This is a genomic window from Streptomyces barringtoniae (assembly GCF_020819595.1).
Taxonomy (GTDB): domain Bacteria; phylum Actinomycetota; class Actinomycetes; order Streptomycetales; family Streptomycetaceae; genus Streptomyces; species Streptomyces barringtoniae.
Genome location: NZ_JAJHNP010000036.1, coordinates 1 through 51,210, shown reverse-complemented (window position 1 = coordinate 51,210; position 51,210 = coordinate 1). Strand labels below are relative to the sequence as shown.

At 70.8% G+C, this 51,210-nt stretch carries 55 protein-coding genes and 1 pseudogene; 21 read left to right on the top strand and 35 right to left on the bottom strand.

The window, feature by feature from the left end; translation table 11 throughout:
- Positions 1–85: 85 nt before the first annotated feature.
- Entirely contained in the window at positions 86–652 is a 567-nt protein-coding gene (locus LMU33_RS39280; RefSeq protein ID WP_228626656.1) for a GNAT family N-acetyltransferase, read from the top strand.
- Here LMU33_RS39280 and LMU33_RS39275 read toward each other — a convergent pair.
- From LMU33_RS39275 to LMU33_RS39240, 8 genes are all read right to left on the bottom strand, one after another.
- Complete coding sequence (locus tag LMU33_RS39275; RefSeq protein ID WP_228626654.1) at positions 649–2,145, bottom strand: type IV secretory system conjugative DNA transfer family protein; 1,497 nt, start codon at positions 2,143–2,145, stop codon at positions 649–651. The two genes, LMU33_RS39280 and LMU33_RS39275, sit on opposite strands and share 4 nt — an antisense overlap.
- Before the next feature lie 41 nt (positions 2,146–2,186).
- Positions 2,187–3,599, bottom strand: a complete 1,413-nt coding sequence (locus tag LMU33_RS39270; protein ID WP_228626652.1) for an ATP-binding protein — start codon at positions 3,597–3,599, stop codon at positions 2,187–2,189.
- A gap of 14 nt (positions 3,600–3,613) precedes the next feature.
- Positions 3,614–5,173, bottom strand: coding sequence for an SCO6880 family protein (locus tag LMU33_RS39265; protein WP_228626650.1), 1,560 nt, complete (start codon positions 5,171–5,173; stop codon positions 3,614–3,616).
- Entirely contained in the window at positions 5,170–6,498 is a 1,329-nt protein-coding gene (locus LMU33_RS39260) for a hypothetical protein (protein ID WP_228626648.1), read from the bottom strand. The genes LMU33_RS39265 and LMU33_RS39260 overlap by 4 nt, the downstream gene beginning before the upstream one ends.
- Positions 6,488–7,315, bottom strand: a complete 828-nt coding sequence (locus LMU33_RS39255) for a DUF8175 domain-containg protein (protein ID WP_228626646.1) — start codon at positions 7,313–7,315, stop codon at positions 6,488–6,490. Before LMU33_RS39255 ends, LMU33_RS39260 begins: the two co-directional genes overlap by 11 nt.
- A gap of 108 nt (positions 7,316–7,423) precedes the next feature.
- Complete coding sequence (locus LMU33_RS39250) at positions 7,424–7,732, bottom strand: DUF8827 family protein (RefSeq protein ID WP_014673544.1); 309 nt, start codon at positions 7,730–7,732, stop codon at positions 7,424–7,426.
- Between the two features lie 485 nt (positions 7,733–8,217).
- Positions 8,218–9,579, bottom strand: coding sequence for a S53 family peptidase (locus tag LMU33_RS39245; protein ID WP_228626644.1), 1,362 nt, complete (start codon positions 9,577–9,579; stop codon positions 8,218–8,220).
- A gap of 261 nt (positions 9,580–9,840) precedes the next feature.
- Complete coding sequence (locus tag LMU33_RS39240) at positions 9,841–10,464, bottom strand: TetR/AcrR family transcriptional regulator (RefSeq protein WP_372478146.1); 624 nt, start codon at positions 10,462–10,464, stop codon at positions 9,841–9,843.
- A 53-nt stretch (positions 10,465–10,517) separates the two neighbouring features.
- Between LMU33_RS39240 and LMU33_RS39235 the strand changes: the two genes are divergently transcribed.
- From LMU33_RS39235 to LMU33_RS39210, 6 genes are all read left to right on the top strand, one after another.
- Positions 10,518–11,420 (top strand): oxidoreductase, encoded by a 903-nt coding sequence (locus tag LMU33_RS39235; protein WP_228626640.1) that lies wholly within the window; start codon positions 10,518–10,520, stop codon positions 11,418–11,420.
- A gap of 86 nt (positions 11,421–11,506) precedes the next feature.
- Positions 11,507–12,277: an SDR family oxidoreductase gene (locus LMU33_RS39230; protein ID WP_228626638.1), complete on the top strand. Its 771-nt coding sequence runs from the start codon at positions 11,507–11,509 to the stop codon at positions 12,275–12,277.
- Positions 12,278–12,474: 197 nt separating this feature from the next.
- On the top strand, positions 12,475–13,245 hold the full coding sequence (locus LMU33_RS39225; protein ID WP_228626636.1) for a trypsin-like serine peptidase: 771 nt from the start codon (positions 12,475–12,477) through the stop codon (positions 13,243–13,245).
- 27 nt (positions 13,246–13,272) lie between these two features.
- Positions 13,273–13,548 (top strand): hypothetical protein, encoded by a 276-nt coding sequence (locus LMU33_RS39220; RefSeq protein WP_228626634.1) that lies wholly within the window; start codon positions 13,273–13,275, stop codon positions 13,546–13,548.
- A gap of 249 nt (positions 13,549–13,797) precedes the next feature.
- The gene (locus LMU33_RS39215; RefSeq protein WP_228626660.1) at positions 13,798–14,754 is read left to right on the top strand and encodes a bifunctional lytic transglycosylase/C40 family peptidase; all 957 of its coding nucleotides are present in this window, start codon (positions 13,798–13,800) and stop codon (positions 14,752–14,754) included.
- Between the two features lie 239 nt (positions 14,755–14,993).
- Complete coding sequence (locus LMU33_RS39210; protein WP_228626632.1) at positions 14,994–15,698, top strand: phosphatase PAP2 family protein; 705 nt, start codon at positions 14,994–14,996, stop codon at positions 15,696–15,698.
- A 31-nt stretch (positions 15,699–15,729) separates the two neighbouring features.
- Here LMU33_RS39210 and LMU33_RS39205 read toward each other — a convergent pair whose 3' ends face one another.
- Entirely contained in the window at positions 15,730–17,286 is a 1,557-nt protein-coding gene (locus LMU33_RS39205) for an FAD-binding oxidoreductase (protein WP_228626630.1), read from the bottom strand.
- A gap of 352 nt (positions 17,287–17,638) precedes the next feature.
- Here LMU33_RS39205 and pstS point away from each other — a divergent pair, with 352 nt between their 5' ends.
- From pstS to pstB, 4 genes are all read left to right on the top strand, one after another.
- Entirely contained in the window at positions 17,639–18,769 is a 1,131-nt protein-coding gene (pstS, locus tag LMU33_RS39200; protein WP_228626658.1) for a phosphate ABC transporter substrate-binding protein PstS, read from the top strand.
- A gap of 115 nt (positions 18,770–18,884) precedes the next feature.
- Positions 18,885–19,892 (top strand): phosphate ABC transporter permease subunit PstC, encoded by a 1,008-nt coding sequence (pstC, locus tag LMU33_RS39195; RefSeq protein WP_228626628.1) that lies wholly within the window; start codon positions 18,885–18,887, stop codon positions 19,890–19,892.
- Positions 19,889–20,950 carry a phosphate ABC transporter permease PstA gene (gene pstA / locus LMU33_RS39190; RefSeq protein ID WP_228626627.1) on the top strand — a complete coding sequence of 354 codons (1,062 nt, stop codon included), beginning with the start codon at positions 19,889–19,891 and terminating at the stop codon, positions 20,948–20,950. The genes pstC and pstA overlap by 4 nt, the downstream gene beginning before the upstream one ends.
- A 51-nt stretch (positions 20,951–21,001) precedes the next feature.
- Complete coding sequence (gene pstB / locus LMU33_RS39185; RefSeq protein ID WP_228626625.1) at positions 21,002–21,778, top strand: phosphate ABC transporter ATP-binding protein PstB; 777 nt, start codon at positions 21,002–21,004, stop codon at positions 21,776–21,778.
- A gap of 560 nt (positions 21,779–22,338) precedes the next feature.
- On the opposite strand, the gene LMU33_RS39180 is transcribed toward pstB, so the two are convergent.
- Positions 22,339–23,337 carry an inorganic phosphate transporter gene (locus LMU33_RS39180; protein WP_228626623.1) on the bottom strand — a complete coding sequence of 333 codons (999 nt, stop codon included), beginning with the start codon at positions 23,335–23,337 and terminating at the stop codon, positions 22,339–22,341.
- A gap of 7 nt (positions 23,338–23,344) precedes the next feature.
- Positions 23,345–23,965: a DUF47 domain-containing protein gene (locus tag LMU33_RS39175; RefSeq protein ID WP_053658198.1), complete on the bottom strand. Its 621-nt coding sequence runs from the start codon at positions 23,963–23,965 to the stop codon at positions 23,345–23,347.
- Between the two features lie 230 nt (positions 23,966–24,195).
- Between LMU33_RS39175 and LMU33_RS39170 the strand changes: the two genes are divergently transcribed.
- Positions 24,196–24,561, top strand: coding sequence for a metal-sensitive transcriptional regulator (locus LMU33_RS39170; RefSeq protein ID WP_228626621.1), 366 nt, complete (start codon positions 24,196–24,198; stop codon positions 24,559–24,561).
- A 59-nt stretch (positions 24,562–24,620) separates the two neighbouring features.
- Here the strand turns inward: LMU33_RS39170 and LMU33_RS39165 are convergent, their stop codons facing one another.
- A complete protein-coding gene (locus LMU33_RS39165) occupies positions 24,621–24,782 on the bottom strand; it encodes a hypothetical protein (RefSeq protein WP_228626662.1) in 162 nt (53 codons plus the stop codon).
- A gap of 101 nt (positions 24,783–24,883) precedes the next feature.
- Positions 24,884–25,732, bottom strand: coding sequence for an SCO4651 family lipoprotein (locus tag LMU33_RS39160; RefSeq protein WP_228626619.1), 849 nt, complete (start codon positions 25,730–25,732; stop codon positions 24,884–24,886).
- Between the two features lie 142 nt (positions 25,733–25,874).
- Between LMU33_RS39160 and LMU33_RS39155 the strand changes: the two genes are divergently transcribed.
- On the top strand, positions 25,875–26,060 hold the full coding sequence (locus LMU33_RS39155) for a hypothetical protein (RefSeq protein WP_228626617.1): 186 nt from the start codon (positions 25,875–25,877) through the stop codon (positions 26,058–26,060).
- Here the strand turns inward: LMU33_RS39155 and LMU33_RS39150 are convergent.
- The 7 genes from LMU33_RS39150 to mshD form a co-directional block, all read right to left on the bottom strand.
- Entirely contained in the window at positions 26,042–26,449 is a 408-nt protein-coding gene (locus tag LMU33_RS39150) for an NUDIX hydrolase (protein WP_228626615.1), read from the bottom strand. The two genes, LMU33_RS39155 and LMU33_RS39150, sit on opposite strands and share 19 nt — an antisense overlap.
- Positions 26,450–26,468: 19 nt before the next feature.
- Positions 26,469–27,695: a CHAD domain-containing protein gene (locus LMU33_RS39145; RefSeq protein WP_228626613.1), complete on the bottom strand. Its 1,227-nt coding sequence runs from the start codon at positions 27,693–27,695 to the stop codon at positions 26,469–26,471.
- Positions 27,676–30,030 carry an RNA degradosome polyphosphate kinase gene (locus tag LMU33_RS39140; RefSeq protein WP_228626611.1) on the bottom strand — a complete coding sequence of 785 codons (2,355 nt, stop codon included), beginning with the start codon at positions 30,028–30,030 and terminating at the stop codon, positions 27,676–27,678. The genes LMU33_RS39145 and LMU33_RS39140 overlap by 20 nt, the downstream gene beginning before the upstream one ends.
- 128 nt (positions 30,031–30,158) lie before the next feature.
- Positions 30,159–31,166, bottom strand: coding sequence for an ABC-2 membrane transporter-related protein (locus tag LMU33_RS39135; RefSeq protein WP_228626609.1), 1,008 nt, complete (start codon positions 31,164–31,166; stop codon positions 30,159–30,161).
- The gene (locus LMU33_RS39130; RefSeq protein WP_228626607.1) at positions 31,163–32,059 is read right to left on the bottom strand and encodes an ABC transporter ATP-binding protein; all 897 of its coding nucleotides are present in this window, start codon (positions 32,057–32,059) and stop codon (positions 31,163–31,165) included. Before LMU33_RS39130 ends, LMU33_RS39135 begins: the two co-directional genes overlap by 4 nt.
- The gene (locus LMU33_RS39125) at positions 32,056–32,442 is read right to left on the bottom strand and encodes a GntR family transcriptional regulator (protein WP_228626605.1); all 387 of its coding nucleotides are present in this window, start codon (positions 32,440–32,442) and stop codon (positions 32,056–32,058) included. The genes LMU33_RS39130 and LMU33_RS39125 overlap by 4 nt, the downstream gene beginning before the upstream one ends.
- Before the next feature lie 92 nt (positions 32,443–32,534).
- On the bottom strand, positions 32,535–33,461 hold the full coding sequence (gene mshD, locus LMU33_RS39120; protein ID WP_228626603.1) for a mycothiol synthase: 927 nt from the start codon (positions 33,459–33,461) through the stop codon (positions 32,535–32,537).
- A 132-nt stretch (positions 33,462–33,593) separates the two neighbouring features.
- Between mshD and LMU33_RS39115 the strand changes: the two are divergent.
- Positions 33,594–34,185: pseudogene (locus tag LMU33_RS39115) on the top strand (6TM ABC transporter family protein); the annotation flags it as partial.
- A 35-nt stretch (positions 34,186–34,220) separates the two neighbouring features.
- On the opposite strand, the gene LMU33_RS39110 reads toward LMU33_RS39115, so the two are convergent.
- Both LMU33_RS39110 and LMU33_RS39105 read right to left on the bottom strand, forming a co-directional pair.
- Entirely contained in the window at positions 34,221–34,661 is a 441-nt protein-coding gene (locus LMU33_RS39110; RefSeq protein WP_228626601.1) for a MarR family winged helix-turn-helix transcriptional regulator, read from the bottom strand.
- Entirely contained in the window at positions 34,658–35,548 is an 891-nt protein-coding gene (locus LMU33_RS39105) for an NmrA/HSCARG family protein (RefSeq protein ID WP_228626599.1), read from the bottom strand. The genes LMU33_RS39110 and LMU33_RS39105 overlap by 4 nt, the downstream gene beginning before the upstream one ends.
- 137 nt (positions 35,549–35,685) lie before the next feature.
- Here LMU33_RS39105 and LMU33_RS39100 point away from each other — a divergent pair, with 137 nt between their 5' ends.
- On the top strand, positions 35,686–36,174 hold the full coding sequence (locus LMU33_RS39100; RefSeq protein ID WP_228626598.1) for a MarR family winged helix-turn-helix transcriptional regulator: 489 nt from the start codon (positions 35,686–35,688) through the stop codon (positions 36,172–36,174).
- Between the two features lie 436 nt (positions 36,175–36,610).
- On the opposite strand, the gene LMU33_RS39095 is transcribed toward LMU33_RS39100, so the two are convergent.
- From LMU33_RS39095 to LMU33_RS39070, 6 genes are all read right to left on the bottom strand, one after another.
- Positions 36,611–38,077 carry a HAMP domain-containing sensor histidine kinase gene (locus LMU33_RS39095; RefSeq protein ID WP_228626596.1) on the bottom strand — a complete coding sequence of 489 codons (1,467 nt, stop codon included), beginning with the start codon at positions 38,075–38,077 and terminating at the stop codon, positions 36,611–36,613.
- A complete protein-coding gene (locus tag LMU33_RS39090) occupies positions 38,074–38,808 on the bottom strand; it encodes a response regulator transcription factor (protein ID WP_228626594.1) in 735 nt (244 codons plus the stop codon). The genes LMU33_RS39095 and LMU33_RS39090 overlap by 4 nt, the downstream gene beginning before the upstream one ends.
- Before the next feature lie 270 nt (positions 38,809–39,078).
- The gene (locus LMU33_RS39085; protein WP_228626592.1) at positions 39,079–39,318 is read right to left on the bottom strand and encodes a hypothetical protein; all 240 of its coding nucleotides are present in this window, start codon (positions 39,316–39,318) and stop codon (positions 39,079–39,081) included.
- A gap of 35 nt (positions 39,319–39,353) precedes the next feature.
- Positions 39,354–40,373, bottom strand: coding sequence for a S1C family serine protease (locus tag LMU33_RS39080; protein ID WP_228626590.1), 1,020 nt, complete (start codon positions 40,371–40,373; stop codon positions 39,354–39,356).
- Between the two features lie 99 nt (positions 40,374–40,472).
- A complete protein-coding gene (locus tag LMU33_RS39075; RefSeq protein ID WP_228626588.1) occupies positions 40,473–41,504 on the bottom strand; it encodes a LacI family DNA-binding transcriptional regulator in 1,032 nt (343 codons plus the stop codon).
- Between the two features lie 127 nt (positions 41,505–41,631).
- The gene (locus LMU33_RS39070) at positions 41,632–42,420 is read right to left on the bottom strand and encodes a response regulator transcription factor (RefSeq protein ID WP_228626586.1); all 789 of its coding nucleotides are present in this window, start codon (positions 42,418–42,420) and stop codon (positions 41,632–41,634) included.
- 198 nt (positions 42,421–42,618) lie between these two features.
- Between LMU33_RS39070 and LMU33_RS39065 the strand changes: the two genes are divergently transcribed.
- From LMU33_RS39065 to LMU33_RS39055, 3 genes are read left to right on the top strand one after another with little or no spacing between them, the layout of a single operon-like run.
- Positions 42,619–43,479, top strand: coding sequence for an alpha/beta hydrolase family protein (locus LMU33_RS39065; RefSeq protein ID WP_308280848.1), 861 nt, complete (start codon positions 42,619–42,621; stop codon positions 43,477–43,479).
- Between the two features lie 46 nt (positions 43,480–43,525).
- Positions 43,526–43,780: a MoaD/ThiS family protein gene (locus tag LMU33_RS39060; protein WP_228626582.1), complete on the top strand. Its 255-nt coding sequence runs from the start codon at positions 43,526–43,528 to the stop codon at positions 43,778–43,780.
- A gap of 1 nt (position 43,781) precedes the next feature.
- Complete coding sequence (locus LMU33_RS39055) at positions 43,782–44,948, top strand: hypothetical protein (protein ID WP_228626580.1); 1,167 nt, start codon at positions 43,782–43,784, stop codon at positions 44,946–44,948.
- Between the two features lie 107 nt (positions 44,949–45,055).
- Here the strand turns inward: LMU33_RS39055 and LMU33_RS39050 are convergent, their stop codons facing one another.
- From LMU33_RS39050 to LMU33_RS39035, 5 genes are all read right to left on the bottom strand, one after another.
- The gene (locus tag LMU33_RS39050) at positions 45,056–45,724 is read right to left on the bottom strand and encodes a hypothetical protein (RefSeq protein WP_228626578.1); all 669 of its coding nucleotides are present in this window, start codon (positions 45,722–45,724) and stop codon (positions 45,056–45,058) included.
- 388 nt (positions 45,725–46,112) lie between these two features.
- Positions 46,113–46,403 (bottom strand): DUF1416 domain-containing protein, encoded by a 291-nt coding sequence (locus tag LMU33_RS39045; RefSeq protein WP_228626577.1) that lies wholly within the window; start codon positions 46,401–46,403, stop codon positions 46,113–46,115.
- 56 nt (positions 46,404–46,459) lie between these two features.
- Positions 46,460–47,305 (bottom strand): sulfurtransferase, encoded by an 846-nt coding sequence (locus LMU33_RS39040; protein ID WP_228626575.1) that lies wholly within the window; start codon positions 47,303–47,305, stop codon positions 46,460–46,462.
- A 129-nt stretch (positions 47,306–47,434) separates the two neighbouring features.
- Positions 47,435–47,515, bottom strand: a complete 81-nt coding sequence (locus LMU33_RS42150; RefSeq protein ID WP_350751515.1) for an Ms5788A family Cys-rich leader peptide — start codon at positions 47,513–47,515, stop codon at positions 47,435–47,437.
- A 198-nt stretch (positions 47,516–47,713) separates the two neighbouring features.
- Positions 47,714–48,457 (bottom strand): LmeA family phospholipid-binding protein, encoded by a 744-nt coding sequence (locus LMU33_RS39035; RefSeq protein WP_228626573.1) that lies wholly within the window; start codon positions 48,455–48,457, stop codon positions 47,714–47,716.
- A gap of 119 nt (positions 48,458–48,576) precedes the next feature.
- Between LMU33_RS39035 and LMU33_RS39030 the strand changes: the two genes are divergently transcribed.
- On the top strand, positions 48,577–48,840 hold the full coding sequence (locus LMU33_RS39030) for a DUF3099 domain-containing protein (RefSeq protein ID WP_228626572.1): 264 nt from the start codon (positions 48,577–48,579) through the stop codon (positions 48,838–48,840).
- 4 nt (positions 48,841–48,844) lie between these two features.
- Here the strand turns inward: LMU33_RS39030 and LMU33_RS39025 are convergent, their stop codons facing one another.
- Complete coding sequence (locus tag LMU33_RS39025; RefSeq protein WP_228626570.1) at positions 48,845–49,207, bottom strand: DsrE family protein; 363 nt, start codon at positions 49,205–49,207, stop codon at positions 48,845–48,847.
- A gap of 245 nt (positions 49,208–49,452) precedes the next feature.
- Here LMU33_RS39025 and LMU33_RS39020 point away from each other — a divergent pair, with 245 nt between their 5' ends.
- Positions 49,453–50,028, top strand: coding sequence for a heme-binding beta-barrel domain-containing protein (locus LMU33_RS39020; RefSeq protein ID WP_228626568.1), 576 nt, complete (start codon positions 49,453–49,455; stop codon positions 50,026–50,028).
- An 8-nt stretch (positions 50,029–50,036) separates the two neighbouring features.
- On the opposite strand, the gene LMU33_RS39015 is transcribed toward LMU33_RS39020, so the two are convergent.
- A complete protein-coding gene (locus LMU33_RS39015) occupies positions 50,037–50,477 on the bottom strand; it encodes a GNAT family N-acetyltransferase (RefSeq protein WP_228626566.1) in 441 nt (146 codons plus the stop codon).
- A gap of 89 nt (positions 50,478–50,566) precedes the next feature.
- On the opposite strand from LMU33_RS39015, the gene LMU33_RS39010 reads away from it, so the two are divergent.
- A partial coding sequence (locus LMU33_RS39010) for an HAD family hydrolase (protein ID WP_228626564.1) occupies positions 50,567–51,210 on the top strand: 644 nt, incomplete at its 3' end.

The window sequence follows — 51,210 nt, the reverse complement described above, 5'->3', positions numbered from 1 at the left end:
TGAATTGCGTGGGCCTTTCTGCATTTCAGGGGCGCTTGCACAATATGGGGTGCCGTCGGCAAGGTGCCGCACTACGGTGGCCCCCATGAGCACCTCGACCGGCGGTGACTACGTCATCCGTGCCATACGACCCGACGACTGGCCCCGAGTGAAGCAGCTGCGGCTGGAAGCCCTGCGGGACCCGGTCGCGCACCTCGCCTTCCTGGAGACGTACGAGGAGGGTGCGGCCAGGGCGGACGCCTTCTGGCAGGACCGGGCCGTCGGTTCCGGTGAGGGGTCCACGGCGGCGCGGCAGTTCATCGCCGAGGCGTCCGACGGGACCTGGGCCGGCTCGGTCACCGTGCTCATCGAGGAGGCCGGGACGAAGGACTGGGCGGGGCTCGCCGTCGAGTGCCGGCAGGGGCATGTGGTCGGGGTGTACGTCCGGCCCGAGCACCGGGGGAACGGGCTGATCGAAGCCCTGCTCGACGCCGGTGTGGAGTGGGCGCGGGAGCGGGGCGCGGAGCGCGTACGGCTGCTGGTGCACGAGGACAACGAACGTGCCCGGAGCGCCTACCGCAAGGCGGGGTTCGTGCCGAGCGGGGTGATCGTGCCGTTCGTGAGGGACACCACGCAGAAGGAGTGGGAGTTCGTGCTGGAGTGGCGGTCCTAGACCGGCAGTTCCCGGTGCGGCCAGCGGGAGCGGGCCTGTTCTCGGGAGCGGAGCAGGGCGAGGGCGGGCAGGCCCTGGTCGGTGCCTGTGGCGAGCAGGTCGGGGAGCTGGGGGATGGGGGCCACGGCCGCGATGTCGTCCAGGACGAGCGTGAGTGGTGGGTCGAGCCGACCGGAGGATGACCGTTCGGCCATGCGCCGGCCGCGCTCGACCACGCTGGAGACGAGGGCCGTCAGGAGCGGCATCGCGCCGGGGTTGCTCCGAGGGTCCTCGATGGATTCACCGACCACATAAAGCGTGCCCCCTTCGTGGACGAAGGAATCCAAGGCAAGCGCATCAGTTCGGTTTGGAGTGCAGGCCTCGCGGATGTTGACGGTGAACAGGGCCGAGAGGGCTCGGCTGGTCAGCTCCTGGGCGATGTCGCGGCGTTCGGGGTGTGCGGTGAGCGCGGCCTCGAGTTCGCCGGCGGCGCCGGGGGAGGCCTTGTGGTGGGTGCGGAGGGTCCGTACGGCGTCCTGGACCTGGTTTCCCTGGGACCAGCGGTGGACGTGGCGGATGGTGCGGTTCTCCAGGGCGGCGGCGTGGAGGTAGCTCCGCAGGAGCGTCAGCGCGGTGTCGGCCACGGCCTGGTCGATCCTGGCCGTGGGCTGTACGGGGCCGAGGAGGGCGGTGGCTCTGCTCAGCGCGGTCTGTTTGTCCTCGCAGCCGGTGGTGGGGGACCAGTGGAGGCGGGCCGGGGTGTCGCAGAGGTGGGCGGGGTCGTAGAGGAGGGTGGGGCCCAGCTTGGCTCTGGCGTCCTTCGTCTCGGACCAGAGGGTGGGGTCCGAGGTGACGACCAGGGCGGGACCCTCCGCGTCGCGTACGGCTTTGGCCGCGGCCGCCTGGCGGGCTTCGGGTGGGGCGTAGAGCACCGGGCCTTCGGCGCGGTTGGTCTCCCACCCGCCCGCCGTTTCATCGTCGGCCGAGAGGTGGGCCGGAGGCTTCTGCGGTGCCGGATCCGGTGCGGTCACCCTGGGCTGCGGGGCCGGGACGGCCTCCGTCGGCTCGGGCTCCGTACGCGGTACCGGCACCTCGTGCCTCTGGTGGGGCGGCGCCGGCATCGTCTTCCGGGCGCGCGCCCGCGCTCTGCCCGCCCGCCATCTCGCCATCGCTCCCATCACGAACACGGTGAGGACGAACAGGACCATCAGCTGGCCGATGAACAGGCCCCAGAACAGGCCCCAGCCGGAGAGCTGGGCGGCGGGGGTGTCGGGCCAGGCGCCGGTGATGTCGTGGGGTTCGCCGATGAGGTGGCGCATGGCGAGGGGGGTGCGGGTGAAGGTGACGCCGTGCGGCCAGGCGCCCTTGGCGAAGAGGGCGGCGAGGCCCGTGGCCGTCCACACCAGCACGGTCATGCCGAGGAGGAAGGCGAGCATGCCGACCAGCAGGCCGTCGGGGATGCCGCCCTCGCCCTCCCGGCGGTCCTCGCGGCGGTCGCGAGCGTCCGGTCTCACCCGTTCCTCCCCTGCCTCTGCCCCGACTCCTGCCGCTGCCTCTACGCCACCGTCGACTCGGAGTCGCCCAGGTGCTGTTCCACGAAGGCCGCGGCCCGCTGCTCGGCCTCCAGTTCGGCGGCGCGCAGCGCGTCGTCGGCCGTGAGGTCGCTGGAGGACTCGGTCATCGCGCGGTCGGTGAAGACCAGCGGGCGTTCCGTCTCCGTGACCAGGTGTTTGACCACCTGGACGTTGCCGTTGACGTCCCATACGGCGATGCCGGGCGTCAGTGTCGGGATGATTTCCACGGCCCACCTCGGCAAACCCAGCACCCGGCCGGTGGCCCGGGCCTCGTCGGCCTTCTGGGCGTAGATGGTCCTGGTGGAGGCCATCTTCAGGATCGCCGCCGCCTCCTTGGCCGCGGCGCCGTCCACGACGTCGGACAGGTGGTGCACCACCGCCACGAACGAAAGACCCAGCCGGCGGCCGAACTTCAGCAGGCGCTGGAACAGCTGGGCCACGAACGGGCTGTTGATGATGTGCCAGGCCTCCTCGACCAGGAAGATGCGCTTCTTGCGGTCGGGGCGGATCCAGGTGTGTTCCAGCCACACGCCGACGATCGCCATGAGGATGGGCATGGCGATGGAGTTGCGGTCGATGTGGGAGAGGTCGAAGACGATCAGCGGGGCGTCCAGATCGATGCCCACGGTCGTCGGGCCGTCGAACATGCCGCGCAGGTCACCGTCGACCAGGCGGTCCAGGACCAGGGCGACGTCCAGGCCCCAGGCCCGTACGTCGTCTATGGCGACGTTCATCGCCTCCGCCGACTCCGGCTCGGGGTGCCGTAGCTGCTCGACGATGTCGGAGAGGACCGGCTGGCGGTCGAGGATCGACTCGTTGACGTAGGAGTGGGCGACCTTGAGCGCGAAGCCGGCACGTTCGTCCAGGCCGTGGCCCATCGCGACCTCGATGATGGTCCGGAGCAGCGCGAGCTGCCCGGTGGTCGTGATCGCCGGGTCCAGGGGGTTGAGCCGGATCCCGTGGTTCAGGGCGGCCGTGGGGTCGAGCCGGATGGGAGTTATCCCCAGCTCCTCCGCGATCAGGTTCCATTCGCCGACCCCGTCCTCGCCCTGGGCGTCCAGGACGACGACCTGGCGGTCCCTGAAGCGCAGCTGGCGCAGGACGTAGGTCTTCTCCAGCGCGGACTTGCCGTTGCCGGACTCGCCGAGGACCAGCCAGTGCGGGGCGGGGAGCTGCTGGCCGTAGAGCTGGAAGGGGTCGTAGATGTAGCCCTTTCCGGAGTACACCTCGCGGCCGATGATGACGCCGGAGTCGCCGAGGCCGGGCGCGGCCGTGGGCAGATAGACCGCCTGGGCCTGGCCCGTGGAGGTGCGCACCGGCGGCCGGGTGGTCTCGACCTTCCCGAAGAGGAAGGAGGTGAAGGCGTCGGTGAGGACGGACAGCGGATCCCGCATCGGCGAATCAGCCCCTACCTTCGGATGCCGGTGGCGAAGGGAAGTGTGTTCACGAAGGCGCGGTGGTGCTCTCGGTCGCACCACTCCAGCTTGAGGTACGACTTGCCGGCGGAGGCTCTTATCGTGCGCTTGTCGCGGTTGAGGGCCTCCGGGGTGCGGGCGGAGACGGTGATGTAGCCGACGAGGTTGACGCCCGCCGCGCCGCTGGCGAGGTCCTCGCCGCGCTGGTCGATGCGGTTGTGCGCGGCGACGTCGCGCGGGTCGACGGTGCGGTTCATCTTGGCGGCGCGGGAGGCCTCGGCCTCGTCGTTGGTCTTCTCGGTCAGCATGCGTTCGATGGCTACCTCGGTGGGCTCGAGATCCATCGTGACCGCGACCGTTCGGATGACGTCCGGGGTGTGGACGAGGAGGGGCGCGAGGAAGTTGACGCCCACCGGGGTCATCGGCCACTCCTTCACCCAGGCGGTGGCGTGGCACCAGGGGGCGCGGGTGGCGGACTCCCTCGTCTTCGCCTGGAGGTAGGTGGGCTCCATGGCGTCGAGCTCGGCCGGCCAGGCGTTGCGCTTGGTCATCGCCTGGATGTGGTCGATGGGGTGGTCCGGGTCGTACATGGAGTGGATGAGGGAGGCGAGCCGGCCCTGGCCGAGCGGCTGGCGGACCCGGATGTCGGCCTCCTGGAGGCGGGAGCAGATGTCGGTCAGCTCACGTGCCATGACCACCGCCAGCCCCGCGTCGCGGTCGACCTTGCCGCCGCGGGCGCGGACGGCACGGGCCATGGCGTGCGCCTCGGCGGCCAGTTCGCGGTTGTAGGTCATGCAGGCGACGAGGTAGGCGCGGTGCTGCTCGCTGCTGGTGGACACCATGGACTGCAGCTGGTCGTACGACTGCTGGAGCCAGCCGGGGGAGCGGGTGTCACCTCGCTGGGCGACGTCCTTGGCGTGGGCGTCGGGGTCGGCGGGCAGGGTGCGGGCGAGCATCTGCAGCCGGGTCACGAACCCGTCGCCGTTGGCGACGTGCTTGAGCAGCGTGCCGAAGCGGTCGACCAGGGCCTCCTGGTCCTCGGAGTCGCGCAGGCCGACGCCGGGGCCCTCGATCTCGATGGCGGCGGTGACGGTCTTGCGGTCGGCGTGCAGCAGTACGGCGATCTCGTCGGGCCCGAAGGGGGCGGCGAGCCAGGTGATGCGGCCGATGCCCGGGGGCGGGCCGATCTCGACCTCCCGCCCGTCGAGCCGAGTGCCCGCCTCCATGACGCCGGACCGGTAGACCGCGTGGCCGCCCTTGACGGCGCGCTTGTAGCTGCGGTTGATCTCGAACCACTTGTAGAAGGTGCGGCGCTTGTACGGCACGTAGACCGCGGCGAGCGCGAGCAGCGGGAAGCCCATCAGCAGCACGATCCGCAGGGACAGGACCGGGACGAGCAGGCCGCACATCATGCCGAGGAACGCGCCCGCGATGATCAGCGCGATCTCGCCGGACTCGCGGTTCCGGCCGATGATCGCGTTCGGCCGGGCGCGGCCGATGAGATACGTACGGCGGGGCGTGACCGGATGGGACAGGTGGGACTCGGTCGTCAACGCCCTTCACCTCCCGTGCGGTTGATGTTGCGGGTGTTGCCGGCGTGCGGGGTGTTGGCGGGACTGGGCGCGCGGGGCGCGGGCGTGGCGGAGGGGACGGCTCCGCCGCCCCCCGTGGGGGTACGGCTGCTGTGGGCGGCGACGCCGCCGGTGGCGGGGTTGGCCGGGCGGGGTGCGCTGCTGCCCTGCCCTCCTGCTGCTCCGTTGTTGTCGGCGCGGGAGCTGTGGGTCTTGATGCCCTGGGCGACGAGGGTGGCGGGAGAGCTGATGACGGCGGCGGCCTTGGACTCGGCTCCCTGCATGATGCGGTTGTTGCGGCTGCCCGCGATCTCGTCGCCGAAGCCGGGGACGAAGCGGTAGATCATCGCGCTGGCGAAGATGGCGAGCAGGATGATGGCGAGGCCGGAGACGACGGCGGAGAAGGCGTCGGGGCCGTTGCCGCTGGACAGGGCCCCGGCGAGGCCGAGCACGATCACGATGACGGGCTTGACGAGGATCACGGCGATCATGATTCCGGCCCAGCGGCGGACGTGCCCCCACAGGTTCTTGTCGACGAGGCCCGCGTAGACGACGGTGCCGAGGAGGGCGCCGACGTAGAGGAGCGCGGCCCTGATGACGAGCTCCAGCCAGAGGACGCCGGCGGCGAGGATGCTGACCAGGGAGACCACGATCAGCATGATCGGGCCGCCGCCGATGTCGGTGCCCTTGCCGAGGGCGCCGGAGAAGGTGCCGAAGAACGTGTCGGCCTGGTCGCCGGTGGCCTTGGCGAGGACGTCCGTGACGCCGTCGGTGGCCGACACGACCGTGTAGAGGATCAGCGGGGTGAAGGCGGAGGCGAGCACCGTCAGCCACAGGAATCCGACGGCTTCCGAGATGGCGGTGGTCAGCGGCACGCCGCGCACGGCTCGCTTGGCCACGGCCAGGAGCCACAGCAGGAGCGTGAGGATCGTGGACGCGGCGAAGACGATCGCGTACTGCTGCAGGAACTTGGGGTTGGTGAAGTCGACGTTGGCGGTCTCCTTCACGGCCTTGCTGAGCTTGCCGATGGTCCAGGAGGCGGCGTCCGCGCAGCCCTTCGCCAGGGAGGAGAGGGGGTCGAGGGTGTCGGTGAGGGGGTTGTTGGCGGGCCCGGTCACGCCGCTCTTCGAGCCGCCGCTGTCTTTCTCGCAGAACTGTTTGGCAGGGCCGACGATGAGGTCGCACTTGTTGGAGGACGGGGACGGTGAGGGAGCGGCGACGGCACGTGCGGCCAGCAGGAAGAGGGCACCCTGGACGGCAGTGACGACGGTGGCGATCCTGAGTACGCGGGGCGCGCTACCGGGCATAAGTAAAGCCTCCGTACTCCTCGACGGCCTTGGCCATCTGGTCGGCGCTGGATGCCTTGTCGTCCCCGGGGACGGGAGCGGGCCCGTCCTTCTGGGAGAAGCTGTTGACCTTCCAGTCACCGTCCGACCATTGCAGTTGCAGCGTCAGGGTGAACCAGTCGCTGGTGACGGGGTTGGTCGAGTCGTTACCCGCCATACCGAAGACGCCGGTGCACCAGACCTCGACCGAGGCGGTGGAGTCCGAGTAGCTCGTTGTCTTGGTGCCGAGCGGCGCGGTGCGCGAGACGTAGGTGTGGCCGACGGGTGCATTGCCGTTTTCGTCGAGGCCGATGTTGCTCAGGAACTGCTTGCTGTACGCCTTGTTGAATTTGTCCGTCAAGGCGGCCTGCTGATCCGCTACGAACACCTGTCTGACGATCTCGCTTCGCATGCTGGGCTTGAGGATGTCGGCCGAGACCAGCACGACGGAGTAGTTCGCCGCCGCACTCTCCGCACCCTGCTCCGTGTGGGCGAACCCCGTCGGTACGCCGGCGGACTTGGTGTTCACGGGACGCGTGCCGCTGGGTGCCGTGGGAGCGGACGCCGGCTTGTCGGACTTCGTGGTCGACCCGCCCCCGGACGAACGGTCCCCCCGGTTGGCGAAAGCGATCGCTGCGATGAGGAGGACCACTACGCCGACGACCGTGATCAGGGAGCGGGAGGAGGAGCGGGTGGGGCGGCGGGGGGCGCCGCCGTAGGGGTCGGTTTCGGGGAGGCGGGTGCGGGTGTGGCCCGTGTCGCCGTAGTCGGTGTACGCCTGCTCGTCTCCGGAGGTCATGGCGTGCGCGCTCCCTCACCCTCGTAGGCGTACGACGGTAGCCGTGCTGGTTGCCGCGCGGGCGCGGTGTGGTGACTCGACATCAGGGAGACGCAACCTTCAGGGGATTCAGACCGCCATGCCGTACACGATCGTGAACAGGGTGCCGAGGGAGCCGATGATGAAGACCCCCGTCAGACCGGCGATGATGAGGCCCTTGCCCTGCTCGGCGCTGAAGGTGTCCCGGAGGGCCGTGGCGCCGATGCGCTGCTTGGCCGCGCCCCATACCGCGATGCCGAGGCAGAGGAGGATGGCGACCGCCATCACCACCTCGATCATGACCTTCGCCTCGTTGCCCAGGCTGCCGAAGGGGCCCCAGTCCGGAGCGATTCCGCCGATGATGGTGTTGATGTCTCCCTTGTCGGCCGCAAAGAGCATGTAAGTCACCGCCCCTGGTGGGTAGTTCCGTCGCCCCCTGCGGTGTGCAGAGGTCAGGCCTCATTGTCGCCGACAACGTCGCCAACGCATGTCGACTTGACGTCATTGACTGGCGGGTTTCGTACGAATGGCGCGTACGGTCACTCTGTGTATCACGGCAGGTCACGCCGGGCAACGAGGTCCGACCGGAACCTGTCGTGTGGTTCGGTCGTTGTCCCCCTTTACGACCTGGCACGATTCCTGACGGCTGGTCGGGTGAGGCGTCGAGATGATGTTCTCATGGCAGGGGGCGGGAAACCGGACATGGTCCCGGCGGCGGGTGCCGTCGTGCTTCCAACTCGCAGGTCGGTCATCGGAGGTGGACAGGGAAGACGGGCCGCGGCCGGCTGCCGTGGCCCGTCTTCCTTTCCGTGCCGCCGAGGGGACCCCACGTCCCCCTCATCCGGCGGCTCCCCGTGACCCGACGGGGCGGTCGTGCGGCTGGATCAGCTCGCGGAGAAGGCGCTCGTGCCCTCCGGGGTGCCCCAGCCGGTCGGGCCGTCGTAGCCGGCACCGGCGGTGCAGAAGTAGTCCGTGTCGCAGCTGCCGTTGCTGCCGCTGGTGACGTCGTTCAGGGCGGAGGTGCCGGCCGCGTCGTACGGGTACCGGGCCGGGTAGTCGCTGCTGCCCGGGGTGCCGGCGAGGGCGTAGACCGAGGCGATGACGGGCGAGCTGGCGCTGGTGCCGCCGTAGGTGTTCCAGCCGGTGCCGTCGGAGCCGTAGGTGTCGTAGACGGAGACGCCGGTGGCGGGGTCGGCGACGGCGGACACGTCGGCGATCATGCGCTTGGCGCAGCCGCTGTCGGTCTGCCAGCCGGGCTTGGCGTCGTAGGCGGAGCAGCCGGAGCCGGTGCCCTCGGTGCTGGAGGTGTTCCAGACGGACTCGGTCCAGCCGCGGCTGCCGGAGGAGGTGGACAGGCTGGTGCCGCCGACGGCGGTCACGTACCGGGAGGCGGCGGGGTACTCGGCGCCGTAGCCCTCGTCGCCCGCGCTGGCGGTGATGGCGACGCCCGGGTGCTTGTAGTACGAGGTGTCGTACGACGTGTCCGACGACGACTCCGGGCCGCCGTAGCTGTTGGAGACGAACTTGGCGCCCAGCTTGACGGCCTCGTTCACCGCGGTGCCCAGGTTGGCGTCGGACGCGGACTTCGCCTCGACCAGCAGGATGTTGCAGTTCGGGCAGGTGGCGCTGACCATGTCGAGGTCGAGGGAGATCTCACCGGCCCAGCCGCTGTCGGCGGAGGGGAGTGAGGTGGTCGAGCCGGTCTGGCCGACCTTGCTGAAGCAGCCGTTGTCGGTGGTGCAGCCGGGCAGGCCGTAGTACGAGCGGTAGGCCGCGAGGTCGGACTCGGCGTTCGGGTCGTCGTAGGCGTCGACGACGGCGACGGTCTCGCCCGAGCCGTTGGCGGAGGCGGCGTCGGTCAGGCCGTACGCCGACTGGATGTCGCTCGGGCCGTAGCCGGTGGGGGAGTCGGAGGCGGCCTTCGGGGAGACGGTCTTCGGCGTGGCGCCCTTCAGGGCCGCCTGCTTCTCCATGAAGGCGGTGGTGCCGCCGGTGACGCGCAGGGCGTCGCAGGCGGCGTAGCCCTTCTTCGGGGTGGCGCCGCAGGCCTTCTCGTAGCGCACATGGGCCTTGGCGACCTGGGCGGCGACGGCCTTGGCGCTCACCTTGTGGGGCGTGGTGGCGGCTTCGGCGTGGGCCGCGGTGGTCAGGCCGGTGGCGAGGAGCGCGGCGGTGGCCGCGGCGGCCGACCCGATCCGGCGCCGTCTGCCGCGTATGTGGGGGGAGTCGGGGGTGGTCGTACGCAAGGTACAGCCTCCTGGAAGTGGTGGGCAGGGGCCTGCGGGTGTGGGGGTCCACCGGTGGGTGACCGGTGGGGGCGGCGGCCCGCGACGACCATCGCGTTGTTGAGTACGCGACAACAAGAGGCTTTCGGAATTCTGACTTCCGCGTTACTCAAGGCGGTTGGGGGATTGCTGATCAATGGCTGTGTGCTGGCGCTGTGCTGGGTGCCGCTTGACCCGGGGCACAGGTCGCGCACAGAGGTGGATCGGCCGGCCTCGGCGGGTTCAGCGGGGCTTGAGGCCGTGGAGCAGCAGGTGGACGTGTTCGTCCAGGCCGTTCATGGCCTCCTCGGCGTCGAGCGCGCAGGCGGCGATGAGGGCGGCGAGGCCGTGCAGGCTCGCGGCGGCGATCATGGTGATCCGCTCGGGGTCGCCGGCGACGATCTCGCCCTGCTCCTGCGCCTCCGCGATCATCCGGGCGAAGGAGCCGAGGGACTCGTCGACGGCGGAGGCGAGCTGGGCGGAGCTGTCGGGCGCGTGCTTGCGCGCGAACATCAGCTCCAGCAGCTCCGGGTTCTCGACGGAGAAGCCGAGGTAGGCGCGGGCGAGCGCCGCCATGCGTCCCTCGAGGCCGAGACCGGGCTGTTGGGTGGCGGCGTCCAGGGCCTGGTTCAGGCGCTCGTACCCGTCCAGCGCGAGGGCGTCTATGAGCGCCTGCTTGTCCTTGAAGTGCCGGCCGGGGGCCGCGTGGCTCACCCCGACGTCGCGGGCCAGTTCGCGCAGCGAGAGCGCGCCGACGCCCTTCTCGCGCAGGGTGCGCTCGGCGCTCCTGAGCAGGGCGGCGCGCAGGTCTCCGTGGTGATAGGGGCGGTTCGTCGGTGACGGGGACATGCGCGGCATGCGGACCATCGTAACCTGATGTTGTCATTGACATCATTGTTGGCGATGCCTACTTTGGAGGCATGACCGATAAATGGAACGCGACCCACCTCCCCGATCTGACCGGCCGTGCGGCCATCGTCACCGGCGCCAACAGCGGCATCGGCTTCGTCACCGCCGAGGCGCTGGCCCGGGCCGGAGCGCATGTGGTGTTCGCCGTACGGGACCTCACGCGGGGCGGCGCCGCCGCGGCGAAGGTGAGCGGCAGCACCGAGGTACGCCGCCTGGACCTGGCCGATCTGGACTCGGTGCGGGAGTTCGCGGCCGGCTGGGACCGACCCCTGGACCTGCTGATCAACAACGCGGGCGTGATGATGCTGCCCGAGCAGCGCACCAAGCAGGGCTTCGAGATGCAGTTCGGCACGAACCACCTGGGCCACTTCGCGCTGACGAACCTGCTGCTGCCGTACGTCACCGACCGGGTGGTGACGGTCTCCTCCGGCGCCCACCGCTTCGGCGACAAGGCGATCCACTTCGAGGACGTGAACCTGCGCGGCCGCTACACCCCGACCCGCGCCTACGCCCAGTCCAAGCTGGCCAACCTCCTGTTCACCCTGGAACTCCAGCGCCGCCTCACCGAGAGCGCCTCCCCGGTCCGGGCCCTGGCCGCCCACCCCGGCTGGGCCGCCACGAACCTCCAGAGCCACCACGCGAATCCCCTGATGAGGGGTGTCATGGGGATCGGCAACAGGCTGTTCGCCCAGAGCGACAGGGCCGGCGCCCTGCCGACCCTGTACGCCGCGAGCCAGGACCTGCCCGGAGCGTCGTACGTCGGCCCCGACGGCCTCGGCGAGATGCGCGGCGCGCCCGCGCTCGTCGGTCGCAGCAGGGCGGCCGGCGACGCACAGGCGGCCCGGCGCCTGTGGACCCTGTCGGAGGAGCTGACCGGGGTGGAGTGGAGCCTGAAGCCGGTCGGCCGATCGTGATGTGCTTGCCCGGGCCGGGCTGCTCGTGACCGTCGACCGGGCAGTTCGGGAGGCATGAAGAGCGCCCGTGGGGAAGACGTCCGGGTATGCATGAGAGTTCATCGTTGAACTTCCGGCTCGACGGCCGTACCGCCCTGGTGACCGGGTCGGTGCGCGGGCTCGGGCTGGAGATGGCGCGGGGGCTGGCCGGGGCCGGGGCGCGGGTCGTCCTGAACGGGCGGAACCCGGCGAGCCTGGAGGCCGTGGTGGCGCGCCTGCGGGCGGAGGACGGGTACGACGTCTGCGCCGCCGCGTTCGACGTCACCGACCGGCAGGCCGCCGAGGAGGCGGTGCGCGCCCTCGGCGACCTCGACGTCCTGGTCAACAACGTCGGCCACCGTGACCGGCGGGGCATGGCCGAGATGACCCCCGACGAGCTGTCGGCGCTGCTCGACGTCCACCTGACCTCGGCGTACGCCCTGAGCCAGACGGTGGCGAGGGGCCTGACCGCACGGGGAGCGGCGGGCCGGATCATCAACGTCTCCTCGGTGGTCGGCCAGCTGGGCCGCACCGGGGACGTCGCCTACGCCACGGCGAAGGCGGGCCTCGACGGCCTGACCCGGGCCCTGGCCGCCGACCTCGGCCCGAGCGGTACGACGGTCAACTCGGTCGCGCCGGGCACGTTCGCCACCCAGGTCAACGCCGGCCTGGCCGAGGACCCCGGGTGGGAGCGGTGGCTGCGCACCCGCACGGCGTTGGGCCGCTGGGGCCGGCCGGCCGAGATCGCGGGGCTCGTGGTGTTCCTGGCGAGCGACGCGGCGTCGTTCATCACGGGGCAGACGATCGCGGTGGACGGGGGGATGACGACGACTTTCTGACGGCGGTGAGCGGCGCGGCGAAGGCGCCGGGGGCGGCGGCGAAGCTGTGGGCGGACCGTCGGAGTCGTCACGTGGCGTAATCGTTGCTGGTCGGAGGATGACTGTGCGCACGCCCGGCGCCCAACGGGAGGTTTCACAGGAAAATCTCAGTTAAGTCGCAGCGGGAATCTCACGTTCGTGGGGGACAGTGAGCACTGATGAAGCGCATCTCACGCATCACGGTCACCACGCGTCCCGCGCTGCTCGGGGCCGTGGTGATGCTCGCCCTGACCTCGGCGTCCGTAGCATCCGCCGACGACGGGCCGGGGCCCCTCGGGGTCACCGCCGATGCCGCCGCGAACCGGCAGTCGGCGCGGGTCGGCGCGCTGTTCGGCGCCGACCGGGCCGACGACCTGTCCGGCGGCCACTTCTGCACGGCCTCGGTCGTGCACAGCCCGCGGGGCAACCTCCTCGCCACCGCCGCGCACTGCGTGGGCGACTCCGACACCGATCTGGTGTTCGTGCCGGGGTACCGGGACGGACAGGCGCCGTACGGGGTGTGGAAGGTCGACAAGCGCTACCTGCCCGACGGCTGGGCCAAGGACCAGGACGAGGACAGCGACCTGGCCCTCGTCACCGTCGGCGACCTGGACGGCAGGCGGATCGAGAACGTCGTAGGAGCGAATCGGTTCACCACCGGCACGGCCACCGGGGCCACCGCCGTGACCGTCACCGGCTACCCCGACTCCCGCGAGGTGCCCATCAGCTGCACCAACAAGCCGGCCGCGCACAGCAGTACCCAGCAGCGCATCGACTGCCCCTCCCTCACCAGCGGCACCAGCGGCAGCCCCTGGATCAACGGTGACCACCAGGTCGTCGGCGTCCTCGGCGGCCATGAGGAGGGCGGCTCGACCGACGACGTGTCGTACAGCGTGGTGCTCGGCGCCCGGGCGGCCGAGCTGTACAAGGACGCCATCGGCGATCCTTGAAGTGCGGGCGGTGGGAGAACGGCTGCCGTGGGGGGCGCGCCGGGGAGCAGTCCCCCTGCGGGTGGCCTGCCGGTCGGCCAGCGGATCGCCACCACCGGGCCCGTCTTCCCGTCCGTCTCGTCCGTCGCCTTCACCGCCGGCCTCGCGGCCGCGGTCTTCGCCGCCGCTGCCACCGCCGCGCGCCGGCTGACCCGGCGCCGGCACGGGTTGCCGCAGACCGGTGTGCCGGCCGGGACGACACCGGCCGGCGCGGAGCCGGAGAACGCGGTGAGCGGGACGACGTCCATGAAGGGACACCGTTGAGCGGGCCGAACGGGCGTCTTTGACCCGGCGGGCGTATCCCGCCATCCCGCTCATCGACGACCCGGGTGACCGGACCGTCGCGTGGCACCACATCCGCACACCGGACAGCTACAGCAGCGTCATGTGCGCGGGGCTCGCTGTGAAATGACGCCACATCACGCCGAAACCGCCTTGAACCGTCGGCGCATGGGGGAAAGTTGAACCGTGCGGAAGGTATGGGTGATCGGTGGGGCGGCCGTCGGGCTCGGCATGGGCTTCGTCATGCTGCTCGTCGTCGGGGTGTACGTCGTCGCCGGGAACCTGGTCAACGGAGTCACCTCGGGAGGCCGGGGGCTCGCGCAGGGTGCCGTACCGGCCGCCTACAAGTCGCTCGTGCAGAAGTGGGGCAACCTGTGCCCGGCGCTCACCCCCGCGCTGCTCGCCGCCCAGCTGTACCAGGAGAGCGGCTGGAACCCGACGGTCGTCAGCCCGGCCGACGCGCGCGGCATCGCCCAGTTCATCCCCGGCACGTGGGCCACGCACGGCATCGACGGCAACGGTGACGGCAAGCGGGACATCTGGGACCCCAACGACGCGATTCCGTCGGCCGCTTCGTACGACTGCGAGCTGGCGAAGTATGTGAAGGACGTGCCGGGCAACGTCTCCGACAACATGCTCGCCGCCTACAACGCCGGTGCCTACCGCGTGATAAAGGCCGGTGGTGTTCCCCCCATCAGCGAGACGCAGGACTACGTCAAGCGGATCCGGAGCCTGTCGCAGAGCTTCGCCGCCCCCGTAAGCCGTATCGACCCCACCCAACAGGCCGCCGGAGCCATCGGGTTCGCGCAGAGCAAGTTGGGTACGCCCTATCTGTGGGGTGGTGAGGGGGCGGCCGAGCAGGGTGGGCGGTTCGACTGTTCGGGGCTGACGCAGGCCGCGTACGCCAAGGTGGGGATCGATCTGCCGCGCGTGGCCAACGACCAGTACAACGCCGGGCCGCACCCCTCGCGGGACCAGCTCCTCCCGGGTGACCTGGTGTTCTTCTCCACCGACCGCAGCGATTCGCGGGCCATTCACCACGTCGGGATCTATGTCGGTGGCGGGTACATGATCGACGCCCCGCGGACCGGGGCCGTCATTCGGTTCGATCCGATCGACACACCGGACTACTTCGGCGCCACCCGCGTCACCGAAGATGGCGCAAAAGCGCTCCCCACGACGGTTTGAGAGGGTGTGACCCACCGTGAACCACCGCCCTGAGCTGCGATGATGAGTCTCTCTTCGATAACGTCTGCGTGATCATTCAGTGGAGAGTGGAACGTATTGATGGGGACCGTGCGTTCCTGTTGACGTAGCCGAGCGGACGTCAGTACGGGCAGTGCAGCGGAAGCGGATCTACGAAACCACGGGGGTGGAAGCGGCGCACACGAGGTGCGTCCGGTAGCCGACGAAGGGGCCGCAGCACCATGGCTGTACTCGCCGAATCCGGATCGAACCCCGACGTCGACCTGCTCTACGACATCAATGGCCTGGCCAAGGACGCGCCCCACTGGTTCGACCGGGCCATGGAGTTCGTCGGTGAGTACGGACTGCTGCTCGCCATGGTGCTGCTCGTGCTGTGGTGCTGGTGGTCCGTGCGGCGCCGGGGCACCGAGGATGCCGCGTCCTCCGTCGCCGCGCTGCTGTGGGCGCCGCTCGCGGCCGGCATCGCCGTGCTGGTCAACATCCCGATCCGGGGCTTCGTGGAACGCCCCCGCCCCTTCGTCGATCACCAGGGGCTGGACGTCCTCGTCTCCGGCAAGAGCGACTTCTCCTTCGTCAGCGACCACGCGACCATCACCATGGCGCTGGGGGTCGGCCTCTTCGTCGCCAACCGCCGCTTCGGCACCGCCGGCATCGGGCTCGCCCTGCTGGAGGGCTTCTGCCGGGTCTACATGGGCGTGCACTATCCGACGGACGTCGTCGGCGGCTTCGCGCTCGGTACGGCCGTCGCGCTGCTGCTGTCCCCGCCGGCCATGGCGTTGCTCACCCCGCTGGTGCGAGCGGTGGAGCGGTCGCCCCGGGCCGGGTGGATCGTCCGGCGGCGGAGCGCCGCGCCGGGCAGCCGCGACGCCCTGTTGCCGGGCGCCCGTTCCTCGCTGGAGTCGGAGGAACGGGACCTGGCGGCGTAGGGCCCGCCCAGCAGGCACCCCTTCTCGGCGGCTACAGCCCCTGCGCGTAGGAGAAGAACCGCTGCGGGTCGTACTGCTTCTTCACCGTGGCGAGCCGGGTCGCCGCGTCCCCGTAGTAGGCCTTCTTCCAGTCCTTCAGCGTCGGGTCGGTGTAGTTCTGGTACGCCGCGCCGGAGGCGTACGGGGCCATCGCCTGGTGGGCCGAGGCGAGCCAGGACTGGGCCGTGCCGCCGGAGGCGCCCGCGCCCCAGGACGCTATGTACTGGGCCAGCATCCGGGAGCGGCGGTGGACGAAGGCCGTCGCCGTGGGGGAGACGCGGTTGACCGCACCGCCGAGGGCGGTGAACGCGATGCTGCCCGAGCCGCCCCGCACCGAGCCGATCTGCCGCAGCACCGTCTGGATGCCCGCCGCGGAGAGGGAGCGGTCGAAGAAGTCCGAGCGGGCCGCGTAGGTCTCGCGTCCCAGGCGGCCCTGGGGGGAGCGGCCGGGGGCGGAGCCCGGCAGGTGGCACTGGGCGTCCGCGGAGAAGGCCGAGCAGCCGGCGTAGATCTCCATCGCCTCCTCGTAGCCCCGGCGGCGCAGGGTGACGGAGGAGGCGTTGGCGCCCGCCGCGTGGGCCAGGCGGTCCACGGCGTTCTGCAGCTCGCCGTAGGTGCCGAGGGAGAAGCAGGCGACGGAGACGGTCGGGGTGCGGCCCGGTGCGCACTCCAGGTGGAGGGAGGACCAGATCTCGTCCGGCTGGCCCGGGCCCCACTCCTGCCAGGCCTTCAGCACCGCCGCGGCCTTGGACCAGGGCCATGTCATGTACGCCGTCACCGCCTGCGGTGCCGGGTGGGTCCTGAACTGCAGCTCGGTGACGACGCCGAAGTTGCCGTTGCCGGCGCCGCGCAGCGCCCAGAAGAGGTCGGAGTGCGCGGACGCGTTCGCCGTCACCTGGGTGCCGTCCGCCGTGATGACCGTCGCCTGGGTGAGGCTGTCGCAGGTCAGGCCGTAGGCGCGGGAGGCGACGCCGTGGCCGCCGCCGAGCACCAGGCCGGAGACGCCGACGGTGGGGCAGGAGCCCGCGGGGATGGTCGCGCCCTTCGCGGCCAGCGCCCGGTAGACGTCGATCAGCTTGGAGCCGGCGCCGACGACGGCCTGGCCGCCGGAGACGCGGATGCGGTTCAGCCGGGACACGTCGAGGACGAGGCGGTTGTCGCCGGAGGAGTAGCCCGCGTAGGAGTGGCCGCCGTTGCGTATGGAGACCCGCACGCCGTGGGCCTGGGCGTAGGCGAGGGTCGTACGGATGTCGTCGGCGTGTGCGACGTACGCCACCGCGGCGGGCTTCAGGGTGTCGAAGCGGGTGTTGTACAGCTGGTGGGCGGTCGTCCAGGTCGCGTCGCCGGGCCGGACCAGCGTGCCGTCCAGGTCGTGGGCGAGGGCCGTCCAGTTCGCTGCGGCGTTCGCGCTGGTGGTCTTGAGGGACGTGAGCGAGGATGAGCCCGTGCTCGCCGAGGCGGTCGACCTGCCCGCGCCCGAGCTGCAGCCGGTCAGTGCGGTCGCGGCCAGTACGGCCGTGCCGCCCGCGATGAACGTACGCCGTTCCATGCCCATCGTCCCCTGTCGCCTTTCCGTGGACCTCCTTGGTCCTTCGTGGGGTGAGACGGCGGCGTGGGCGCGTTGGTTCGTAACAGTTCACACACAGGGAATCGAACGTCGAAGACGTGTGCGCGTAACCCGGGAGTCGGAACCTCCACGTGCCCTCCCCGTGAGCATTCCGTGACCTTACCGGGCCGACGGCAGGGGTTCACCCCCCGTTAACTTCCGGCCATCGGCGGCTTCACCTGTTCTGCCTAATTTCGGCCGTGCACGGTGCGGAGCGCGGCCCTACATGCGCTCGCGCTCCTCCATACCTCGCACGCCGCCGGACAGCGGCGGCTCCTGGAAGGAACTCCTGAAAGTGATGCTTCAGCGCAAGAACCGGCTGCGCGCCCTTTCGCTCGGTGCGATCGCCGTGACCGGCGCCCTGGCCCTGACGGCGTGCGGCTCCGACGACAACGGTGGCGGTTCGAAGGCGTCGGGCAACCCGTCCGGCTCCGCCAACGCCTCCTCGATCAAGTGCGACAACGCCAAGGGTCAGCTGCTCGCAGACGGCTCCTCCGCGCAGAAGAACGCGATCGACGCCTGGGTCAAGGAGTTCTCCCAGGCTTGCGGCGTGCAGATCAACTACAAGGGTGGCGGCTCCGGCGCCGGTGTCACCTCCTTCAACCAGGGCCAGCTGGCCTTCGCCGGTTCCGACTCCGCGCTGAAGCCGGACGAGGTCACCGCCTCCAAGAAGGTCTGCTCCGGTGGCGAGGGCATCGACCTGCCGATGGTCGGCGGCCCGATCGCCCTCGGCTACAACGTCCCGGGTGTCGACAACCTGGTCCTGGACGCCCCGACCATCGCCAAGATCTTCGACAGCAAGATCACGAACTGGAACGACCCGGCGATCAAGAAGCTGAACCCGTCGGCGAAGCTCCCGGACCTGAAGATCCAGGCCTTCCACCGCTCCGAGGACTCCGGTACCACGGACAACTTCACCAAGTACCTGATCGCCACCACCCCGGACAACTGGAAGTACTCCGGCGGCAAGGCCTGGCAGGCCAAGGGCGGCCAGGCGGCCTCCGGCTCCGCCGGTGTGGCCCAGGGCGTCAAGCAGAACTCCGGCGCGATCGGCTACTTCGAGCTGTCCTACGCCAAGGACATCAACACCGTCTCCATCGCCACCGGCGCCAAGACCCCGGTGAAGCCCTCCACCGACTCCGCCACCGCCGACATCGCGGCCGCCAAGGTCGTCGGCACCGGCAAGGACCTGACGCTGAAGCTGGACTACGCCACCAAGGCCGAGAACGCCTACCCGATCACCCTGGTGACGTACGAGATCATCTGCGACAAGGGCAACAAGGCGGACACCCTGCCCGCCACCAAGGCCTTCCTGCGCTACATCGCCAGCGAGGACGGTCAGAAGGTGCTGTCGACCAACGACTACGCCCCGATCCCCGACGCGATCATCAGCAAGGTCCGCACCACCATCGAGGGCCTGAGCTGACCTGATCCGAGAGTGCGGCCCGTGCCCGACAGGGCCCGGGCCGCACCGTCCGGTGCACCGCCGCCACGAGTCGCCGCCCCACACGGGCGGCCGGCTCCGCAGACCGGAGAACCCGATGGACATATCGACCAAGACAACCGACGCACCTCCCCCCGCGCCCCAGCCCTCGCTTGCCGAGCAGAAGCGCAACAGCCGCGGCGCGACCCGCCCCGGCGACCGCATCTTCCTCGGCCTGTCCCGCGGCTCGGGCATCCTGCTGCTGGTGATCATGGCCGCGATCGCGGTCTTCCTCACCTACCGCGCCTCCCTCGCGATCAGCAAGGACCACGGGAACTTCCTGACCACCTTCGAGTGGAACACCAACCTCACCCCGCCGGTCTTCGGCATCGCGGTGCTGGCCTTCGGCACGATCGTCTCCTCGGTCATCGCCATGGTCATCGCGGTCCCGATCGCCGTCGCGATCGCGCTGTTCCTCACCCACTACGCCCCGCGCAGGCTGAGCGGTCCCATCGCCTACGTGATCGACCTGCTCGCCGCCGTGCCGTCCATCGTCTACGGCCTCTGGGGCGCCCTCATCCTCGTCCCGCACATGACGGGTCTGTTCGGCTGGCTGAACGACTACCTCGGCTGGACCGGCATCTTCTCCTGGGACAGCGGCGCGCCGCGCTCCATGCTCACCGTGGGCATCCTGCTGGCGATCATGATCCTGCCGATCATCACCAACGTCAGCCGTGAGGTGTTCCGGCAGGTCCCGCAGATGCACGAGGAGGCCGCGCTGGCCCTCGGCGCCACCCGCTGGGAGGTCGTCCGCATGGCCGTCCTGCCCTTCGGCCGCTCCGGTGTGATCTCCGCGTCCATGCTCGGCCTCGGCCGTGCCCTCGGCGAGACGATGGCCGTCGCCACCGTGCTCTCCCCGGACTACGTCATCCACGCCAGCCTGCTGAACCCGGGCGGCGGCACCTTCGCACAGAACATCGCCAGCAAGTTCGGTGAGGCCACCGAGCAGGGCCGGGACGCGCTGATCGCCTCCGGTCTCGTCCTCTTCGTCATCACCCTGCTGGTCAACGGCGCGGCCCGCATGATCATCGCCCGCCGCAAGGAGTACTCGGGGGCCAACGCATGAGCACCGCAGCCGTGACCGACAAGCGCCCCAGCACGCTGCGCGGCGCCAGCCTCCCGAAGTGGTCCCCGTGGGCCATCGCCGGCGGCTCGATCGTGCTGGCCGTGGCCATCGGCCTGATCGGTGGCCTGCACAGCAAGGTCGAGTGGGGCCTGATCGCCGCGGTCCTCTTCCTCCTCGGCACCTACGGCGTCGCCACCATGGTGGAGGGCCGCCGTCAGGCCAAGGACCGGATCGCCACCTCCCTCGTCTGGGTCGCCTTCCTGCTCGCCGTCATCCCGCTGGTCTCCCTGATCTGGGTGACGGTCTCGCGCGGTGTGAAGGTCCTGAACGTCTACTTCCTCACCCACTCCATGGGGGTCGTCGCCGACTCCGAGCCCGGTGGCGGTATCTACCACGCCATCATCGGCAGCCTGGAGCAGGTCGGCCTCGCCACCGTCATCGGTGCGCCGATCGGCATCCTCACCGCGATCTACCTGGTGGAGTACGGGCGGGGCAAGCTCGCCAAGGCCGTCACGTTCTTCGTGGACGTCATGACGGGTATCCCGTCGATCGTCGCCGGCCTGTTCATCCTGTCGCTGATGCTCATCTTCCAGATGCAGCCGTTCGGCTTCGCCGGTTCGCTGGCCCTGGCCATCCTGATGATGCCGGTCGTCGTGCGCTCCACCGAGGAGATGCTCAAGCTCGTCCCCAACGAACTGCGCGAGGCCTCGCTGGCACTCGGCGTGCCGAAGTGGCGGACCATCTTGAAGGTGGTCCTGCCGACCTCCATCGGCGGTATCACCACCGGTGTCATGCTGGCCATCGCCCGTATCGCGGGCGAGACCGCGCCGGTGCTGCTGCTGGTGTTCGGCAACCCGTTCATCAACAACAACCCGTTCGAGGGTGCGCAGGCGTCGCTGCCGCTGTTCATCTTCCAGCAGTACCAGCAGAGCGCGGGTGCCAGCGCGGCGTACGACCGTGCGTGGGCGGCCTCGCTCACGCTGATCGCCTTCGTGATGATCCTCAACCTGGTGGCCCGCGGCATCGCCCGCTGGAAGGCCCCGAAGACCGGTCGCTGACGCGGCCACACAGCGACCGAGCTTGAATTTTCTGGAAGTGAAGTAGACGACATGGCCAAGCGAATCGATGTAAGCGGACTGACCGCCTACTACGGGTCCCACAAGGCGATCGAGGACATCTCGATGACCGTCGAGCCGCGTTCGGTGACGGCGTTCATCGGCCCCTCCGGCTGCGGCAAGTCGACGTTCCTGCGCACGCTGAACCGTATGCACGAGGTCACCCCCGGTGGCCGCGTCGAGGGCAAGGTGCTGCTGGACGACGAGGACCTCTACGGCGCCGGGATCGACCCGGTGTCCGTCCGGCGCGAGGTGGGCATGGTCTTCCAGCGCCCGAACCCGTTCCCGACGATGTCGATCTTCGACAACGTGGCCGCGGGCCTGCGCCTGAACGGCAAGTACAGGAAGAACGAGCTGAACGACATCGTCGAGAAGTCGCTCAAGGGCGCGAACCTCTGGAACGAGGTCAAGGACCGCCTGAACAAGCCGGGCTCCGGCCTCTCGGGCGGCCAGCAGCAGCGTCTGTGCATCGCGCGGGCGATCGCGGTCGAGCCGAACGTCCTGCTGATGGACGAGCCCTGCTCCGCGCTGGACCCCATCTCGACGCTGGCGATCGAGGACCTGATCGGCGAGCTCAAGGAGCGCTTCACGATCGTCATCGTGACGCACAACATGCAGCAGGCGGCGCGTGTCTCGGACCGAACGGCGTTCTTCAACCTCTCTGCGGTGGGCCAGCCCGGCCGGCTGATCGAGATCGACGACACCGAGCGCATCTTCTCCAACCCGTCCGTCCAGGCGACCGAGGACTACATCTCGGGCCGCTTCGGCTGATCGGCGCGGCGGCTTCGGCTGAGCCGGGGCCGGTGTCATAGGACCCCTCGCGGTGCTGCATGGCGGTGCCACCGCGAGGACGCAAAGGGCCCGCCCCTGGCTCCCGGGGGCGGGCCCACGCGTTCGCTGCGCTTGCTTCGGCGGGCTGTCCCGGGGCTCCGCCCCCAACCCCGCCGGGGCTTCGCCCCTGACCCCCTCGCCCGTCCTCCCACCCGACTCGGTCGGCTGGGAGGCGGGGGTGGGGTGGGGGTTCTGCCGTCGGTGAGGGTGGGGGCTGGCTGGGTGGCTGGCGTGGTTCGGTTGGCCGGGAGACGTGGGCTCCCCCTGAGAAAGTCGAGTGATCGCCCCCTGAGAAAGCCCCGGTGCTCCCCCTGAGGAAGTCGGCGCCGGGCCTTTCAGAAGGCCGAGCGCCCGGCCTCGCCCCGTGAGAATCGCCCGCCCCCGCAGAAACGCCCGCGCCCCAGAAAGCCGGGCGCCCACCACCCTCGGGCTGTGTTCCAGCCGGCCGAGGTGGGTGGGCGGGTGGGAAAGGGGGGCAGGAGACCCCCGGAGTGGGGTGGTTACAGGACCGTCAGCTTCACCAGGCCGAAAGCCAGCGCAGCGACCAGCGCGGCGGCCGGCATCGTGATGAACCAGCCCAGGACGATGTTCTTGGCCACACCCCAGCGCACGGCGTTGAGGCGCTTGGTCGCGCCCACGCCCATGATCGCCGAGGTGATGACGTGGGTCGTGGAGATCGGCGCCTTGAAGAGGAAGGCGGTGCCGAACATGATCGAGGCGCCGGTGGCCTCGGCCGCGAAGCCCTGCGGCGGGTCCAGCTCGATGATCTTGCGGCCCAGGGTGCGCATGATGCGCCAGCCGCCCGCGTAGGTGCCGAGGGACAGCATCAGCGCCGAGACGATCTTCACCCAGACCGGGATCGGGTCGCCGAACGTCTCGTGGCCGGAAATCACCAGTGCCATCACGACCACACCCATGGTCTTCTGGGCGTCCTGGAGGCCGTGGCCGAGGGCCATGCCCGCCGCCGAGACCGTCTGCGCGATACGGAAGCCGCGCTTGGCCTTGTGCGGGTTGGACCGGCGGAACAGCCACATGATCGCCAGCATGACGAGGTAGCCGACGATCAGGCCGACCACCGGGGACAGGAACATCGGGATGATGATCTTGTCCAGTACGCCGTTCCAGTGCACCGCCGTACCGCCCGCCAGGGCCCCGCCGACGAGGCCGCCGAACAGGGCGTGGGAGGACGAGGACGGCAGGCCGAAGTACCAGGTGGTCAGGTTCCAGGTGATCGCGCCCAGCAGCGCGGCGAAGAGGATGCCCATCCCCGTCGAGCCCGAGGGCGTCTCGATCAGGCCCTCGCTGACGGTCTTGGCGACCCCGGTCCCGAAGAAGGCGCCGGCCATGTTCATGACCGCGGCCATGGCGAGCGCCGCCCGCGGGGTCAGCGCCCGCGTCGACACCGACGTCGCGATCGCGTTCGCCGAGTCGTGGAAGCCGTTGGTGTACGTGAAGAAGAGCGCGACCGCGATGGTCACGATGAGCGCGAAGGTGTCCATCGACGCCTCAGGACTCCTTGACGGCGATGGTCTCCACCGTGTTCGCCACGTGCTCGAACGCGTCCGCCGCCTCTTCCAGGACGTCCACGATCTGCTTGAGCTTGAGCACCTCGATCGCGTCGTACTTGCCGTTGAAGAGGTGGGCCAGCAGCTTGCGGTGGATCTGGTCCGCCTGGTTCTCCAGCCGGTTCACCTCGATCCAGTACTCGGTGAGGTTGTCCAGCGTGCGCAGGTTGGGCATGGCCTCGGCCGTCAGCTCCGCCGCCCGGGCCAGGACCTCGATCTGCTGCTCGACGCCCTTCGGCAGTTCCTCGACGTTGTAGAGGACGACCAGGTCGACGGCCTCCTCCATGAAGTCCATGATGTCGTCGAGGGACCCGGCGAGGGTGTAGATGTCCTCGCGGTCGAAGGGCGTGATGAACGAGGAGTTCAGCTGGTGGAAGATCGCGTGCGTGGCGTCGTCACCCGCGTGTTCCGCGGCCCGCATACGCTCTGCGATCTCGGCTCGGGCAGGTCCGTCCGCCCCGAGCAGTTCCATCAGGAGTTTCGAGCCGGTGACGATGTTGTCCGCGGATGCGGCGAACATGTCGTAGAAGCTCGTCTCCCTGGGGGTCAGACGAAAGCGCACGTGGGGTCCTCGGGGTGCTTCGGTTTCGGTCAGGCTGATGCTAGGCGCATCATCCGGCCACGGCTAATGGGCCGTCCCCCAGTGTCGCCCATCGGGCAAAGTGATCAGCACGGGGGCGTACCAACGGCTCCTTACCCCGGAAAGTTGGTTACCATATACCCACCAGGGGTATGCATCCCTGATTGTGTCCATAGCTTGTCCCGCAGCTCGTCCCGAGATGGAGGCCCGCGATGACGACGACCGAGGCCGGCGCCACGGCTCCCTCCGAGGCCGCGAGCGAGACCGTGAGTGAGACCGCGCACGCCCCGCACGCGACGCACGGCTACCACAAGCAGAAGGACGAGCACCTCAAGCGGCTGCGCCGGATCGAGGGGCAGATCCGCGGCCTGCAGCGGATGGTGGACGAGGACACGTACTGCATCGACATACTCACGCAGGTCTCCGCCTCCACCAAGGCCCTGCAGTCCTTCGCCCTGCAGCTGCTGGAGGAGCATCTGCGGCACTGTGTCGCCGACGCGGCCGTGAAGGGCGGCGACGAGATCGACGCGAAGGTCGACGAGGCGACGAAGGCGATCGGCCGGCTCCTGCGCACCTGAGCCCGGTTCTGCGCAGCCCTGCCGGAATTCTGTGCACCTGCACCCCGTCGCCGGGTGGCTCAATCCGACTGCCGCTCCTCGGCCACCCGCAGCACCGCGTCGATGCTCTCCAGGCTGAGCCGGTCCTTGGCCGCGGAGGCCGCGATGATCAGCTCCCCGCACAGCTCGATCTCGGCGAGGGCCACGTGGTCCTGTACCGCCGTACCGCCGACCGGAGCCACCCGCCTCACCTCTTCCCTGCCGCCACCGACTTCCTAGAGTAGGTAGCGCTCTACACACCGCGCATGGCACGGACGGGCTACTTACGGGGTGGCGCCAGGGACTAGTTGCCGTTCTCGGCGATACGGCCCGCGTAGATGTCCGCCGAGCGCGGCAGCCCTACGCCGGCGGGCGCGCCGAAGTCGTAGAGGAGGGTGGTCGAGGCGACCGCCACGGGGGTTTTCTGCAGGCCGTTGACGAAGCTGAAGCGCTGCCTGAGCTTGCGGATGCGGCCCTGGTCGTCCAGGTAGGCGTCGAACGGGACTTCGGCCGTGGCGAACCCTTTCGCCGCCGCGGCCAGTGGCGCCCTGTTCTCGGCGGAGGCCCGGCGGGCCGCGCTGCTCAGATCCGCGGTGCCCCGGTAGTGCCGCACCGCGGTACCGCCGACCTCGGTCCTGCCGACGTAGGTCGCCGTCCGCGTCCCGCGCAGCACCTCGGCCGCCGCGTACGGGTCGGTCGCGCCGCCGGTGACCAGGTTGCCGTCCGACAGCGTGGCGGTGTCCACCCGGACCCATTTGTCGGGGGGCACGCCCGCGCCCCGGTTCTTCATGAACAGGGCGCCGGGGGCGAGCAGTTCGGTGATCGGCTGGTGCTCGGAGGTGCCCGCCGGGTCCTCGGGCAGGACGACGGTGAGCCGGCCGAGCCGGTGCCGGTAGTCGTAGACACCCTGGCCGCGGATGGTGACCCGGGTACCGCCCGTGGCCATCTCCATGGAGGTGGTCGCCTTCGAGCTGCCCGCGCCGCCCAGGGTGTCGGCGGCCCGCTGCAGCACGGCCACCGGATCGCCCCCGCCCTTGACGTCCTCGGCGGCGGCCCCGCTCCCGGAACAGCCCGTGGCACCCGCCCCGAGGCCGAGCATGATGCCCACCGCGACGACCGTCCTGCCCGCGTTCCTGTGCTGCCGCCGATCCATCGCCTGCCTACCCCCAGCCGGTACGTCCGTCACGGGCCCCCTACACGTCCGGTTAACGACGGGTAGGTGGCGTCGTCACGGGACGCCGGCGGGTGTGGACGGTCGTACGAGCCCTTTACCGTGGGCCGGTAACGTTGTCATCGTGGCAGTCACCGAGGCACCGCAGGACGGGCCGGAGCACCCCCGGCCCGGGCAGCAACACCTCGTCACGACGACAGAACAGGGCCGCTTCTGCCTGGCCCGCTGCAGCTGCGGCTGGCGGGGCCCCGCCCGCAGAGCCCGCAGCCAGGCCCGTACGGACGCGGAGGCTCACGCGGCGGACCGGTGAAGGGCGTCGACGAGCTCGCGGTCGCGGGGCTGGGTGAGGCGGCTGCGGGCCGCGGCGGGGGAGAGCCACAGGATGCGGTCCACCTCGGCGCTCGGCACGAAGTGCCCGCAGACCGCCTCGGCCGCCCAGTAACGCACCTGCTTCGGGCGGCCGTTCGCCAGATAGCGCAAGGTGGGCAGCTCCTCGCCGGGCGCGGCCGTGTACCCGGTCTCCTCCGCGACCTCCCGAAGGGCGCCCGCGAGCGCGTCCTCGCCGCGCTTGAGCTTGCCCTTCGGGTGCGACCAGTCGTCGTACTTCGGCCGGTGGACCAGACAGATCTCCAGGTCCCCGGAGACCGGCGAGCGGCGCCACAGCACGCAGCCGGCCGCCCGCACCAACGTGTCGCTCACACCGCCTCCTCGGGAGAACTCAGGGTGTGCTGACGGTCTGCTTCTGCCAGGCCTGCTGGAAGGCGAACCTGGCGGCCTCCACCTCGTGCCGCTGGTCGGCGTGGAGCACGCCGAGCGCGTACGCCGTCGCCGGGGCGATCCGGGGTGTACGGGCCGCCTGGGCCGCCGCCGCTGCCGCCTCCGAGGCGTCGCGGTGCCGGTTCAGGGCCTGGCCGGCCGCCGACAGGCGTACGTCCACGGGCGTTCCCGCGGGCTCTCGGCCCGGCTCGAGCCGGGAGGTTCCCCCACCGCCGTGCAGCGTCTCCTGCGCGTACCGGTGCAGGCGCAGCAGCAGCCGGACCTGGTGCCAGGGGCCGTCCTGGGGGTGCGGGGACGGGTCCGGGGACAGTCCGTGCACCAGGGCCTCCGCGTTGTACGGGTGGCCCGCGACGACCAGCGGGAGCGTCGCGATCGCGTCTGTCAGCCGTTCCTCCGCAGCGGCTGCCAGGGGACGCAGATCGGTGGTCGGCGCGGTGGGGGTGAGGGGGACCTCGCTGGCGAGTACGGCGACTTTGTCCGCGACGGCGTGGAAGCGGGACGAGCCGAGCGCTTGCAGCGCCGTGGAGTGGGCTCGGGTCCGGGCGAGGGTGAGCTGGCGTTCGAGCAGGGCCCCCGCTTTCGCCGCGCCTACGGTGAGGTTGCCGCGTTCTGCCGTCGCCGTCGCGCCGGCCGGGCCACTGGAGTGGGAAGGTGCCGCTTTCAGCGGGACGGGCGCCGCCGCACCGGCACGACTGCCCGCGGCCACGACGTCGACTGCCTGGGCGGGCAGGACCGCAGCCCCCGACAACCGGTGCAACGCCAGCAACAGCCGTTCCAGCCGGGCCTCGTAGGCGTGCTCCAGGCCCAGCGTGCCGGACAGCCACGCCAGTTCGGGGCGCATCTGCTCGGACCAGTCGGGGTCGAGCAGCGGGCGGAAGGTGTGCAGGCTGCCGCTGATGCGGCGGGCCGAGCGGCGCAGCAGCCGCGCCGCGTCGACGGACTCCTCCGCACCGCCCTCCCCCACGCTCGCGTGCTCCCCCACTCTCGACTTCGCTCGCGCGGGGGGACCCCCGTGCGCGAGGGCGCCCGCACCGTTGCCGCCGGTCTCGCGGTGCAGGCGCAGGGCGCGGAGGAACTCCGTGGCCTGGGCGCGCAGATACGCCGCGAGGGCGTCCCCCGTCACCACCTCGGCCGTGGGGTCCGTCGGGTCAAGGTGTTGCTGTGCCACGCCGGCGCCTCCGGGCGTCTATGAGCATCTCCTGGACGTTGCGCAGGGGTTGGCCGTCCGCGTCGGTCGCGTGTCGCGTCCACTCGCCGTCCGGGCCGAGGTGCCAGGACGAGGTCGAATCGGACATGCCGGTGTCGAGCAGCCGGTTGAGGGCTGCCCGGTGTGCGGGGTCGACGACCCGCACCAGGGCCTCTATCCGGCGGTCGAGGTTGCGGTGCATCATGTCGGCGCTGCCGATCCACACCTCGGGCTCGCCGCCGTTGCCGAAGGCGAACACGCGGGAGTGCTCCAGGAAGCGGCCGAGGACCGAGCGGACCCGGATGTTCTCGGACAGGCCGGTGACGCCGGGGCGGACCGCGCAGATGCCGCGCACCCACACGTCCACCGGCACGCCCGCCTGGGACGCGCGGTAGAGGGCGTCGATGACCGCCTCGTCGACTATGGAGTTGACCTTGAGCCGGATGAACGCCGGACGGCCCGCGCGGTGGTGCTGGACCTCCTTGTCTATCCGCGAGATCAGGCCGTCGCGCAGGGACTTGGGGGCCACCAGCAGGCGGCGGTAGGTCTCCCGGCGGGAGTAGCCCGACAGGCGGTTGAAGAGGTCGGAGAGGTCCGCGCCGACCTGCTGGTCGGCGGTGAGCAGGCCCAGGTCCTCGTACAGGCGCGCCGTCTTCGGGTGGTAGTTGCCCGTGCCGACGTGGCTGTAGCGGCGCAGGGTCTCGCCCTCCTGGCGGACCACCAGGGACAGCTTGCAGTGGGTCTTCAGGCCGACCAGGCCGTAGACGACGTGACAGCCGGCCTCCTCCAGCTTGCGCGCCCACTTGATGTTGGCGTGCTCGTCGAAGCGGGCCTTGATCTCGACCAGGACGAGGACCTGCTTGCCGGACTCGGCGGCGTCGATGAGCGCGTCGACTATCGGGGAGTCGCCGGAGGTGCGGTACAGGGTCTGCTTGATCGCGAGGACGTCCGGGTCGGCCGCTGCCTGCTCCAGGAAGGCCTGGACCGAGGTGGAGAAGCTGTCGTACGGGTGGTGCAGCAGCACGTCCCGGGTGCGCAGGGCGGCGAAGATGTCCGGCGCGGACGCCGACTCGACCTCGGCGAGGTCGCGGTGGGTGCCGGCGATGAACTTCGGGTACTTCAGCTCGGGCCGGTCCAGGCCGTGGACCCGGAACAGCCCGGTGAGGTCGAGCGGGCCCGGCAGCGGGTACACCTCCGCCTCGGAGATCTTCAGCTCGCGCACCAGCAGGTCCAGCACCTCGCGGTCGATGGACTCCTCGACCTCCAGGCGCACCGGCGGGCCGAAGCGGCGCCGCATGAGTTCCTTCTCCAGGGCCTGGAGCAGGTTCTCGGCGTCGTCCTCCTCGACCTCCAGGTCCTCGTTGCGGGTGAGCCGGAAGGCGTGGTGCTCCAGCACCTCCATGCCCGGGAACAGCTCCTCCAGGTGCGCGGCGATGACGTCCTCGAGCGGGACGTACCGGCCGGGCGCGGCCTCCAGGAAGCGGGACAGCAGCGGCGGCACCTTCACCCGGGCGAAGTGCTTGTGGCCGCTGACGGGGTTGCGTACGACGACGGCCAGGTTCAGGGAGAGGCCGGAGATGTACGGGAAGGGGTGCGCGGGGTCCACGGCCAGCGGGGTGAGGACCGGGAAGATCTGGTGCCGGAAGAGCGTGAACAGGCGCGCCTGCTCCTTGTCGGCCAGCTCGTTCCAGCGGACCAGGTGGATGCCCTCCTCCGCGAGGGCGGGGGCGACGTCCTCGTGGTAGCAGGCGGCGTGCCGGGCCATGAGCTCGCGCGAGCGGGCCCAGATCATCTCCAGCACCTCGCGCGGCTGCAGCCCGGAGGCGGAGCGCGTGGCCACGCCGGTGGCGATACGGCGCTTCAGTCCGGCCACCCGGACCATGAAGAACTCGTCCAGGTTGCTGGCGAAGATCGCGAGGAAGTTCGCACGCTCCAGCAGGGGCGTGTTCGGGTCCTCGGCCAGCTCCAGGACGCGCTCGTTGAAGGCCAGCCAGCTGCGCTCACGGTCGAGGAATCGGCCCTGCGGCAGTAGGGTGCCCTCGACCTTCGACTCTTCGTACGCGTCCAGGTCCGCGTCGAGGTCGGGTTCGAGGTCGGACACCGCGCCCTGCGCGACATGCGTGCGGTGCGCGGCTATGGAGCCCACGTCGGGCTGGATGCGCTGGACCTCTGCCTGGGTGTCTGGCTGACTCATGACCCCATTCTTCCGCGCCACGGGCATCACAGGCGCGTCGGAACGTGCGGGCGGGAGCGTTACGGCCCCGTTCCCCGCTGTCCCCTCGGGGGGCGGCGAAGGCTCTGGCACGGCGGGCTTCATTGGCCGAGCGTCGCAAGCCTGGCTGAATCAATGGTTACGGAGACATGACGTGCGGGATAGCGAGGGGCGGCTCCCGGGAGACTTCCCCCGCGCCCGAAGGGGCGCGGGGGACGCAAAACCAGCGGCGGTCAGGCGGTGACGAGGGCGTCCTTGGCCTCCACGGCCGTCCCGGCCGCCCGCAGCGCTCCGGTCAGGCGGCGCAGCACCAGGCAGGACGCGAGCGCGAGCAGCGCGGTGATCGCGAGGAGCAGCGCGGTGGTGGTGAGCTGGAGCGGCCAGTAGTGGGCGTAGGGGTGGTAGACGGTGTAGTAGCCGGAGGCCTTCGCGAAGGCCGCGTCGCACGCCGCCGCAGTGGTGCAGTTCGGCATGGGCAGGTGGGCGCCGGACTTGGACAGCAGTCCCTGGTCGAGCACGATGGCCGAGCCGATGCCGCCCTGCTGCAGCGTGGTGACCCGGGTGACCGTGGGCCACAGGTGGGGCATCAGTTGCTGGGCCAGGACCGCCACGCCCACGGTGACCAGCACGCCGAGGACCAGCGCGGGCAGCGTACGGCGCAGCAGCAGGCCCGCCAGGGTGCCGGCGGCGAGCCCGGCGAGAGCCAGGGCGGCGATGGTGGGGCCGTTGGCATGGAAGGTGACGAGGGTGTACCAGCCCGAGGCGGTGTCGATGCGGCCCCTGCCCGCCGCCCAGGCGCGGTGGTGCAGCCAGACCAGCAGACAGGTGGCGGCGGCGACGAGGGCCGCCGGGAGGACCAGGCGGACCGTGAGCCAGCGGGCCGGGGAGATGCCCTGGGTCCAGGACAGGCGGGCGGTGCCGGTCTCCAGCTCCCGGCCGGTCAGGGCGGCGCCGGCCCAGGCGGCCACCAGGAAGGGCAGCGCGTCCAGGGCGTAGGTGGCGTATTCGTAGTAGTCCTTGTAGCGCAGGATCGCGGCCTGGTCGTAGGAGCAGATGCTCGTGTGGCAGGCGTCGAACTGCCGCCAGCCCGCGGCAGCCGCATCGGCGAGCGGGCCGGCCAGGGCCAGTTCCAGGCCGGCCAGGACGATCACCAGGGCGGCGAATCCGTACAGCGCGGGGCGGTGCAGCCGCAGCAGCCAGCGGGCGGTGCGGGGCCGAGGGACGGTCGGGTCGGTGGTCACGCGGCACTCTCCTCGGTGGCGGCCGGGGCGGTGGTGAGGACGGGGGCCTCGGGATTGCGCAGGTGGGCGAGGACGAGTTCCTCCAGCGTGGGCGCCGAGGCGCGCCAGCCGGCGGGGAGCGGTCCGGCCGGGCGGATCAGCGCGGTCAGCTGGCGGCCGGTGACGCGGGACTCGACCACGGCGTGCGCGTCGAGGCGGTCCGAGTCGGCGGCGCCGGTGACCCGGACGTGGGCGGCGAGCAGGTCGTCGATCTCGCCGGCCAGCCGGATCCGGCCGCCGCCGACGAGCAGCAGATGGTCGCAGGAGTCCTCGAGTTCGGCGACGACGTGGGAGGACATCACGATGGTGGTGCCGTACTGGGCGGCCTGGGCCATCAGCGTGCCCATCAGCTCGTGCCGGGCGAGGGGGTCGAGGTCGGCCATCGGCTCGTCCAGGAGCAGCAGTTCGGGCCGCTTGCCGAGGGCGAGGGCGAGGGCCACCCGGGTGCGCTGACCGCCGGAGAGGGAGCGGATGCGCGTCCCGGGCTCCAGGTCGCCGCCCGCGACGACGTGTTCGGCGGCGGCGGGGTCCCAGTGGCCGGGGTTGAGGTCGGCGCCCATGCGCAGGATCTCGGCGATCGTGAGCTGCGGGTAGAGCGGCTTGTCCTGGGCGACGTAGCCGACCCGGGGACGGGCCGCGGCCGGGCTGGTGCCGAGCACCCGCAGCCGGCCGTCGGTGGGCGCGAGCAGCCCCGCGGCGAGGGCGAGCAGCGTCGACTTGCCGGCGCCGTTGGGCCCTACGAGGGCGCACACCCGCCCGGTGGGCAGCCGGAAGGCGCAGTCGTGCAGTGCCCGGCCTCCCCGGCGCCCGAAGCGCTTGCCGAGGCCGGTCGCCTCGATCGCCGTGTCGCTCATGAACGTTCTCCCTGGAAGTGCGTGTCGAGTACGGCGGTGAAGAGTGCGGCCACGTCGTCCCGCTCCAGCCCGGCGCGGCGTGCCCTCTCGGCCCATGCCACGAGCTCGGTACGGAGGGAGGGGTCGACCGGGGTGGTGCCGAGCGAGCGCCGTACGAAGGTCCCGAGGCCCCGGCGCGCCTCCACCAGCCCCTCCCGCTCCAGCTCCCGGTAGGCCTTCAGGACGGTGTTGGGGTTGATCGCGGTGGCCTCGACGACCTCACGTGCGGTGGGCAGCCGGTCTCCCGGCTCGAGCAGGCCCATGCGCAGGGCCTGTTTGGTCTGCTGGACGATCTGGACGTAGGTGGCGACCCCGCTGTGCCGGTCGATGCGGTATTCGACCACGCGCTGAACCACCCTTTCACTAATTGAGTAGTGAAAGGGTGATGCAAAGAAGGGGCGGCCGTCAAGCCGGCCGCCCCTCGTCCCGCCGTGTGTCAGGTCTCCGTGCGGTACATCAGGTCCGTCTCGTACGTCGTGAACCCCAGCCGCTCGTAGACCGAGACCGCCGCCTGGTTGTCGGCGTCGACGTAGAGCATCGCGGTCGGCAGCTGCTGGCCGGCCAGGTGGCGCAGGCCGATCGTGGTGAGGGCCCTGCCGAGGCCGCCGCCCTGTTCGCCGGGGCGGACGCCGAGGACGTACACCTCGCCGAGGCCCTCCTCGGCGTGCACCTTCGTCCAGTGGAAGCCGATCAACTCCCCGCGCCGCTCGGCGAGGAAGAACCCGGCCGGGTCGAACCACGGTTCGGCCTTGCGGTCGTCGAGGTCCCGCTGGGTCAGCGAGCCCTGCTCGGGATGGTGGGCGAAGGCGGCCGAGTTGACCGCGAGCCAGGCGGCGTCGTCCTTGCCGGGCACGAAGGTGCGCACGCTCACGCCCTCCGGCAGCACCGGGTCGGGCAGCTCGAGACCGGTCAACGGCCGACGCATCTGCCGCAGTTCGCGGAACAGGGTCAGGCCGAGCACCTGGGCGAGATGCCGGGCGGCGGCATGCCCGCCGTGCGCCCACACCCGAAGCCGCTTGCCGGAGGCGGCGAGCAGCGCGGCGCCGAGCGCCCGCCCGTGTCCGTGCCCGCGGTGCGCGGGGTGTACGGCGAGTTCGGCGGCCGGCGCCTCCACCGGGTCGGTGTCCTCCAGCTGGGCGTAGCCGACGAGTTCGCCGTCGACGGTCAGCAGCAGGTGAGAGACGCCCTCGCGGGCACCTCCGCGCAGCTGCAGCCGGCCCTGTTCGGACACCGGCTGCTGCCCGTCGATCGCGGCGGCCTCGGCGAGCAGGGCCCGCACGGCATCGGCCTGGTCCGGGGTGAGCGCGGAGTGGGTCTCGATGGAGCGGGCGGGGAAGGCCCGTACGGTGTCGTCGCTGCTCATGCGTAGAGGGTACGGCAGCCACCCCGTAAAACCTATGTGAATGGCGCCGCGGTTCCCGAAATTCCCTGTGCATTACTCATGGCGCTCTTTGGTCGCGACCTCATCGGAATTGACTCTTTTCGCGGCTTCCGAATGCTGCAGTGTTTTTCCGTGTCGGAATTCACTGGCATAAATCACAGGAAACGGAGTGCCACCATGTCTTTCCCCGGGCTCGCGCCCGTCAAGAGGCACTGCAAGCCTGCTCGGAGCGGAAGAATCCCGTGCCGGTGGCTCGGTGTGATCACCTCCTGTGTGGTCCTGGCCGTGCTCGCCGGGACCGCCGCGCTGGTCGGTCGTATTGGAAATTCCCTGGCCGCCCGGACCGCCGAGAGATTCGTGCTGCGATTGCGCGCGGCCGTCTTCCGGGATGTTCAGGACCTGCCCCCGCACTTCTTTCACCCCGTCGTTTTCTCCGCTACCGCCGCATTCTGGCCGCGCCGGGACCTGGCGCCGGCCGCCTTCGTCCTCGCGCCTCTCTTCCTGCTCGCCGCGCGCCGCTTCTCCCGAGCGGTTCGGCGGGGTCCCTCGAGACGCTGTGCGTGCTCGCGGTGATCGGCCGGGCGTCCGGGAGATCTCCGCCGGCCGTAGGCCCCTAGGCCAACTCCTCGCCTTCGCCGCCTTCCTCGGCCGACTCCAGCCGCCGGTCCGCAGCCTCGGCGGGCTCGGCCTGACGGTCACCGCGGCCAGACCAGTGGACGCGGGGCCCGGTCACCCGGGTGGCTACGCCGGTGCAGCCGTCGCCGTACCCGGCGAGGCGGCGGTCTCGGCGTTGTGGGTCATGCGTTGCAGGACGTGGACCGCGGTGCGGTACTCGTCCGCCGAGATCCCGGTCATGGACAGGTCGCGGAAGGCCCGCACGCTCTCGGTGACGGCGGCCAGCCTGCAGCGGCCGTCGGGGGTGAGGACCAGTCGGTGCGGTGCGGTGCGGACCGCCCAGCCGCCGGTGAGTACGGTGTCGACGGAGGCCGTCAGCGTGAGAACGTCGGCGTTGGCGGCGAGTGCCGACAGGACGGCGGAGTCGGTGGCCTCGGGCGTGGTGTCGCGGATGACGTTGAGGACCTGCCAGTCGAGGCGGGTGAGGCCGTACTCCGACAGCACCCCGTTCATCGCGCGGGTGAGTGCCTTGTCGGTGCGGTTGAGCCAGTGGCCGATGGGTTTCATGCGGGGGCTCCTTCGGTGCGGGGTGCGCCCAGCAGGGCGGGCCAGTCCTGCCCGGCCGCCCAGTGCGCGAAGGTGTGCCAGCCGACCTCGGGATACGCGCGGCGCAGGGCCTGGGCGTCGACGTCGAGGCCGGTGGTGGTGAAGTAGGCGAACATGGCCGCGAGGTCCGCGGAGTGGGTGCGGACGATGTCGAGGCCGACCTCGTGGTGGGTGATCGGGCGGCCCGTGGCGGCGGTGAGCGCGGCCGCGATCTGCTCGGGCGTACGGGTGTCGGAGGCGATGTCGATACGGCGGCCCAGGAACGCGGTCCGGCGCGCGAAGGCCAGCGCCGCGAACACGCCGATGTCGGCGGCGGGGATCAGGGCGAAGGGGCGGTCGGCGGGCATGGGCCAGCCGAAGACGCCCTCGCGCAGGCCGGAGAGGGTCCAGCCGGTGGCGTGGTTGTCCATGAACGCGGCCGGCGCGATCACCGTCCAGGGCACGCCGGACGCGCACAGGTACCGCTCGATCTCGTGCTTGCTGTCGTAGTGCGGGACGCCGGTGCCGCGGTCGGCGTGGGCGGCGGAGGTGAGGACGACGTGTCCGAGGCGGGCGGCCACGGCGGCGTCGACGAGGGCTCTGCCCTGGCGCACCTCGGTGTCGGTGTCGGTGCCGAAGGGGGTCGTGACCGCGAAGAGGGCGTCCGTGCCGGTGAGGGCGGCGTCGAGGGAGGCGCGGTCGTCGAAGTCGGCGTGACGGATCTCGGCGCCGAGGGCGTGCAGGGCCTCGGCGGCCGGTGAGTCCGGGTGGCGGGTCAGGGCGCGGACGTGGTGACCGGCGGTCAGAAGGGCACGGGCGGTGGCTCCGCCCTGGGCGCCGGTGGCGCCGGTGACGGCGATGGTGAGCATGGGTGTCCCCCCGGATAGGATGAGTGACGCTTGATGACTGCGTGACGCATTAGCTGCGCCACGCAGAAGAGTAGCGGACTTTTGCTGCGTCGCGCAGTTATTTTGGGGAGCACAGTGATTCTTGGGAGGCGAGTCAGGTGACGGAAGGGACAGACCCGCGCCGGGCCCGGCTGTACGAGGAGTTGTCGACGGAGTCGCGCCGCTACCACGCGGCGTACGTGTTGTTCAACCAGGCCGTCGCCGACCACCTCGGCCTGCACCCCACCGATGTGCAGGCCCTGAGCCTGCTGACCGTCGAGCCCGAGCCGCTCACGGTCCGGCAGATCGCCGATCTGACCGGCCTCACCACGGGCTCGGCCACCCGGCTGGTGGACCGGCTCGAACGCGGCGGCTATGTGGCCCGCACGCCGGACGTGCGGGACCGTCGCCGGGTGCTGGTCACCCCGGTGCCGGAGCGCATCGCCCGCGTCACCGCGGTGTGGGACGAGCTCGGCCGCACCTGGCAGACCCTGCTCGACGACCACAGCGAGGACGAACTGCGGGCGATCACCCACCACATGCGCCGCGCGAACGAACTGAGCCGCACCCAGATCCAGCGTCTGCGCGCCCTGCCGAAGCGGGACTGAGCCGGGCGGTTCCGGCCCACGGGGGTGACGCCTCGGCGACCGGCCGGATCGATCGGGCGGGCCGGGGTGCATCAGGCCGGCAGGGGGATCGTGCGGGCCGGGTCCATCGGCGGGGTGGGGTCCATCAGGCGCGGCACCCCGGGAACAGGTGGGACGGCGCCCATGAGATGGGCTGGGGTCCATCGGGGCGGGGGCTGTCGGGCGGGCCGGTCACCCAGACGGGCTGCTCCGGGCGGCCAGGGTCCCCACGTCGGCTGAGATCCATCAGCCCGGCCCGGTCCCCCGGGCGGTCCTGGGCCTTCGGGTGAGCCGGGTCCACCAGGCGGGCCGGGTCCCTCGGGCCGGCCGGGGTCCGTCGGTCCGGTCCGGGGCCGGGCGGGCTCGGTCCGTCAGTTCGGCTCGGGAGCACCAGCTCGGCCGCCCCCGGCCCCCCGCTTCATTCGGCCGGTGTTTCGGCCGGTTCCGGGGTCTCCGGTGGTGGTGTCGGGGCGCCCGGCAGGCGCACCGTCGCCACCGTGCCGGTGCCCTCCGCTCGGGACAGGGTGACCTCGCCGCCCGCCTGCTGGACCGTGCGGGCCACGATGGACAGGCCGAGGCCGGAGCCGGGGAGGGCGCGGGCGCTGGGGGAGCGCCAGAAGCGGTCGAAGACGTACGGGAGTTCGTCCTCGGGAACGCCGGGGCCGTGGTCGCGGACGGTCAGGACGCCGTTGCTCAGCTGTACGTCGATCGTGCCGCCCTCGGGGCTGAACTTCACCGCGTTGTCGAGGATGTTGACCACCGCGCGCTCCAGCGCGGAGGGCTCCGCCCGGACGTACCAGGGCTCCAGGTCCGACGTGATCGTCAGCTCCGGGCCGCGCAGACGGGCGCGGCGCAGCGCCGCCTCGACCGCGTCCTGGAACGACACCACCTGGACCCGCTCGCCGTGCTGCCCCTCCGAGCGGGACAGCTCCTGCAAGTCGCCGATCAGCGCGGCCAGTTCGGTCATCTGTGCCTTCACCGAGGCGAGCAGCGCCTTGCGGTCCTCCGGCGCGAGCGGGCGGCCCGTCTCCTCGCTGCGGGTGAGGAGTTCGATGTTGGTGCGCAACGACGTCAGCGGCGTACGGAGTTCATGGCCGGCGTCGGCGATCAGCTGCTGCTGGAGGTCCCGAGAGCTGGCCAGCGAGGCGGTCATGGAGTTGAACGACCGGGAGAGCCGGGCGACCTCGTCCTCGCTGTCGTCCTCCACCGGGATCCGGACGGCCAGGTCCTCGGTCCGCGCCACGTGCTCCACGGCCTCGGTGAGCTTGTCGACGGGACGCAGTCCCGCCCGGGCGACGGCGAGACCGGCGGCGCCGGCGCCGACGACTCCTATGCCGGACACGAGGAGAAGGACCAGGGCGAGGTCGTTGAGGGTCTTCTCGGTGTTCTTCAGCGGGGCGGCCACCTGCACACCGATATTGGGTCCGCGGTCACCGTTGGTGGTCGTGGTGGACAGGAGGGGGCGGGTGAGCACGCGGAGCTCGTTGCCCTCCGAGTCGGTTCCGTTGCGGAAGTAGAGCTTGTTCCCGAGGGATTTGACCTGTGCCTCGTCGGCCCGGGTGACCTCGATCTTGCCCGAGGCACCCCCGATGAGGCAGACCTTGCCGTTCTCGGTGACCAGCTGCGAGTACCTGTCCTGGAAGAAACCGTTGGCAGTCGGCGTGTCGGTGCAGGTCTTGAGGGCGTAGTCCAGCTGGTCGAAATGTCCCGCGCCGCCCAGCGACTTCGTCAGGTCGCCGTCGAGCTGGTCGTACAGCTTCCCCTGCACGATGAACCAGGCCGTGACCGAGACCGCCGCCACCGCGAAGGCCACCGCCGCCGCGACCAGCATCGCCAGCCGGGCCCTGATCGGGAGAGCGTGGTAACGCCGTACGAGCTTGTTCACTCCGCGCCGCCCTGCCGCAGGACGTACCCCACGCCCCGCACCGTGTGCACGAGGCGTGGCTCGCCGCCGGCCTCGGTCTTGCGGCGCAGGTACATGACGTAGACGTCGAGGGAGTTGGAGGAGGGCTCGAAGTCGAAGCCCCAGACCGCCTTCAGGATCTGCTCGCGGGTGAGGACCTGGCGCGGGTGCGCCATGAACATCTCCAGGAGGGTGAACTCCGTGCGGGTCAGTTCCACCTGCCGGCCGCCGCGCGTCACCTCACGGGTCGCGAGGTCCATGCGCAGGTCGGCGAAGGTCAGCGCCTCGTCCTCCTGGGCCTCTGCCGACACCGCGACCGCGTACGAGCTGCGGCGCAGGAGGGCGCGGATACGAGCGAAGAGTTCGTCCAGCTCGAAGGGTTTGACCAGGTAGTCGTCGGCGCCGGCGTCGAGGCCGGTCACCCGGTCGCCGACGGTGTCGCGGGCCGTGAGCATGAGGATCGGGGTGGTGTTGCCGGCCCCGCGGATGCGCCGGGCCGCGGTCAGACCGTCCATGCGCGGCATCTGGATGTCCAGGACGACCAGGTCGGGTTTGTAGGCGGTCGCCTTCTCCAGGGCGTCCGCGCCGTCGACGGCCACCTCCGTGTCGTACCCGTCGAAGGCGAGACTGCGCTGCAGCGCCTCGCGTACGGCCGGCTCGTCGTCGACGATCAGGATGCGCTGGGGGTCACGGTCGCCTTCGGCGGGGCTCATGCTCGCGGTTCCTCGGGGTGCGGTGGTCGGGGTGGACGGGGTGTCTCTCGGCTGCGTCCCGGCTGCCTCTCAGCCTGCCACGCCGGGCGGGCCGGGAGGCAGACCTGCCGGGGCGGGCCGGGCAGGCGGCACCGGCCCGGCCGAGCGTCGTCCCGCAGGACGGTCGTCCCGCAGGACGGTCCGGTTGCGGACGGGGCTCGGCCCGGACGGGGCCGAGCCCCGTCCGGGCCAGGTCGGTCCAGGCCACCCAGGGGGGCAGGACCGGTGGGGTCAGGCCCGCACCGCGGTGAGCCGGTTCAGCGGGACCTTGCGGCGGTGGGTGCGGACGGGGGCGGTGCGGAGGCCCATCAGCTCGGGGACCGGTGTGACGGCCACCTCGGGTGCGCGGGGCGCCGACTCGGGCTTGCGGGGTGCCGGGATGGGCACGTGCAGGTCCTGGGACACCGTGAGGGCCAGGGCCAGGTCGGCGGGACCGTGGTCGGCGATCTGGTGCGAGACCTTGCTGATCATGACGTACTCCCTGCTGACTGGTGCGGTGCGGACGGCTAGCTGTGGTTGCCCGCCCGCAGCTTGGCCAGGTCGGACTTGACGGTGTTGACGGGGATCGCGAAACCGAGGCCGATGCTGCCCGCGTCCGAGGACGACGAGGACTGCTGACTCGACGAGTACATCGCGGAGTTGATCCCGATGACGTTGCCGCTCGCGTCGATGAGCGCGCCGCCGGAGTTGCCCGGGTTGAGCGAGGCGTCCGTCTGGATCGCCTTGTAGGTCGTCGTGGACGACCCCGTGTCGCCGTTGAACTGACGGCCGCCGAACTGGAACGGCCACTGTCCGTCGCCGCCCTGCCCCTGGCCCTGGTTCTCGTCGGTGGAGACGGTCACGTCCCGGTCGAGCGCGGAGACGATGCCGCTGGTGACGGTGCCGGTCAGGCCCTCGGGGGAGCCGATCGCGACGACCGTGTCACCGACCTGGACGCCGGAGGAGTTGCCGAGCGAGGCGGGCTTCAGGCCTGACGCGCCGCGCAGCTTGATCAGCGCGAGGTCCTTGGAGCTGTCGGTGCCGACGACATCGGCGGTGTAGCTCTTGCCGTCGCTCGTGCGCACCTTGATCGACTGTGCGCCGGCGACGACGTGGTTGTTGGTGACGATCTCGCCGTCCGACGTGATGACCACGCCGGAGCCGGTGGAGGAGCCGGTGCCGAGCGAAGCGTTTATCTCGACCACGCTCGGGCTGACCGCGGCGGCGATCGCGGCGACGTCACCCCTCTTGCCGGTCGGCACCACGGCGGTGCCGGTACCGGTGGAGGAGACCGTGTCCTTGCCGGCCAGCTCCTGGAAGCCGTACGCCGTGGCGCCGCCCACCGCGGCCGCGACGATCGCGACGGCCGCGAGGAGGGCCGCCGGACCCCGCTTGCGCCTCTTCTTCGCCCCGGGGGCCGGCTCGGGCGCCGGCAGGACGCCCGTCGCCGTCATCGGCTGGTACGGCGGCGGGGGCGGCCACTCGGGGTTCACGGGAGCGGAGTAGCTGCTGGGCTGCTGGGGGTGGGAACCCTGGCTCTCGGTCATGACTAGAAGCTTCCCCTGTCACCATGAGAGCTTCCTGAGTGCTCGCTGAGAAGCCCGGCAGAACCTCGTTTGCCGGATATAAAGACCTGTCGGTGAGGCTCAGGCCCTCAGGTCGCAACCGCAGCTCGTCCGCACCACCAGCCGGGACGGGAACGTCTTGAGCCGCTCCCGCCGCGACCCCGCCACCCGCAGCCCGTCGTCCAGCACCAGGTCGACCGCCGACCGGGCCATCGCCGAGCGGTCCGAGGCGACCGTGGTCAGCGGCGGGTCGGCCAGCGCGGCCTCCTTGATGTCGTCGAACCCGGCCACCGCCAGCTTGCCGGGCACGTCGATGCGCAGCTCGCGTGCGGCCCGCAGCAGGCCGATCGCCTGGTCGTCGGTGGAGCAGAAGATCGCCGGCGGCCGTTCGGGGCCGGAGAGGACGTCCAGGGCGACCTGGTAGGCGTCGTAGCGGTTGTACGGCGCCTCGAACAGCCGGCCCTCGGTGGACAGGCCCGCCTCGGCCATGGCCCGCTTCCAGCCCTCGACGTGGTCGGAGACCGGGTCGCCGACGGCCGGCGTCTGGGCCGTACCGCCCATACAGGCGACGTACTCGTAGCCGTGCTCCAGCAGGTGGCGTACGGCGAGCTGGGCGCCGCCGAGGTCGTCCGTGACCACGGCCACGTCGTCGATGGCCTCGGGGCGCTCGTGCAGCAGCACCACCCTTGCGTCCCAGGCGTCGATCTCGGCGGCGGCGAGGTCGTTGAGCGCGTGGGAGACGAGGATCAGACCGGAGACGCGCATGCCGAGGAAGGCGCGCAGATAGTGGACCTCGCGTTCACCGATGTAGTCGGTGTTGCCGACCAGGACCATCTTGCCGCGCTCGGAGGCGGCCTGCTCGACCGCGTGGGCCATCTCGCCGAAGAAGGGCTGGCGGGCGTCCGGGATGATCAGGCCTATGAGATCCGTGCGCCGGGACGCCATCGCCTGGGCGACCCGGTCGGGGCGGTACCCCAGTTCCTTGATCGCAGCGAGGACACGCTCGCGCGTGGCCGGGGCGACCGGCCGGGGTCCGTTGTTGATGACATAACTGACGACGGCGGTGGAGGTTCCAGCCAGCCGTGCCACGTCATCCCGAGTCACCTTGGCCACGCGCGGAGTCTACGCGGATTGACCCGGTCTGGGCAGGGCGTATCAGTGCTTGGATGTGCGGAAGCAATGCCCCGCCCGGGCGGCCGTCACACCCGCCCGGCGGGAACCCGTCGGTAACTTTCGGGATCTAGGCGTCCGCGTGGACCTCGGAGCCGTCACGGACGGCGGATGCATCCGCATCCTCCGCCTTTGCCCGCTCCGCCCCGGCCTTGGCCTCCTGGCCGGCCCGGTCGGTCTTGTCGCCCTTCTCGGGCGTAACGAATCGATAACCGACGTTGCGGACGGTGCCGATCAGCGACTCGTGCTCCGGGCCGAGCTTGGCGCGCAGCCGCCGCACGTGGACGTCGACCGTCCGGGTGCCGCCGAAGTAGTCGTAGCCCCACACCTCCTGCAGCAGCTGGGCGCGGGTGAAGACCCGGCCCGGGTGCTGGGCGAGGTACTTCAGCAGCTCGAACTCCTTGAAGGTCAGGTCCAGGACCCGGCCCTTGAGCTTGGCGGAGTAGGTGGCCTCGTCCACGGACAGGTCGCCGTTGCGGATCTCCATGGGGGAGTCGTCGTTGACGATCTGCTGGCGTCCCATGGCCAGCCGCAGCCGGGCCTCGACCTCGGCCGGGCCCGCGGTGTCCAGCAGCACGTCGTCGATGCCCCAGTCCGCGGTGACGGCGGCGAGACCGCCCTCGGTGACGACGAGGATCAGGGGACAGCCGGGGCCGGTGGAGCGCAGCAGCTGGCACAGGCTGCGCACCTGGGGCAGGTCACGGCGGCCGTCGACGAGGATGACGTCGGCGCCCGGGGTGTCGACGAGGGCGGGGCCCTCCGCCGGGGCCACCCGCACGTTGTGCAGGAGCAGGCCGAGGGCGGGCAGCACCTCCGTCGACGGCTGGAGGGCGTTGGTCAGGAGCAGCAGAGAACTCATACGTCTGGTTCCTCCTCGGTCCCTGCGAGGCTGTGCGGACGGGCACTGCTCTGCGATCCCGAAGGCCCCGTACACCGCGGCGGTCCCTCCCCGGCGCCTTCACCTGGGGTTTCCCGCTTCGTATACAACGCTTCCGAAAGCACAAAAGGACCCGGGGGCTTCGCTGCCCGAGTCCTCATACCCAGCAGAATAGCCCACATGAGGAACCGTTCGGCAGGTCAAGCGGCGCATTCCACCGTTCGTCCGAATCGCGAGACGCGCAGACAGGTGCCTATGCGGACGTTTCTGCGCACCGCCGACGGAATTCCGATCGATTCCGTATACGATCCGGGCGCCGTCGTATACGAAACCTCCGGACCCGGTCCGGATGCCCGCCGTTCGCCCTCCCGTGAGCTGGTGTTCGTCGTCGCCCATGGGTTCACCGGGGACGTGGACCGGCCGCACGTACGACGGGTGGCGGGCGTGCTGCGCGGTTACGGCGCGGTCGTCACCTTCTCCTTCCGCGGCCACGGGCGCTCCGGCGGCCGGTCCACGGTCGGCGACAAGGAGGTCCTGGACCTCGCCGCGGCCGTCGAGTGGGCCCGCGGCCTCGGGCACGCGCGCGTGGCGACCGTCGGCTTCTCCATGGGCGGCTCGGTGGTCCTGCGGCACGCCGCCCTGAACCCCGGCACGCTCGACGCGGTGGTCTCGGTCAGCGCCCCGGCCCGCTGGTACTACCGGGGCACGGCCCCCATGCGCCGCCTGCACTGGCTGGTCACCCGCCCCGAGGGCCGCCTGGTCGGCCGCTACGGTCTGCGCACCCGCATCCACCACCGCGACTGGGACCCGGTCCCGCTCTCCCCGAAGGAAGCGGTCCCCGGGATCGCCCCCGTCCCCCTGCTCATCGTGCACGGCGACCGCGACGGCTACTTCCCCCTCGACCACCCCCGGATGCTCGCCGAGGCGGCCGGTGACCACGGCGAACTCTGGGTCGAACCGGGCATGGGCCATGCGGAGCACGCGGCGGACGACGCCCTGCTGAACCGGATCGGGGAATGGGCGGCCGCCAAGGCGGGCTAGCCTGACAGCACTCTTATTTCTTTCTTGCCGTCGATTGAGGAAACAGATGCCCAAGGTCACGGTGCGCTATTGGGCCGCCGCCAAGGCCGCCGCCGGTGTCGCCGAGGAGCCGTACGAGACGGACACGCTCGCCGACGCGCTGGCCGCCGTGCGTGCGCGACACCCCGGTGAACTCGCGCGCGTGCTGCGTCGATGTTCCTTCATCGTCGACGGCGACCCCGTCGGGACCCGCGCGCATGAGACGGTACGGCTGGCCGAGGGCGGCACGGTCGAGGTGCTCCCGCCGTTCGCAGGAGGGTGACATGAGCGACCAGCCGTATCAGGGCCAGGGCCCCTATGAGGGCTACGAGGGCTATGAGGGTTACGACCCCTATCAGCAGCAGTGGCCCCAGCAGGACCCGTACGCCGGATACGGGCAGCAGCCCGGCCACGACCCCCAGCTCACCCAGCAGTGGCAGGGGCAGACCTGGGACTCGCAGACGCACGCGTCGCTGCAGATGCCCGCACAGGCGGCGCAGGCCCCATATCCGCCGCAGCAGACGTACGAGGCGCAGTACCAGCAGCAGTACGCGGCGGCTCCGCAACCGGAGCCGCACACCGCACCCGCGCCTGCGCCCGCCCACGCACATGCGCACGGGCCGGAAGCCGTGCCCGAGTCCGCGCCGGAGTCCGCGCCGGACTACGGCCCCGCCACCGTTGCCGGGAACGCCCGGATCACCGATGCCCAGCGGGCGCGCCTGGAGGGCCGCTCGCCGATCATCGAGCCCGGTATGCAGCCGGCGCTGCTGACCGCGCTGCTCGGCCTGCTGCTGGCCGCGACGGCGCCGGTCGCCTCGTACGCGCTCCTCGTGCCGCTCGTGGTGCTCCAGGGTGTGACGGCGGCGGGCTGGTTCCGGCTGAACGGCATGTGGCCGGCCCGGCAGGGCATCGCGCTGGCGTTCCTGGGCGGGCTGACGGCCGACGTGGCGGTCCTGGCCGCCGGCCGCGACCACGCCCCCGCGGCCATCCTCGGCCCGCTCGGTGTCTGGGTCCTGCTGGCCCTGGTCCTGCAGCTGCGCTCGCACGCCTCGCCGGACGAGCGGATGTACGGCCTGATGGCGACGGTCGTCTCGTCGGCCCTCTCGGTGCTGGCCACCGGGTACCTGGGCGCCGACGCGCACGCGGTGTCCGTGGGCGCCGTGGCGGTGGCGGTGACGGTACTGGCCCGGGCCCTGCCGCTGCCCACACCGGCCTCGGCCGTGGTGTCGCTGCTTGCGGCGGCGGGTGCGGGGATCGCCGTGGGCGGGATGACCGGGCTGGGCGCCAAGGGCGCGCTGCTCGGCGCGGCCGCGGGTGCGTGCGCGCTGATCGGTCACCGCGCGGCCAGTTACGACTACCCCTCCCGGTTCGTGCACTTCACAGCCGGCGTGGCGTTGCCGCTGTCGGCGGCCGCGCCGGTGGTGTGGGTGCTGGGGCGGGCGCTCGGTTAGAGCTGTCCTGCGTCGTTCGCGTCCCGTCCGTTGCCGGACGGTGGACGAGCCGGAGCCCCGGCCCGATTCCGGCGGGCCGGGGCTCCATTCCTGCAAGGGGTTGTGGGTTACCGGCCGCCGCCGTCGCCGCCGAAGCCGCCGTCGCCGCCGAAGCCGCCGTCGCCGCCCCAGCCGCCGTCGCCGCCCCAGCCGCCGTCGCCGCCCCAGCCGCCGTCGCCGCCCCAGCCCCAGCCGTTGGGGCACACCACGCGGAAGCTGCCGACCACGCCGTCCTTGACGTGGATGCCTTCCGTGTGGTGGACGCGCACGCCGTCGCTCTGGCTGAAGGGGCCGACAGTGGCGACGGGGGCGCCGTTGTCGCAGACCGCCCCGCGGAAGAGCTCGACCACCTTGCGGCTGTCGTTGCGGACGTTCAGGGTCTTCGCGCCCAGGCCGCTGACCACGGTGATGCAGTCGCCGGCGTGTGCGGAGTAGGACCGCTCGTTGATCTGGATCCGGCCCCAGTCCCAGCCGCCGCGAGGACCGCCGCCGCGAGGACCGCCGCCGCGGCCCTCGTTGCCCTTGCCGTTGTTGTTGTTGCCGGTGTTGTTGCCGCCTCCGGGGCCACCGAGAGGTGCGGCGGCCGCCGGGGCCGCCGCGGGGGCGGCAACGGCCGGCGCGGCCGCCGGCGCCGCCTCCGGCGCGGAGGCGGCCGAGGCGTAGGTAACGCCGGTCGCCACCAGAGCCGCGGCGGCTGCGCCGGCGGCGGTGACGACGGTGGAACGGTTGATCTTCATGGTGCTTCTCCAGTCTCTGAGACACCGACGCGTTGGCCGGTCGTTTGGAACGTATTCGCCGACCTCCACGGCTGTCATATCGGGAATGGCCGGAGACTGGGTTTTTGTGCACCAATTGGGGGAATTTCAGCAGATACCCCCCGCTCTTCATTCATCGAAGGGATGTCAAATCACCATGAACCAGGGGAAGTTGACGCACCGCTAGACCTTTTGGATGATCTTATGACAAGTAGCTACTCCAGCAGCAAGCGTGTCGCTGCTGGCGCAATGCCGCGAATCGCGCTAGCGACGGCCCGCCGCGCATGCCGAAGGGCCGCACCCCACTGGCGTCCAACCCAGGGGTGCGGCCCTTCGACCGTCACTGTGCCGCTGCTTCGCGCAGCCCCGTTCAGACCGCGATGGCGACCTCGGCCAGCGCGCCCTTCTCCGCCACGACGACCGTACGGTCGGCCGTCGCGCCCGGGACGAGCGCCCGGAGCGTCCACGTGCCCTCGGCCGCGTAGAAGCGGAACTGACCGGTCGCCGAGGTGGGAACCTCGGCGGTGAACTCGCCGGTCGAGTCCAGCAGACGGACGTAGCCCGTCACCGGCTCGCCGTCGCGGGTCACCTGACCCTGGATCGTGGTCTCACCGGGCTTGATCGTCGAGGCGTCCGGGCCGCCGGCCTTCGCTCCGCACATGCTGTTTCTCCAGAGGGGTCTGACCGGGAGGTCGGTCGGGATGGGTGAGGGTGGGCTTACTTGTTCGCGCCGAGCTCGATCGGCACGCCGACGAGGGAGCCGTACTCGGTCCAGGAACCGTCGTAGTTCTTGACGTTCTCGACGCCGAGCAGCTCGTGCAGCACGAACCAGGTCAGGGCCGAGCGCTCACCGATGCGGCAGTAGGCGATCGTGTCCTTGGCGAGGTCCACGTTCTCCTCGGCGTACAGCTCCTTGAGCTCGTCGTCCGACTTGAACGTGCCGTCGTCGTTGGCGTTCTTCGACCACGGGATGTTGCGCGCGGTCGGGACGTGACCCGGACGCTGCGACTGCTCCTGCGGCAGGTGCGCCGGGGCGAGCAGCTTGCCGGAGAACTCGTCGGGCGAGCGCACGTCGACCAGGTTCTGCGAGCCGATCGCGGCGACGACGTCGTCACGGAAGGCGCGGATCGAGGTGTCCTGCGGCTTGGCCCGGTACTCCGTCTTGGCGCGCTCCGGGACCTCGTCGCCGGCGACCAGCTCGCGGGCGTCCAGCTCCCACTTCTTGCGGCCGCCGTCGAGGAGCTTGACGTTCTCGTGGCCGTAGAGCTTGAAGTACCAGTACGCGTACGAGGCGAACCAGTTGTTGTTGCCGCCGTAGAGGACCACCAGGGTGTCGTTGCCGATGCCCTTCTCCGACAGGAGCCTCTCGAAGCCCTCCTGGTCGATGAAGTCGCGACGGACCGGGTCCTGCAGGTCCTTGGTCCAGTCGATGCGGATCGCGTTCTTGATGTGGTTCTTCTCGTAGGCGGACGTGTCCTCGTCCACCTCGACGATGGCGATGGCCGGGTCGTCCAGGTGCTCCTGCAGCCAGTCGGCGTCGACCAGGACGTCGGTGCGGCTCATGCTCTTTCTCCTCCGGGGCAGTTGCGGCGGGGCGTACGAGTACAGGGGTGCGCGCTCGTGAGGTCCGGGCGGCGCACGGGTGCCCTTCCAGCAGGGCGGCGGTGAGATGCGGAAGTCGGGGACTTTCGCTCAGAAGGGGCGACAGAGCATGGCGGCAACGCGGCACAGGTCGACTGCCCGCCGCTTCGTGAGATCCGCCTGTCGCTTCATGGCCCCGATCGTAGGGACGTCCGGGTGGGCGTGTCACCGGTGTGTCACATGACGAGACACGATCGTCCGTATGGCGGGATGAGAAAAGCGCCCGGTGGTCGCCGCACGACCTCCCGGGCGCTCGCGCGGGTCTCCGCAGCTGCTTTACGGACGACCCGTCTCGCCAGTCGGACGCTCCCCGTCCGTCCGGCCGTGGTCCTACCCCGCCAGCTTGACGTCCGAACCCTTCACGCTGATCTCCACACCGTCCTGCGCGGCCTGCACCTTGTCCAGCTCGACGCCGCCGGGCAGCCGGTTGATGGCCTGCTGGAAGTCGGTGATCTCGCGGATGCGGTTCTCGGCGATCGCGGCGGCGGCGAGCTTGGGCAGGGAGTCGGCGTGGACCTGCACCTTGTCGTGCTCGACGGTCACGGTGCTGAGCACGGACACGGTCTGGTTGACCGGCAGGGGGCCGAGCCTGCCGGTCAGCTTGGCCGTCACCTTGATCTTCCCCTTGCCTCCGTCGGCGAGGCTGACGACCTGGGCCCTGAGGCCGGGGACGACCTCGGTCGGCTCGGGCTTGGCGGCCTTCAGCAGTTCGGCGTAGGAGATCGTCGCGGTGCCGGTGGCGGTGTCCGCGGTGGCGGAGCTGTAGTCGCCGGAGAAGGAGACGCCCTTCATGTCGGCCTGCAGGTCGTCGATCCGGATGGTCTTCCCGGCGGTGCCGGTCGCGGCCTCGTAGTCCTTGATCCCGACCTCGACGTCGTCGAGCGAGCCGCCGGCGACCTGGGTGAGGAACGGGAACCCCTTGATGTTCACATCCGGCGTCGAGGCCAGGTTCTCCGTCGACTTCAGCTTGTCGGCGGCCTCGCCCTCGGCGAAGTGCACGGCCACCCGGTCCGCGATCACGAACAGCCCACCCAGGATCACGACGAGGATCAGGATTATTCGCAGGGCGCGCATGTGGTCTTTCCCCCGGGACGAGAGCGGTCTTCGGCTACGTCACGGTAACCCCGCGGGCGGCGCCGGCGCGGTGATTGTCGATCACTTGTGACAGGTATGACGCGGCCTACCCTGGACCTATGTACGCACGGCGGCGGCACGTGTACTTCGCCATGATGGGGACGTGCATCGGTCTCTTCGTCCTGGCCTGGGGCGTCGTGCGCCTCTGGTCGGTGCCGGCGGCCGTCGGCATGTGCGTCGTGGCGATGGTCATTCCGCCGGTGGCCGCGATGATCGCGAACCGGCGGGGCCCCGAGGACCGCTGGTGGGACGACCCCTCCGGCGATCCCCAGTCGGACGAGTGGTGGGACGAGCTGGACGGCAAGAAGCGTCCCAGGCAGTGAGCGGTCAGTACACGAGGGCCTGGGTCTCGTCCGCCAGCGACTCCTGCACGAACACCTGGGCGCCCGCGATGCGTACGCCCTCGATGACGTCCTTCTCGGTGATCTCGCGCCGGGCGGCACACTGCGTGCACAGGGTGATGCGCCCGCCGGCCAGGATCGACTCGATCAGATCCGGCAGCGGGGCCGCGTGCGGCAGCTCGAACTCCGCCGCCCGCCCCGGCAGCGCGAACCAGGACGACTCCCCGGTCAGCCACAGCGAGACCTCGACGCCGCTGGCCACCGCCACCGCCGCCACGGTGAACGCCTGCGAGCACCGCTCGGGTGCGTCGGCCCCGGCCGTCACCTTGATCACGAGCTTCTTGGTCATACCGGAAGCGTAGCCGTGGATGTCCCGGTCTCCGTTGGCCCACCTCGTCAAGAGAGCCGGCGCCCGGCCGCGTAAGCTGGGCCCCGGCTCTGTCGTACGCCCACCCTCGCTCAAGGAGCACCCGTGGAGATCTTCTTCGAAACCCTGCTGGTCCTGGTCTGCGTCGGCGTGCTCGCCTTCGCCGGTCTGACCGTGAAGAAGCTGTACCAGGGCCAGCGCTGAACCACCTCTAGGAAGCTTCCCTCATGATCGAGATCCCGTCGGACCTGCACAAGGACCTGGTCCCGCTCGCCTTTCTGCTGGGCAACTGGGCCGGTGCGGGCGTGCACGACTTCCCCGGCTCGCAGAAGTGCAACTTCGGGCAGGAGGTCAGCTTCACCCACGACGGCCGGGACTTCCTGGAGTACCACTCGCACACCTGGGTGCTGGACCAGGACGGCAACAAGGTCCGCCCGCTGGAGTCGGAGTCGGGCTTCTGGCGGATCGACGCCGACCGCAGGGTCGAGGTGACGATGACCCGCGACGACGGTGTCATCGAGATCTGGTACGGCGAGATGGCCGACAAGAAGCCGCAGATCGACCTGGTCACGGACGCCGTCGCCCGTACGGCCGGTTCGCAGCCGTACAGCGGTGGCAAGCGGCTGTACGGCTATGTGAAGAGCGACCTGATGTGGGTCGGCGAGAAGCAGACCCCCGAGGTCGAGCTGCGCCCCTACATGTCGGCCCACCTGAAGAAGGTCGTCACCCCGGAGGACGTCGAGCGCTGGGCCAAGGCCCTGCCCGACGACATGCCCGACGACGGCATCGCCTTCTTCAAGTGAGCATGTGATCAGGAGAGGCGCAGATCGATCCACGGAATGGTGTCGCCCGGCAGCAGGTACCGCTCGATCTCGACGAACCCGTGCTTCCGTGCGAACCGCAAACCGTCCTCGTTGGAGGACAGGACCACCGTTTCGATCGTCTCGGCGCCCGACTCCCGTGCCCGGTTGAGCCCGCGCGCATAGAGTTCCCCGCCGAATCCCTGCCCCCGGTGCGGAGCGAGCACGCGGGCGATCACCGTGGCCGTCTGGGTGTCGTCCGACGGAGGGCGCACCGTGCTGCAGCCCACGAGATCGTCACCGAGGTAGGCGACCTCCAGGTGGTGGCGCCGTGCGCGTTCCCGCACCTCCTCCAAGGACAGCAGGTGCGCAGGGATGATCACGTTGTGGACGTACTGCCAGTGCCTGAGCGTGACGTCGTCGTCCGGCTGCTGGATGCGAAGATCGGACATCGCAGCAGAAGACCCGAGTACGCCTCGGGCGTCAACTCCGTTCTGCCGCGCCACGGAAGACCCATGGCCGCCGATGGCATGATCACCGTGTGACCGGTGATTCAGCGCAGTCCTGCCGTACGAGGTACGTCCTCTTCGACGTCGATGGCACGTTGATCGACGCGGTGGAGAACCAGCGCCGGGTGTGGCGGGCCTGGGCGGAGCGCTACGGGCTGGACCCGGACGAGGTCTACCGGGTGGCCCTGCGGACCCGGCCCACGGAAACCTTCGCGCAGGTCGCCGCGGGCCACGATCCGCACGAGTGCCTGGCCGCGCTGCACGAGCTGGAGGACGAGGACGTGCGGTCCGGCGCCTACGCGGCCTTCGACGGTGCCGCAGAGGTGCTGCGCGGCCTGCCTTCGCACTGCTGGGCCCTGGTGACCTCGAACTACGAACACCGGGTGCGCGGCCGGTTCCTGCGGACGGGCCTGCCGGTGCCGGGGCTGATCGTGGACGCAGCCGCCGTCGAGGAGGGCAAGCCCTCTCCCGTTCCGTATCTGCGGGCCGCCGCGCGACTGGGTGCCGAGCCGGGGGACTGCCTGGTCGTCGAGGACGCCCCGTCCGGGGTGCGGTCCGGGCTGCGTGCCGGTATGACGGTGTGGGGCGTGAACGCCGCTGCCGCGGTGGAGGGCGTGCACCGCCACTTCGCGAGCCTGCGCGAAGCGGTCCCGCACATCCTGGCCTTCGCCTCCGG

What these genes read in the sequence shown, in the direction of transcription:
- pstA (WP_228626627.1), top strand. Translation starts at nt 19,889, where the DNA reads ATGAGCACCGCAGCCGTGACCGACAAGCGCCCCAGCACGCTGCGCGGC.
- LMU33_RS39130 (WP_228626607.1), bottom strand. Translation starts at nt 32,059, where the DNA reads ATGAGCGACACGGCGATCGAGGCGACCGGCCTCGGCAAGCGCTTCGGG.
- LMU33_RS39180 (WP_228626623.1), bottom strand. Translation starts at nt 23,337, where the DNA reads ATGGACACCTTCGCGCTCATCGTGACCATCGCGGTCGCGCTCTTCTTC.
- LMU33_RS39025 (WP_228626570.1), bottom strand. Translation starts at nt 49,207, where the DNA reads ATGACCAAGAAGCTCGTGATCAAGGTGACGGCCGGGGCCGACGCACCC.
- LMU33_RS39045 (WP_228626577.1), bottom strand. Translation starts at nt 46,403, where the DNA reads ATGTGCGGAGCGAAGGCCGGCGGCCCGGACGCCTCGACGATCAAGCCC.
- LMU33_RS39230 (WP_228626638.1), top strand. Translation starts at nt 11,507, where the DNA reads ATGCATGAGAGTTCATCGTTGAACTTCCGGCTCGACGGCCGTACCGCC.
- LMU33_RS39250 (WP_014673544.1), bottom strand. Translation starts at nt 7,732, where the DNA reads ATGCTCTTTGCGGCCGACAAGGGAGACATCAACACCATCATCGGCGGA.
- pstC (WP_228626628.1), top strand. Translation starts at nt 18,885, where the DNA reads ATGGACATATCGACCAAGACAACCGACGCACCTCCCCCCGCGCCCCAG.
- LMU33_RS39235 (WP_228626640.1), top strand. Translation starts at nt 10,518, where the DNA reads ATGACCGATAAATGGAACGCGACCCACCTCCCCGATCTGACCGGCCGT.
- LMU33_RS39255 (WP_228626646.1), bottom strand. Translation starts at nt 7,315, where the DNA reads ATGACCTCCGGAGACGAGCAGGCGTACACCGACTACGGCGACACGGGC.
- LMU33_RS39055 (WP_228626580.1), top strand. Translation starts at nt 43,782, where the DNA reads ATGAGCGACCAGCCGTATCAGGGCCAGGGCCCCTATGAGGGCTACGAG.
- LMU33_RS39105 (WP_228626599.1), bottom strand. Translation starts at nt 35,548, where the DNA reads ATGCTCACCATCGCCGTCACCGGCGCCACCGGCGCCCAGGGCGGAGCC.
- LMU33_RS39225 (WP_228626636.1), top strand. Translation starts at nt 12,475, where the DNA reads ATGAAGCGCATCTCACGCATCACGGTCACCACGCGTCCCGCGCTGCTC.
- LMU33_RS39110 (WP_228626601.1), bottom strand. Translation starts at nt 34,661, where the DNA reads ATGAAACCCATCGGCCACTGGCTCAACCGCACCGACAAGGCACTCACC.
- LMU33_RS39050 (WP_228626578.1), bottom strand. Translation starts at nt 45,724, where the DNA reads ATGAAGATCAACCGTTCCACCGTCGTCACCGCCGCCGGCGCAGCCGCC.
- mshD (WP_228626603.1), bottom strand. Translation starts at nt 33,461, where the DNA reads ATGAGCAGCGACGACACCGTACGGGCCTTCCCCGCCCGCTCCATCGAG.
- LMU33_RS39080 (WP_228626590.1), bottom strand. Translation starts at nt 40,373, where the DNA reads ATGACCGAGAGCCAGGGTTCCCACCCCCAGCAGCCCAGCAGCTACTCC.
- LMU33_RS39160 (WP_228626619.1), bottom strand. Translation starts at nt 25,732, where the DNA reads ATGGATCGGCGGCAGCACAGGAACGCGGGCAGGACGGTCGTCGCGGTG.
- LMU33_RS39140 (WP_228626611.1), bottom strand. Translation starts at nt 30,030, where the DNA reads ATGAAGCCCGCCGTGCCAGAGCCTTCGCCGCCCCCCGAGGGGACAGCG.
- LMU33_RS39170 (WP_228626621.1), top strand. Translation starts at nt 24,196, where the DNA reads ATGACGACGACCGAGGCCGGCGCCACGGCTCCCTCCGAGGCCGCGAGC.
- LMU33_RS39205 (WP_228626630.1), bottom strand. Translation starts at nt 17,286, where the DNA reads ATGGAACGGCGTACGTTCATCGCGGGCGGCACGGCCGTACTGGCCGCG.
- LMU33_RS39035 (WP_228626573.1), bottom strand. Translation starts at nt 48,457, where the DNA reads ATGCGCGCCCTGCGAATAATCCTGATCCTCGTCGTGATCCTGGGTGGG.
- LMU33_RS39015 (WP_228626566.1), bottom strand. Translation starts at nt 50,477, where the DNA reads ATGTCCGATCTTCGCATCCAGCAGCCGGACGACGACGTCACGCTCAGG.
- LMU33_RS39270 (WP_228626652.1), bottom strand. Translation starts at nt 3,599, where the DNA reads ATGCGGGATCCGCTGTCCGTCCTCACCGACGCCTTCACCTCCTTCCTC.
- pstB (WP_228626625.1), top strand. Translation starts at nt 21,002, where the DNA reads ATGGCCAAGCGAATCGATGTAAGCGGACTGACCGCCTACTACGGGTCC.
- LMU33_RS39240 (WP_372478146.1), bottom strand. Translation starts at nt 10,464, where the DNA reads ATGGTCCGCATGCCGCGCATGTCCCCGTCACCGACGAACCGCCCCTAT.
- LMU33_RS39260 (WP_228626648.1), bottom strand. Translation starts at nt 6,498, where the DNA reads ATGCCCGGTAGCGCGCCCCGCGTACTCAGGATCGCCACCGTCGTCACT.
- LMU33_RS42150 (WP_350751515.1), bottom strand. Translation starts at nt 47,515, where the DNA reads ATGAAGCGACAGGCGGATCTCACGAAGCGGCGGGCAGTCGACCTGTGC.
- LMU33_RS39215 (WP_228626660.1), top strand. Translation starts at nt 13,798, where the DNA reads ATGGGCTTCGTCATGCTGCTCGTCGTCGGGGTGTACGTCGTCGCCGGG.
- LMU33_RS39070 (WP_228626586.1), bottom strand. Translation starts at nt 42,420, where the DNA reads ATGAGTTCTCTGCTGCTCCTGACCAACGCCCTCCAGCCGTCGACGGAG.
- LMU33_RS39040 (WP_228626575.1), bottom strand. Translation starts at nt 47,305, where the DNA reads ATGAGCCGCACCGACGTCCTGGTCGACGCCGACTGGCTGCAGGAGCAC.
- LMU33_RS39030 (WP_228626572.1), top strand. Translation starts at nt 48,577, where the DNA reads ATGTACGCACGGCGGCGGCACGTGTACTTCGCCATGATGGGGACGTGC.
- LMU33_RS39060 (WP_228626582.1), top strand. Translation starts at nt 43,526, where the DNA reads ATGCCCAAGGTCACGGTGCGCTATTGGGCCGCCGCCAAGGCCGCCGCC.
- LMU33_RS39020 (WP_228626568.1), top strand. Translation starts at nt 49,453, where the DNA reads ATGATCGAGATCCCGTCGGACCTGCACAAGGACCTGGTCCCGCTCGCC.
- LMU33_RS39085 (WP_228626592.1), bottom strand. Translation starts at nt 39,318, where the DNA reads ATGATCAGCAAGGTCTCGCACCAGATCGCCGACCACGGTCCCGCCGAC.
- LMU33_RS39065 (WP_308280848.1), top strand. Translation starts at nt 42,619, where the DNA reads ATGAGGAACCGTTCGGCAGGTCAAGCGGCGCATTCCACCGTTCGTCCG.
- LMU33_RS39090 (WP_228626594.1), bottom strand. Translation starts at nt 38,808, where the DNA reads ATGAGCCCCGCCGAAGGCGACCGTGACCCCCAGCGCATCCTGATCGTC.
- LMU33_RS39210 (WP_228626632.1), top strand. Translation starts at nt 14,994, where the DNA reads ATGGCTGTACTCGCCGAATCCGGATCGAACCCCGACGTCGACCTGCTC.
- LMU33_RS39280 (WP_228626656.1), top strand. Translation starts at nt 86, where the DNA reads ATGAGCACCTCGACCGGCGGTGACTACGTCATCCGTGCCATACGACCC.